The 56,599-nt window shown below is 61.9% G+C and carries 54 protein-coding genes, 1 tRNA gene and 1 pseudogene (2 of these 56 cut by a window edge); 24 read left to right on the forward strand and 32 right to left on the reverse strand.

Annotated features, from left to right (window positions below):
• The 5 genes from mdoH to AC3WJE_RS09125 all read right to left on the reverse strand — a co-directional run.
• Positions 1-1,531 carry the 5' portion of a glucans biosynthesis glucosyltransferase MdoH gene (mdoH, locus tag AC3WJE_RS09105; protein ID WP_493730464.1) on the reverse strand. It extends 398 nt beyond the left edge of the window, so the window shows 1,531 of its 1,929 coding nt (coding positions 1-1,531); the start codon lies at positions 1,529-1,531; the stop codon falls past the left edge of the window.
• A 437-nt stretch (positions 1,532-1,968) separates the two neighbouring features.
• Positions 1,969-2,595 carry a TetR/AcrR family transcriptional regulator gene (locus tag AC3WJE_RS09110; RefSeq protein ID WP_493730465.1) on the reverse strand — a complete coding sequence of 209 codons (627 nt, stop codon included), beginning with the start codon at positions 2,593-2,595 and terminating at the stop codon, positions 1,969-1,971.
• Positions 2,595-4,064, reverse strand: a complete 1,470-nt coding sequence (locus tag AC3WJE_RS09115) for an efflux transporter outer membrane subunit (RefSeq protein ID WP_493730466.1) — start codon at positions 4,062-4,064, stop codon at positions 2,595-2,597. Before AC3WJE_RS09115 ends, AC3WJE_RS09110 begins: the two co-directional genes overlap by 1 nt.
• Before the next feature lie 2 nt (positions 4,065-4,066).
• A complete protein-coding gene (locus AC3WJE_RS09120; protein ID WP_493730467.1) occupies positions 4,067-7,207 on the reverse strand; it encodes an efflux RND transporter permease subunit in 3,141 nt (1,046 codons plus the stop codon).
• 15 nt (positions 7,208-7,222) lie between these two features.
• Positions 7,223-8,398 carry an efflux RND transporter periplasmic adaptor subunit gene (locus AC3WJE_RS09125; protein ID WP_493730468.1) on the reverse strand — a complete coding sequence of 392 codons (1,176 nt, stop codon included), beginning with the start codon at positions 8,396-8,398 and terminating at the stop codon, positions 7,223-7,225.
• A gap of 136 nt (positions 8,399-8,534) precedes the next feature.
• Here AC3WJE_RS09125 and AC3WJE_RS09130 point away from each other — a divergent pair, with 136 nt between their 5' ends.
• Positions 8,535-9,149 carry a TetR/AcrR family transcriptional regulator gene (locus AC3WJE_RS09130; protein ID WP_493730469.1) on the forward strand — a complete coding sequence of 205 codons (615 nt, stop codon included), beginning with the start codon at positions 8,535-8,537 and terminating at the stop codon, positions 9,147-9,149.
• A gap of 73 nt (positions 9,150-9,222) precedes the next feature.
• On the opposite strand, the gene AC3WJE_RS09135 is transcribed toward AC3WJE_RS09130, so the two are convergent.
• Together AC3WJE_RS09135 and AC3WJE_RS09140 are read right to left on the reverse strand one after the other, a co-directional pair.
• Positions 9,223-9,669 (reverse strand): hypothetical protein, encoded by a 447-nt coding sequence (locus tag AC3WJE_RS09135; protein ID WP_493730470.1) that lies wholly within the window; start codon positions 9,667-9,669, stop codon positions 9,223-9,225.
• Positions 9,670-9,674: 5 nt separating this feature from the next.
• The gene (locus tag AC3WJE_RS09140) at positions 9,675-10,043 is read right to left on the reverse strand and encodes an antibiotic biosynthesis monooxygenase family protein (RefSeq protein ID WP_493730471.1); all 369 of its coding nucleotides are present in this window, start codon (positions 10,041-10,043) and stop codon (positions 9,675-9,677) included.
• An 85-nt stretch (positions 10,044-10,128) separates the two neighbouring features.
• Here AC3WJE_RS09140 and AC3WJE_RS09145 point away from each other — a divergent pair, with 85 nt between their 5' ends.
• The gene (locus AC3WJE_RS09145) at positions 10,129-10,611 is read left to right on the forward strand and encodes a MarR family winged helix-turn-helix transcriptional regulator (protein WP_493730472.1); all 483 of its coding nucleotides are present in this window, start codon (positions 10,129-10,131) and stop codon (positions 10,609-10,611) included.
• A 125-nt stretch (positions 10,612-10,736) separates the two neighbouring features.
• Here AC3WJE_RS09145 and AC3WJE_RS09150 read toward each other — a convergent pair whose 3' ends face one another.
• Positions 10,737-11,741 (reverse strand): LacI family DNA-binding transcriptional regulator, encoded by a 1,005-nt coding sequence (locus AC3WJE_RS09150; RefSeq protein WP_493730473.1) that lies wholly within the window; start codon positions 11,739-11,741, stop codon positions 10,737-10,739.
• Positions 11,742-12,100: 359 nt separating this feature from the next.
• Here AC3WJE_RS09150 and AC3WJE_RS09155 point away from each other — a divergent pair, with 359 nt between their 5' ends.
• The 5 genes from AC3WJE_RS09155 to AC3WJE_RS09175 all read left to right on the forward strand — a co-directional run bounded on the left by AC3WJE_RS09155 (position 12,101) and on the right by AC3WJE_RS09175 (position 16,917).
• Complete coding sequence (locus AC3WJE_RS09155; RefSeq protein WP_493730474.1) at positions 12,101-13,153, forward strand: sugar phosphate isomerase/epimerase family protein; 1,053 nt, start codon at positions 12,101-12,103, stop codon at positions 13,151-13,153.
• A gap of 27 nt (positions 13,154-13,180) precedes the next feature.
• Entirely contained in the window at positions 13,181-14,401 is a 1,221-nt protein-coding gene (locus AC3WJE_RS09160; protein ID WP_493730475.1) for a nucleoside permease, read from the forward strand.
• 12 nt (positions 14,402-14,413) lie between these two features.
• Positions 14,414-15,559 (forward strand): Gfo/Idh/MocA family protein, encoded by a 1,146-nt coding sequence (locus tag AC3WJE_RS09165; protein ID WP_493730476.1) that lies wholly within the window; start codon positions 14,414-14,416, stop codon positions 15,557-15,559.
• Positions 15,560-15,748: 189 nt separating this feature from the next.
• A complete protein-coding gene (locus AC3WJE_RS09170; RefSeq protein ID WP_493730477.1) occupies positions 15,749-16,606 on the forward strand; it encodes a sugar phosphate isomerase/epimerase family protein in 858 nt (285 codons plus the stop codon).
• 14 nt (positions 16,607-16,620) lie between these two features.
• Positions 16,621-16,917: a c-type cytochrome gene (locus AC3WJE_RS09175; protein ID WP_493730478.1), complete on the forward strand. Its 297-nt coding sequence runs from the start codon at positions 16,621-16,623 to the stop codon at positions 16,915-16,917.
• Positions 16,918-17,109: 192 nt separating this feature from the next.
• Here the strand turns inward: AC3WJE_RS09175 and AC3WJE_RS09180 are convergent, their stop codons facing one another.
• The 6 genes from AC3WJE_RS09180 to AC3WJE_RS09205 all read right to left on the reverse strand — a co-directional run bounded on the left by AC3WJE_RS09180 (position 17,110) and on the right by AC3WJE_RS09205 (position 23,768).
• Entirely contained in the window at positions 17,110-17,856 is a 747-nt protein-coding gene (locus AC3WJE_RS09180) for a 3-keto-disaccharide hydrolase (RefSeq protein WP_493730479.1), read from the reverse strand.
• A gap of 43 nt (positions 17,857-17,899) precedes the next feature.
• Positions 17,900-18,466, reverse strand: a complete 567-nt coding sequence (locus AC3WJE_RS09185) for a gluconate 2-dehydrogenase subunit 3 family protein (protein ID WP_493730480.1) — start codon at positions 18,464-18,466, stop codon at positions 17,900-17,902.
• Entirely contained in the window at positions 18,466-20,151 is a 1,686-nt protein-coding gene (locus AC3WJE_RS09190; RefSeq protein WP_493730481.1) for a GMC oxidoreductase, read from the reverse strand. Before AC3WJE_RS09190 ends, AC3WJE_RS09185 begins: the two co-directional genes overlap by 1 nt.
• A gap of 30 nt (positions 20,152-20,181) precedes the next feature.
• On the reverse strand, positions 20,182-21,081 hold the full coding sequence (locus tag AC3WJE_RS09195) for a hydroxypyruvate isomerase family protein (protein ID WP_493730482.1): 900 nt from the start codon (positions 21,079-21,081) through the stop codon (positions 20,182-20,184).
• Between the two features lie 707 nt (positions 21,082-21,788).
• Positions 21,789-23,459: an AIPR family protein gene (locus AC3WJE_RS09200; protein ID WP_493730483.1), complete on the reverse strand. Its 1,671-nt coding sequence runs from the start codon at positions 23,457-23,459 to the stop codon at positions 21,789-21,791.
• 177 nt (positions 23,460-23,636) lie between these two features.
• On the reverse strand, positions 23,637-23,768 hold the full coding sequence (locus AC3WJE_RS09205; RefSeq protein WP_493730484.1) for a hypothetical protein: 132 nt from the start codon (positions 23,766-23,768) through the stop codon (positions 23,637-23,639).
• Positions 23,769-24,050: 282 nt separating this feature from the next.
• On the opposite strand from AC3WJE_RS09205, the gene AC3WJE_RS09210 reads away from it, so the two are divergent.
• On the forward strand, positions 24,051-24,419 hold the full coding sequence (locus AC3WJE_RS09210) for a helix-turn-helix transcriptional regulator (RefSeq protein ID WP_493730485.1): 369 nt from the start codon (positions 24,051-24,053) through the stop codon (positions 24,417-24,419).
• Positions 24,420-24,823: 404 nt separating this feature from the next.
• Here the strand turns inward: AC3WJE_RS09210 and AC3WJE_RS09215 are convergent, their stop codons facing one another.
• From AC3WJE_RS09215 to trbF, 8 genes and pseudogenes are all read right to left on the reverse strand, one after another.
• Positions 24,824-26,542 (reverse strand): hypothetical protein, encoded by a 1,719-nt coding sequence (locus AC3WJE_RS09215; protein ID WP_493730486.1) that lies wholly within the window; start codon positions 26,540-26,542, stop codon positions 24,824-24,826.
• Positions 26,539-27,510, reverse strand: a complete 972-nt coding sequence (locus tag AC3WJE_RS09220; RefSeq protein ID WP_493730487.1) for a hypothetical protein — start codon at positions 27,508-27,510, stop codon at positions 26,539-26,541. The genes AC3WJE_RS09215 and AC3WJE_RS09220 overlap by 4 nt, the downstream gene beginning before the upstream one ends.
• 67 nt (positions 27,511-27,577) lie before the next feature.
• Positions 27,578-28,120, reverse strand: coding sequence for an RES family NAD+ phosphorylase (locus AC3WJE_RS09225; RefSeq protein ID WP_493730488.1), 543 nt, complete (start codon positions 28,118-28,120; stop codon positions 27,578-27,580).
• Positions 28,117-28,503 carry an antitoxin Xre/MbcA/ParS toxin-binding domain-containing protein gene (locus AC3WJE_RS09230; RefSeq protein ID WP_493730489.1) on the reverse strand — a complete coding sequence of 129 codons (387 nt, stop codon included), beginning with the start codon at positions 28,501-28,503 and terminating at the stop codon, positions 28,117-28,119. The genes AC3WJE_RS09225 and AC3WJE_RS09230 overlap by 4 nt, the downstream gene beginning before the upstream one ends.
• A 53-nt stretch (positions 28,504-28,556) precedes the next feature.
• On the reverse strand, positions 28,557-28,883 hold the full coding sequence (locus AC3WJE_RS09235; protein ID WP_493730490.1) for a helix-turn-helix transcriptional regulator: 327 nt from the start codon (positions 28,881-28,883) through the stop codon (positions 28,557-28,559).
• On the reverse strand, positions 28,880-30,082 hold the full coding sequence (locus AC3WJE_RS09240; RefSeq protein WP_493730491.1) for a TraB/TrbI/VirB10 family type IV secretion system protein: 1,203 nt from the start codon (positions 30,080-30,082) through the stop codon (positions 28,880-28,882). Before AC3WJE_RS09240 ends, AC3WJE_RS09235 begins: the two co-directional genes overlap by 4 nt.
• A complete protein-coding gene (gene trbG, locus AC3WJE_RS09245) occupies positions 30,079-31,047 on the reverse strand; it encodes a P-type conjugative transfer protein TrbG (RefSeq protein WP_493730492.1) in 969 nt (322 codons plus the stop codon). The genes AC3WJE_RS09240 and trbG overlap by 4 nt, the downstream gene beginning before the upstream one ends.
• Positions 31,044-31,514 (reverse strand): annotated as a pseudogene (gene trbF / locus AC3WJE_RS09250) (conjugal transfer protein TrbF); the annotation flags it as partial. The pseudogene trbF and the gene trbG, both read right to left, overlap by 4 nt.
• Before the next feature lie 251 nt (positions 31,515-31,765).
• Here trbF and AC3WJE_RS09255 point away from each other — a divergent pair.
• From AC3WJE_RS09255 to AC3WJE_RS09265, 3 genes are all read left to right on the forward strand, one after another.
• Positions 31,766-32,584 (forward strand): hypothetical protein, encoded by an 819-nt coding sequence (locus AC3WJE_RS09255; RefSeq protein WP_493730493.1) that lies wholly within the window; start codon positions 31,766-31,768, stop codon positions 32,582-32,584.
• Positions 32,585-32,651: 67 nt separating this feature from the next.
• Positions 32,652-33,278, forward strand: coding sequence for a hypothetical protein (locus AC3WJE_RS09260; RefSeq protein ID WP_493730494.1), 627 nt, complete (start codon positions 32,652-32,654; stop codon positions 33,276-33,278).
• A 39-nt stretch (positions 33,279-33,317) separates the two neighbouring features.
• Positions 33,318-33,857: a DUF8453 domain-containing protein gene (locus tag AC3WJE_RS09265; RefSeq protein ID WP_493730495.1), complete on the forward strand. Its 540-nt coding sequence runs from the start codon at positions 33,318-33,320 to the stop codon at positions 33,855-33,857.
• 100 nt (positions 33,858-33,957) lie between these two features.
• Here the strand turns inward: AC3WJE_RS09265 and AC3WJE_RS09270 are convergent, their stop codons facing one another.
• The 3 genes from AC3WJE_RS09270 to radC form a co-directional block, all read right to left on the reverse strand.
• Complete coding sequence (locus AC3WJE_RS09270) at positions 33,958-35,814, reverse strand: ParB/RepB/Spo0J family partition protein (protein ID WP_493730496.1); 1,857 nt, start codon at positions 35,812-35,814, stop codon at positions 33,958-33,960.
• A 244-nt stretch (positions 35,815-36,058) separates the two neighbouring features.
• Positions 36,059-36,364 (reverse strand): DUF736 domain-containing protein, encoded by a 306-nt coding sequence (locus AC3WJE_RS09275; RefSeq protein ID WP_493730497.1) that lies wholly within the window; start codon positions 36,362-36,364, stop codon positions 36,059-36,061.
• Positions 36,365-36,957: 593 nt separating this feature from the next.
• Entirely contained in the window at positions 36,958-37,458 is a 501-nt protein-coding gene (gene radC, locus AC3WJE_RS09280; protein WP_493730498.1) for a RadC family protein, read from the reverse strand.
• A 420-nt stretch (positions 37,459-37,878) separates the two neighbouring features.
• On the opposite strand from radC, the gene AC3WJE_RS09285 reads away from it, so the two are divergent.
• The 3 genes from AC3WJE_RS09285 (at position 37,879) to AC3WJE_RS09295 (ending at position 42,725) form a co-directional block, all read left to right on the forward strand.
• A complete protein-coding gene (locus AC3WJE_RS09285; RefSeq protein ID WP_493730499.1) occupies positions 37,879-39,852 on the forward strand; it encodes an ATP-binding protein in 1,974 nt (657 codons plus the stop codon).
• Positions 39,853-39,959: 107 nt separating this feature from the next.
• Positions 39,960-41,441 carry an McrB family protein gene (locus AC3WJE_RS09290; protein ID WP_493730500.1) on the forward strand — a complete coding sequence of 494 codons (1,482 nt, stop codon included), beginning with the start codon at positions 39,960-39,962 and terminating at the stop codon, positions 41,439-41,441.
• 15 nt (positions 41,442-41,456) lie between these two features.
• Complete coding sequence (locus AC3WJE_RS09295; protein ID WP_493730501.1) at positions 41,457-42,725, forward strand: McrC family protein; 1,269 nt, start codon at positions 41,457-41,459, stop codon at positions 42,723-42,725.
• On the opposite strand, the gene AC3WJE_RS09300 is transcribed toward AC3WJE_RS09295, so the two are convergent.
• The 7 genes from AC3WJE_RS09300 to AC3WJE_RS09330 form a co-directional block, all read right to left on the reverse strand.
• Complete coding sequence (locus AC3WJE_RS09300; RefSeq protein WP_493730502.1) at positions 42,722-43,279, reverse strand: very short patch repair endonuclease; 558 nt, start codon at positions 43,277-43,279, stop codon at positions 42,722-42,724. The genes AC3WJE_RS09295 and AC3WJE_RS09300 overlap by 4 nt on opposite strands.
• An 11-nt stretch (positions 43,280-43,290) precedes the next feature.
• Positions 43,291-45,672 carry a DNA cytosine methyltransferase gene (locus tag AC3WJE_RS09305; protein ID WP_493730503.1) on the reverse strand — a complete coding sequence of 794 codons (2,382 nt, stop codon included), beginning with the start codon at positions 45,670-45,672 and terminating at the stop codon, positions 43,291-43,293.
• 91 nt (positions 45,673-45,763) lie between these two features.
• Positions 45,764-46,072: a helix-turn-helix domain-containing protein gene (locus AC3WJE_RS09310; protein ID WP_493730504.1), complete on the reverse strand. Its 309-nt coding sequence runs from the start codon at positions 46,070-46,072 to the stop codon at positions 45,764-45,766.
• A gap of 253 nt (positions 46,073-46,325) precedes the next feature.
• Positions 46,326-47,579 (reverse strand): tyrosine-type recombinase/integrase, encoded by a 1,254-nt coding sequence (locus AC3WJE_RS09315; RefSeq protein ID WP_493730505.1) that lies wholly within the window; start codon positions 47,577-47,579, stop codon positions 46,326-46,328.
• Between the two features lie 178 nt (positions 47,580-47,757).
• Positions 47,758-47,833: transfer RNA gene (locus AC3WJE_RS09320), tRNA-Ile, on the reverse strand.
• A 10-nt stretch (positions 47,834-47,843) separates the two neighbouring features.
• Positions 47,844-49,007 (reverse strand): tyrosine-type recombinase/integrase, encoded by a 1,164-nt coding sequence (locus AC3WJE_RS09325; RefSeq protein WP_493730506.1) that lies wholly within the window; start codon positions 49,005-49,007, stop codon positions 47,844-47,846.
• Positions 49,004-49,297: an Arc family DNA-binding protein gene (locus AC3WJE_RS09330; protein ID WP_493730507.1), complete on the reverse strand. Its 294-nt coding sequence runs from the start codon at positions 49,295-49,297 to the stop codon at positions 49,004-49,006. The genes AC3WJE_RS09325 and AC3WJE_RS09330 overlap by 4 nt, the downstream gene beginning before the upstream one ends.
• A gap of 105 nt (positions 49,298-49,402) precedes the next feature.
• Here AC3WJE_RS09330 and AC3WJE_RS09335 point away from each other — a divergent pair, with 105 nt between their 5' ends.
• The 10 genes from AC3WJE_RS09335 to AC3WJE_RS09380 form a co-directional block, all read left to right on the forward strand.
• On the forward strand, positions 49,403-49,627 hold the full coding sequence (locus AC3WJE_RS09335; protein WP_493730508.1) for a helix-turn-helix transcriptional regulator: 225 nt from the start codon (positions 49,403-49,405) through the stop codon (positions 49,625-49,627).
• Between the two features lie 79 nt (positions 49,628-49,706).
• On the forward strand, positions 49,707-50,033 hold the full coding sequence (locus tag AC3WJE_RS09340) for a hypothetical protein (RefSeq protein WP_493730509.1): 327 nt from the start codon (positions 49,707-49,709) through the stop codon (positions 50,031-50,033).
• A complete protein-coding gene (locus AC3WJE_RS09345) occupies positions 50,030-50,815 on the forward strand; it encodes a hypothetical protein (RefSeq protein WP_493730510.1) in 786 nt (261 codons plus the stop codon). The genes AC3WJE_RS09340 and AC3WJE_RS09345 overlap by 4 nt, the downstream gene beginning before the upstream one ends.
• On the forward strand, positions 50,812-51,030 hold the full coding sequence (locus AC3WJE_RS09350) for a hypothetical protein (protein ID WP_493730511.1): 219 nt from the start codon (positions 50,812-50,814) through the stop codon (positions 51,028-51,030). The genes AC3WJE_RS09345 and AC3WJE_RS09350 overlap by 4 nt, the downstream gene beginning before the upstream one ends.
• Before the next feature lie 12 nt (positions 51,031-51,042).
• Complete coding sequence (locus AC3WJE_RS09355) at positions 51,043-51,417, forward strand: helix-turn-helix domain-containing protein (protein WP_493730512.1); 375 nt, start codon at positions 51,043-51,045, stop codon at positions 51,415-51,417.
• Between the two features lie 445 nt (positions 51,418-51,862).
• On the forward strand, positions 51,863-52,369 hold the full coding sequence (locus AC3WJE_RS09360) for a hypothetical protein (protein WP_493730513.1): 507 nt from the start codon (positions 51,863-51,865) through the stop codon (positions 52,367-52,369).
• Positions 52,370-52,402: 33 nt separating this feature from the next.
• Positions 52,403-52,870, forward strand: a complete 468-nt coding sequence (locus tag AC3WJE_RS09365) for a hypothetical protein (protein ID WP_493730514.1) — start codon at positions 52,403-52,405, stop codon at positions 52,868-52,870.
• Positions 52,860-53,150, forward strand: coding sequence for a hypothetical protein (locus AC3WJE_RS09370; protein ID WP_493730515.1), 291 nt, complete (start codon positions 52,860-52,862; stop codon positions 53,148-53,150). The genes AC3WJE_RS09365 and AC3WJE_RS09370 overlap by 11 nt, the downstream gene beginning before the upstream one ends.
• A gap of 72 nt (positions 53,151-53,222) precedes the next feature.
• Positions 53,223-54,026, forward strand: a complete 804-nt coding sequence (locus AC3WJE_RS09375; RefSeq protein WP_493730516.1) for a DUF2213 domain-containing protein — start codon at positions 53,223-53,225, stop codon at positions 54,024-54,026.
• A gap of 12 nt (positions 54,027-54,038) precedes the next feature.
• Positions 54,039-56,599 carry the 5' portion of a phage tail length tape measure family protein gene (locus tag AC3WJE_RS09380; RefSeq protein ID WP_493730517.1) on the forward strand. 118 nt of this gene lie beyond the right edge of the window, so only the first 2,561 of its 2,679 coding nucleotides appear in the window; its start codon is at positions 54,039-54,041; its stop codon lies off the right edge, out of view.

Consider the following 56,599-nt stretch of genomic DNA (forward strand, 5'->3'; position numbering starts at 1 on the left):
CCAGCAGCGTCTCGATCAGGATGCTCAGCAGCGCGCGCACGGCACCGCCGCAGGCGCGGCGTTCCTTGCTGTCGAACAACAGCGCCAGATAGCCCAGCATCTTGGGCGCCAGAAGCACGCTCATCGTGAACACGAACACCCACAACATGCTGTTGTCACCGCGCGCATGCCAGTAGCGCATCGGCGAGAACGGGATCTCGGCAGCAAGGTCGATGGCATCGCGTCCCAGCAGCGGGATCGCCACGCCGATCAGCATCAACATCGCCCACATCGGCGCGGTGAAGTAGTGGCCGATGCCGATCATCATGTGCATGCGGCTGACCCAGTGCAGGCCCGGCGTGGTGACGATCTTGGCGTGCTGCAGGTTGCCCTGGCACCAGCGTCGGTCGCGGATCAGCAGATCGGTCAGGGTCGGCGGGCCTTCCTCGTAGCTGCCGGACAGGTACGGCACCATGTGCGTGGCCCAGCCGCCGCGACGCATCAACGCCGCTTCGACGAAGTCGTGACTGAGCACGTGCCCACCAAACGGGCGCCGCCCCGGCAATGCCGGCAAGCCCGCGTTCTCGGCGAAGGCAAGCGTGCGGATCACCGCGTTGTGGCCCCAGTAATTGCTCTCGGCACCGTGCCACCAGGCCACACCGTAAGCCACCACCGGGCCATACACGCGCCCTGCGAACTGCTGCATGCGCGCGAACACGGTGCGGCCGTTGACCACTTCGGGCACGGTCTGGATCAGGCCGACGTCCGGGTTGCGCTCCATGCCGTCGACCAGCCGCACGATGGTGTCGCCGGTCATCAGGCTGTCGGCGTCGAGGATCAGCATCTGCGGATAGTTGCCGCCGAAGCGGCGCACCCAGTCGGCGATGTTGCCGGCCTTGCGGCCGCCGTTGTCGGCGCGGCGTCGATAGAAGATCCGGCCATGGCCGCCGACCGCGTCGCACAGCTCGGCGTAGACCTGCTCCTCGGCACGGCCGATCGGCTCCTTGGTGGTATCGCTGAGTACGAAGAAATCGAAGCGGTCGAGCTGCCCGGTCTCGGCCACCGACTCGTAGATCGCCTGCAGGCCCGCAAGCAGGCGGCGCGGATCCTCGTTGTAGGTGGGCATCAGCAGCGCGGTGCGCGTGCGCAGCTGCGGCAGCGGCGCGTCCGGATCGATGCCGAGCTTGCGTCCGGCCCCGAACACGACCGTGACGAAACCGGCCACCGCGCTTGCGAACGACATCGCGATCCAGGCGAACAGCAGCACGAACAGCCCCAGCAGGCAGGCTTCAAGCACGTTGATGCCACCCGGCCACATCACGTTGAGCATCAGCCAACTGGCAACCAGGGTCGCCGCCGCGGTGCCGCCGAACAGGTAGAAACGTCGCAGCCCCATGCCGGGGGGGGAGGTGCGCTGGTGCGGAACCTGCAGATCACCTTCGCGCAAGGACTGCTCGGGCATCAGCAGTGGCGATTCCAGCGGCAGCACCGCCTGGCCGGCATCGAGCGGCTTGGCTTCGGTGGTCACCGCGGCATTCGCGTACGTCGTCATGCCCTGCCTCCGATCGCGATGGACATCGTCACCACGCCGTCGCCGACGGACCGGCCTTGGTGGGAGAGGCACCGGCGGTGCGGAAGCCCGCACCGGATAGACGCTTGATCACTTCGACGCACACATGCTCCTCGACCGCGACACAGGATCGCTGCCAATCCTAGACATCCAACCGTAATGCGGGCGCGAAACGCCGGCCCGCCGCCTGGAGCGCCCCTCCCGGTGCTCCGCGCGGCAGACTACGCCCGATTGCCCAAACGCCGCCCCAACGCGTCGATATTGGCATCCACGCGCGTATGGCAGCAACGCTTGTGGTCATCGGTCCAGCTGTGGTCTGTGTCTTGATTCCGGCCCAGGAGCCTGCGCCCGAGGCGCTCTCATCACGTTCTCCGGACTCGTCGCTACAACGGATCCTGCTCGACAGGACCACAGCCTGCTCATCGACGATAGGCCCGGATGAACATCGCCACGCAGCTGGCGACATAGGCATCGGGGCTGTGCTCAGGCACATCGCCCGCGTTCCCGGGCCTGGTCAGTCCGGTCACTCCTCCCAGGATCAGGCCGAAGAACTGTGCCGAGGCATGGCCGACATCCTCGATGACGAGGGCTCCTTCGTCCACCGCCTGCCGCAGCACGCCCTGCATCGCGCCATCGTAGGACTGGAAGCGCTGTGCTCTCAGCGCATCGGCGAACACCATCGACGAGGTTGTCCGGTGTGGCCGCAGCGCACCGCCCGGCACCGACCGCTCCATGTCTTCCGCGTCCAGTATCCCGAGTGCGACCGTGGTCAGGCGTTGCTGGAGCGATCCTTCTGCATCCAGCAAGCGCGTCCAACCGTCGGCCACTTCCTGCGACAGTACTTCCAGCACCGCACGGAACAGGCTGTCCTTGTCGTCGAAGTACGAATACACCGTCACCTTGGAAACGCCTGCGCCATTGGCAATCGCATCCATGGTGGTGTGGTCGAACCCGTGACGGACGAAAAGATCGCAGGCGGCCTCCATCACCGCCCTGCGCTTGCCGCGCCTGGCATCCCCCTCCCGCACCAGCGGTCGCATGGCCATCAGGGGGCCGCCGTGGCGGTGGGAGTTCCGGTTCCTCCCACCGCCTGTTGCGTCCAACCGCCGCCCATGGCCTTGTAGAACGTCACCAGGTTGGTGAAGCGCTGCAGGCGCGTGCTGATCAGCGTCTGTTGCGCGCTGTAGAGCGAGCGCTGCGCGTCCAGTTCGCTGAGGTAGCTGTCCACGCCGCGTTCGAAACGGGCATGGGAGAGCCGGAAGCTGTCGGTGGACGCCTCCACCAGCGCCTGCTGCGCCTGCAGCTGGCGACCGAGCGTATCGCGTTCGGCCAGCGCGTCGGATACCTCACGGAACGCGGTCTGGATGGCCTGCTCGTAGCGAGCAACCTCGATGTCGCGATTGGCGACGGCCATGTCCAGGTTGGCGCGATTGCGCCCGGCGTTGAAGATCGGGATCGATATGCTCGGCACGAAACTCCAGCTGCCGGAGCCGGCATCGAACAGCCCGGACAGGCCCGAACTGGCGCTTCCGGCCGAGGCGGTAAGGCTGATGCTCGGGAAGAACGCCGCGCGCGCGGCGCCGATGTTGGCATTGGCCGCGCGCAGGTCGTGCTCGGCCTCCAGGATGTCCGGCCGGTACTGCAGCAGTTGCGAGGACAGCCCCGCCGGTATCGTCGCCAGTACGTTGCCCTCGGCCTCGGCCGTGCCCGGCAACGTGGCCGGCCACAGCTCCGCCGGCACCGCGGTGCCGACCAGCAGGGTCAGCGCGTTGCGATCCTGCGCCACCTGCGCGGTGTAACGCTCCACGTCCACGCGGGCGCTCTCCACCGTGGTCTGCGCCTGCCGCAGGACCAGGGCCGAGGCCGCCCCCAGCTCGAAACTGCGCTGCTGCAACTGGTAGCTGGCCTGCTGGCTGGTGAGCGTGGATTGCGCCAGCTGCAGCAGGTCCTGATCGGCCGCCAGGGTCAGATAGGCGGTGGCGACCTGGGAGACCAGGCTGATCTGGGTACTGCGGCGGGCCTCGACGGTGGAGAGGAATTCCTGCAGCGCCTGCGCCTTGAGGCTGCGCACGCGTCCGAACAGATCCAGTTCGTAGGCGCTGAAGCCCAGCGTCGCGCTGTAGCTGTGCGCCACCTGCGCCTGTCCGCTGCTCGACAGGTCACCCGGCGTGCGGCTGCCACTGCCGCTGCCGGCGACCTCCAGAGCGGGCGCCAGCGCGGCGCGCTGCACGCGGTACTGCGCGCGTGCCACCTCGATGTTGAGCGCCGCCACGCGCAGGTCGCGGTTGTTGTCCAACGCCAGCGCGATGACCTGCTGCAACGCAGGATCGGTGAAGACCTCGCGCCAGCCGATGTCGGCAACAGGTGCCGCCGTATCGCCGGCCCCCTCGCCTGCGGTGGCGAAGGTCGCCGGCACCGGTGCATCGGGCCGGGTGTAGCGCGGCGCCAGCGTGCACCCCGACAACAGTCCGGATGCCGCGATGGCGATGAACAGCGTGTTGCGGATCGTCGCCATGGTCAGTGCTCCGCCACGTGTGCAACCGGTGCATCGAGCCTGTCGCGGCGCTTGAACAGGCCGCTCACCAGCACGAAGAACAACGGCACGAAGAAGATCGCCAGGATCGTGCCCGAAAGCATGCCGCCGACCACGGCGTTGCCCAGCGCATTCTGGGCACCGGCACCGGCGCCGCTACCCAGCACCAGCGGCACCACGCCAAGCACGAATGCCAGCGAGGTCATCAGGATCGGCCGCAGGCGCATGCGCGCCGCTTCCAGCGCCGACTCGATCAGGCTCTTGCCGCCCTCGTGCAGCTCCTTGGCGAACTCGACGATCAGGATCGCGTTCTTGCAGGCCAGACCGATCGTGGTCAGCAGGCCCACCTGGAAGTACACGTCGTTCATCTTCCAGGTCAGCACCGCACCGATCAGCGCGCCGAACACACCCAGCGGCACCACCAGGATCACCGAGAACGGAATCGACCAGCTCTCGTACAACGCCGCCAGGCACAGGAACACGATCAGGATCGACAACCCGTACAGCATGCCGGTCTGACCGGTGGAGGCCTTTTCCTGCTTGGACAGGCCGGTCCATTCGTAGCCGATGCCCGGCGGCAGTTTGGCCACCGCCGCCTCGACGATCGCCAGCGCCTGGCCGCTCGACGCCGCACCCGGCATCGCCATGCCCAGGATCTCCACCGACGGCATGCCGTTGTAGCGCTCCAGGCGAGGCGAGCCGGACGACCAGCTGGCGGTGGCGAACGAGGTGAAGGCCACCATGTCGCCGGCACTGTTGCGCACGTACCAGCGGTCGATGTCCTCCGGCAGCATGCGGAACGGCGCGTCGGCCTGCAGCATCACCTTCTTGACGCGGCCCTTGTCGATGAAATCGTTGACGTAGCGGCTGCCCCAGGCCATGGAGAAGGTGTTGTTGATGTCGTCGATCGACACCCCCATCGCCTCGGCCTTGTGCGGGTCGATCTCCAACTTGAATTCCGGTGCATCCTCCTGGCCATTGGGACGCACCGCCACCAGGCGCTTGTCCTTGGACAGCTCGGCCAGCAACTGGTCACGCGCCTGCATCAGCGCGGCATGGCCGAGGTTGGCACGATCCTGCAGCATCAGATCGAAACCGGTGGCATTGCCCAGCTCCGACACCGCCGGCGGTGCGAAGGCGAAGACCCTGGCATCGCGGATGGTGCTGAAGAACGCGCCGGCCTTGGCCGCCACGCCGGTCACGCTCTGGTCCCTGCGGGTGCGCTGGTCCCAGGGCTTCAGCTTGACGAAGAGCAACGCCACGTTCTGGCCGCTACCGGCAAAGCTGAAGCCGGGTACCGCGAACATGCCATCGACCGAATCCTTCTGGTCGACCAGGAAGTGGTGCTCGATCTGCTCGATCACCGCAAGCGTGCGCTCGTGGGTGGCACCCGGCGGCAACTGCACCAGTCCAAACAGCGTGCCCTGGTCCTCGTCAGGCAGGAAGCCGACCGGCAGCTTGCTGAAACCCAGCACCACCAGCGCCAGCAATCCCGCATACACCACCATGTAGCGCCGCTTCTTGCCCAGCATGTGGCGCACCACGCCCTGGTAGCGATGGTTGCCGCGATCGAACACCCGGTTGAACCATCCAAAGAAGCCCTTCTTCTCGTGGTGACCGGGCGCGATCGGCTTGAGCAGCGTGGCGCACAATGCCGGCGTCAGCACCATCGCCACCAATACCGACAGCGTCATCGCGGACACGATCGTGATTGAGAACTGGCGGTAGATCACGCCCGTGGAGCCGCCGAAGAACGCCATCGGCACGAATACCGCTGCCAACACCAGCGCCACGCCAACCAGCGCGCCGGTGATCTGCCCCATCGATTTGCGCGTGGCCTCCTTGGGTGACAGGCCATCCTCGGCCATCACGCGCTCGACGTTCTCCACCACCACGATCGCATCGTCCACCAGCAGGCCGATCGCCAACACCATCGCGAACATGGTCAACGTATTGATGGTGAAACCGAACGCCGCCAGCACGCCGAAGGTGCCCAGCAGCACCACCGGCACGGCAATCGTCGGGATCAGCGTGGCGCGGAAGTTCTGCAGGAACAGGTACATCACGAGGAACACCAGCACCACCGCCTCGACCAGCGTGCGCACGACCTCCTCGATGGAGATGCGCACGAACGGCGTGGTGTCGTAGGGCTTCTGCACCTTCATGCCCGGCGGGAAGAACTTCTGCAGCTCATCGAGCTTGGCGTCGATGCCGCGCACCGTGTCCAGCGCGTTGGCGCCGGAGGCCAGCTTGATCGCCAGGCCTGCGGCCGGCTTGCCGTTGTAACGGCCAACGCTGTTGTAGTTCTCGGCGGCCAGTTCGATGCGTGCAACATCACGCAGGCGCACCTGCGATCCGTCGGACTGCGTGCGCAGCAGGATGTCCTCGAACTCCGCCGCGGTCCGCAACCGCGTCTGCGCAGTGATCGTGGCGTTGATCTGCTGGTTGGCCGCCGCCGGCAGCGCGCCGAGCTGGCCGGCCGATACCTGCGCGTTCTGCGCCTGGATGGCGGTGCTGACGTCCAGCGGGGTCAGGTTGAAGCTGGTGAGCTTGTTCGGATCCAGCCATACCCGCATCGAGTACTGCGAACCGAAAAGCGTGGTATCGCCCACGCCCTCGACGCGGCTGATCGCATCCTGCACGTTGGCCGCGACGTAGTCCGACAGGTCCGATTCGTTCATGCTGCCGTCTTCGGAAGTGAAGGCCAGCACGTTGAGGAAGTTGGTGGCGGACTTGGTCACGGTCACGCCCTGTTGCTGCACTTCCTGCGGCAACAGCGGCGTGGCCAACGACAGCTTGTTCTGCACCTGGACCTGCGCGGTATCCGGATCGGTACCGTTCTCGAAGGTCAGGGTGATGGTGACCTGGCCACTGGACTCACTGGTGGAGGCGATGTAGCTGAGCCGGTCCAGGCCCTTCATCTTCTGCTCGATGACCTGGGTGACGGTGTCTTCCAGGGTCTGGGCCGAAGCGCCCGGGTAATTGGCCGTGACCGCCACCGCCGGCGGCGCGATGGCCGGGTACTGGGCGATGGGCAGGATGGAGATGGACAGGATGCCGGCCAGCATCACGACGATGGCCAGCACCCACGCGAAAATCGGGCGATCGATGAAGAAACGTGCCATGGCGGTCAGGCGTCCTCAGCGCTGGCCGCTGGCCGCGGCCGGCTTGACGCCGGGCTGCCAGGGCACGGTCTTGACCTCGATGCCGTCACGGGCACGCGGCAGGCCATCGACCACCAGCACATCACCGGGTTTCACGCCGCTGCGCACCAGCCATTGGTCGCCCACCGCACGCTCGGTTTCCAGCGTGCGCAGCTTCAACTTGTGGTCGCTGCCCACCACGAAAGCGGTCGGCTTGCCCGCACCGTTACGCAACACCGCCCGCTGCGGCACCAGCAGACCCTGCTTGTCCACACCTTCCTGCAGCACCGCGCGCACATACATGCCCGGCAACAGGTCGGCGTTGGGATTGGGGAACACCGCACGCAGCGTGACCGCGCCGGTGGTCTTGTCGACCGTCACGTCCGAGAACGCCAGATGGCCTTCCTGCGGATACGGGCTGCCGTCTTCGAGCATCAGTTGCACCTTGGCGGCACCATCGCGGGTCTTCTCCAGCTCGCCGCTCGCCAATGCCTGCTTGAGCCGCAGCAGCGAGGTGCTGGACTGGGTCACGTCCACGTAGATCGGGTCCAACTGCTGGATGGTGGCCAGTGCATCGGCCTGACTGGCGGTGACCAGCGCCCCCTGGGTCACGCTGGAACGGCCGATCCGGCCCGAGATCGGCGCGTCCACGCGCGCATAGGCCAGATTGATGCGTGCGCTCTCGACACTGGCCTTGCCAGCGGCCACATCGGCCTCGGCCTGGCCCAGCGCGGCGATGGTGTCGTCACCGTCCTGTTCGCTGATGGCCTTGATCGCGACCAGTTCCTTGTAACGATCGGCCTTCAGCCGCGCGGTGCGCAGGTTGGCCTGTGACTTGGCCAGCGTTGCCACCGCGTTGTCGTAGCTGGCCCGATAGCTGGACGGGTCGATCTGGTAGAGCGTCTGCCCGGCCTTCACATCACTGCCTTCGGTGAACTGGCGCGCCTGCACCAGCCCGCCCACCTGTGGCCGCACCTCGGCGATCAGGTACGGCACCGTGCGTCCGGGCAAGGCGGTGGTCAGGGTCACCGGCTCCGGCTTCAACGTGATCACCCCCATGACCGGCGTGCCTTCCGGCGGCGGCGGGCCACCCGGCGGACTGCCGCAGGCGCTCAGGAGAACGGAAACCGCGGCAACGAGCAGCGGCAGTCGCAACGTGGGGACGGAACGCACAGGAAGATCTCCTGACAGAGGGTTAGGGGTAAATACAGAACGGTACGGTTTGGTATCTTAATGATGCCCGGGGAGGCCGGTCAATCTATTTCTGCCCACCCCGGTATACTTTTGGCGCCTTCACAGGGAGCCGGGCATGCGGGTCAAAACGGAAACCAAGCGCGAAGCGATCATCGAAGCGGCCGCCGCGGTGTTCCTCGAGGCCGGCTTCGAAGGTGCATCGATGTCGCAGATCTCGACCCGGGCAGGCGGCTCCAAGCGGACCCTGTACGGCTACTTCCCCTCCAAGGAAGAACTGTTCCTGGCGGTGGCCCACAGCAAGGCCGAACGTTTCATCCAGCCGGCCATCCGTGCCCTGTCCGAGACCCGGGACACGCTGCCGGTGGCGTTGCAGCACTTCGGCGAAGAACTGCTCGGCTTCTTCTGTTCGCCTGACCCGGTGCGCATGATGCGGACGGTCATCGAGGTGGCCGGCCGCTCCGAGATCGGAGTCAAGTTCTACGAGAACGGCCCTGAGCGCATCCTCCAACAGCTCGCCGCATTCCTCCGGCAACAGATGGACCAGGGCTATCTGCGGCAGGCCGATCCACGGCTCGCCGCGCAGCACCTCATGTCGATGCTGGACGCGGAGTTCCTGCTGCCGCGTCTGTTCGGCAAGCTGAAATCCCCCACCAAGGAACATCTGAGCGCAGCCACGCAACGTGCCCTGCAATGCTTCTTCGCCAGCTACGGTGTTGCCGAAACACCCTGAAACAAGCAGTTCCATCGCTCATCCCGGATATCCAACCGCAGCGGCAGCGCCCCACCCACCCGTCGACGCGAGTTCAGACGCGTCGCTTGCGTAGGCGCCCCTTCATGCGCAGCCCATCGCGCATGTTCAAACCCAGCAGCACGAAGTTGATCGCGCCCGCGATCAGTTCGAGCGCCTGGACCAGGTAGAACATCGCATCGAACTCGCTGGCAGCCGCCTTGCTCGCCAGGAACAGCGCCGCCGGAATCAGGATCAGCACGCCGTTTGCCGCAATCCACGGCATGCGCCCGCGCTTGGCCTGCAGCAACGATCCAAGACGCCCCTTGCCCAGAACGAATCCGGTTCCGCCCGCTGCGGCCAGCGACGGAATCAGGATCAGCAAGCCCCACGGAATCAGCGTCTTGACCTGCAGCACCGCTGCCGGCGTGCCCAGCAACTCGACCGCCACCGTGGAGGTCCAGAGCAGCAGGATCATCAGCATCGCCAGCACACCGGCGATCGGGTGAATGAGCTTCTTCATGACAGCTACGCCGTACAGATGCCGGGAACGGCGACTTTCTGGAACAGATGCGGCGTGGCCACGGCGCTGGACGGATAGGCGCTGATCTTGGCCTTGAACTCCGGATGCGTGAACGCCGCGCGGAAGTCGGCGGTCGACGCCCACACCGCATGATTCAGATAGACACAGCTCTCACCGATCGCCCGATGCAGCTGCGTCGAAATGAAGCCCGGCTGCGCCTTCATGAACGCCGCGTCCTCCTCCCACACCGCGTTGAAAACCGCTTCATCGGCCGGGTCCAACACGAATATGTTCACCAGCACCACCGGCGAGGCATCGACCTCGATCTGGCGGAAAATCGGGAAAGCAGGGTCCATCGGCTTGAGAACTGACATGGCTTGGCTCCTTGGGCGAAGTCCGGACTTGGGGTAGGATGTGCAACATTGATTCAATTCGACAACACATTGTCAAATAGGCAACATGAACACAACCTTTCCCGAAGAGCACTCGGTCAACGGCCAAGCCGTCACCGACCTCATCCTCGAAGTCTTCCGGTTCAACGGTCAGCTCGTTTCCGCCGGCGACAAGCTGGTCGCCGAACTCGGCCTGACCAGTGCCAGGTGGCAAATACTGGGTTGCATCGAGGCCGCCGAGCGACCGCAACCGGTCGCCTGGCTTGCACGCGACCTGGGCAATAGCCGGCAGGCCGTGCAACGCATCGTCAACGAACTGGAGAAGGAAGGCCTCCTCGCCTTCGCACCGAACCCGCATCACCGGCGCGCCCCACTGATCGTGCTGACCGAGCACGGCAAACAGATCCACGCCGCCGCGCTGCGCGCGCAGATCCCATGGGCCAACCAGCTCGCCGCCCAACTCCCGGTCGACGACATCAAGCTCGCGCGGAATCTGCTGTCCGCGCTACGCCAGCGACTGGCGAACAGTTCGGATTCGAAAGCAGATTGAGGGATTGCCGCGCCGGATATCTTCAGCGGATCGCGGCTCCGTCTTCTCGATAGTCGGAGCCTGCAAGCTCTGAACCTGCAAGCTCTGAACCTGCAAGCGTCGTCGGGTTTTCGACCCGGTGCTTCCTACTCCGCAGGAGCGGCGGTCGACGCGCGCAGCATCAGGCTGAAATCCAGTGTCTGTTGATGCGGCACTTCCACCGCCTCGATGATGGCGAGCAGGAGGTTGACGGCGCGGACGCCAATCTCGCGCATGGGCTGGGCGATCGTCGTCAGCGGCGGCGTGAGATAACGCGACGACGCCAGATCGTCGAAACCGACGATCGAAAAGTCCTCCGGCACGCGGATTCCCAAGTCCCTGCACGCGGCCAGAACACCCAGCGCCATCTGGTCGCTGAAGCAGAACGCCGCACTGGGCGTGGATGCCTGGCTCAGCAGTTTTTTTGCAGCGGCATAGCCGGATTCAACCGAAAAATCGCCCGGTACGATCGTCAGGAGACGCAGGCGACCTCGCGCCCTGGCAGCAGCCTTGGCCCCTTCCAGCCGTTGTTGATGCAGGGGATTGTCGGGCGGGCCACCCACCACGGCGATGCGCTCGTGTCCCAGGCCGTATAGATGCTCCATCGCCGTGCGCGAGGCCGCCGCGTTGTCGATGTGGACGCTGGGAATGCCCAGCGCCGGGTCGAATTCGCATCCGTTGACGACCGGCGCCGTGCCGCCGAATTGCCTGACGATCTCCCTCGCCGTTGGCGGCAGTCGGTGCCCCAGCACGATCAAGCCATCCGCCTCGTTACGCCGGAGCATCTGCGCGTAGCGTTCCTCGCGCTCCGGTTGGTGCTGGGTATCGCCGAGCAGCACCGCATAGTCGGCTGCCTGTGCGGCTTCCTCGGCGCCTTGCAGGATTTGCGCGAAGAACGGATTGGCGATGTCCGGCACGGTCACCAGGATCTTGCCGCTGCGCTGGGTCTTGAGGGTCCTGGCCGCCGCGTTGGGGACATAGCCCAGCACGGCAGCGGCCTGCTCGATGCGCTCGCGCGTGGCCGGCAGGACTTTCTCTGGCCGGGACAGCGCACGCGACACGGTGCCTGCCGAGACGCCGGCGTGTTTTGCGATGTCGTAAATGGTGGACATGCCCTAGGGCCTGTTAACGCTATTGAGATAGGCCACGTTGCCATGCCCGGCGTCCAGGTGGTCGTGCGTGGCGCAGCGGCAGGCTGGCCGCCTGTCCAAGCCGCGCGCGGCCGCCTGGGCACCGGGCATGGCAACCCGAAGGGCCACGTCTGGGCGCGCGCGGTGCTGTGTCATCACTCGCTCTCTTATCGACATAAGTTCTCTCGTTCTTCCTTGCCCCACACGCACCCAGACGTGGCGTGGCCTATCTCAATAGCGTTGACAGGCCCTGGTCCGGCCTCCTTCGATGCGGTGCACAACAAGTGTTCCGACTTTCCCATGCTAGGATCGTGCAATCGATTGCATCGTAATGAATCGGCATGAAAACGCTCAAGGGTCCAGCGCTGTTCCTCGCACAGTTCATCGGTGACAAGCCTCCGTTCGATCGGTTGGACACCTTGGCGAAATGGGCCGCCGGGCTTGGCTATTCTGGCGTACAAGTGCCGACCAACGCGCCGCATATCTTCGATCTCGCCCAGGCGGCACAGAGTCAGGCCTACTGCGACGACATCGCCGGCATGCTGGCCCAGCACGGCATCCAGATCACCGAGCTGTCCACGCATCTGCAAGGGCAGCTGGTCGCGGTCCATCCGGCCTATGACAGCCTGTTCGACGGTTTCGCCCCGCCGGAAAAACGCGGCAATCCTGCGGCCCGGCAAGCCTGGGCCGTCGAGCAGATGCTGCTGGCGGCCAAGGCCAGCCGCCGCCTGGGACTCACCGCGCATGCCACGTTTTCGGGGGCATTGGCCTGGCCTTATGTCTACCCCTGGCCGCAACGCCCAGCCGGTCTGGTGGAAGAAGCCTTCGCCGAGCTCGGCCGCCGCTGGCGTCCCATCCTGGATGCCTTCGAGGCCTCCGGGGTAGACCTGTGTTACGAGATCCATCCGGGCGAAGACCTGCATGACGGTGCGACTTTCGAGCGGTTCCTCGACGTCGTCGATCAGCACCCGCGCGCCAGGATTCTTTTCGATCCCAGCCACCTGCTGCTGCAGCAGATGGACTATCTGGGCTTCATCGACCGGTATCACGCGCGGATCGGCATCTTCCACGTCAAGGACGCCGAATACCGCGGCAATGCACGCAGCGGCGTCTATGGCGGCTACCAGGACTGGATCGATCGTCCCGGACGGTTTCGTTCGCTGGGCGATGGCCAGGTCGACTTCAAGGCGATCTTCTCCAAGCTGGCCCAGTACGACTTCCCGGGCTGGGCGGTGCTGGAATGGGAGTGCTGCCTGAAACATCCGGAGGACGGCGCGCGCGAGGGGGCGGCCTTCATCCGCGAGCACATCATCCGCGTGACCGAGCACGCGTTCGACGACTTTGCCGACAGCGGCGCCGACCCGGAAGCGCTGCGCAACATGCTTGGGATCTGATCCGACACTGACCTGGGAGGGGAAGTCATGACGTCCACCATGTCGCGCCTGAGCGCGATGATGTTTCTTCAGTTCTTCATCTGGGGCGCGTGGTTCGTGACCCTGGGCACGTACCTGGTGCAGGGACCGCTGCAAGCGTCCGCGGGCCAGGTGGCGACGGCGTTCCTCAGTCAGTCCATCGGCGCCATCGTCGCGCCGTTCCTGGTCGGATTGATTGCCGACCGCTACTTCGCCGCGCAGCGCATCCTGGCGGTATTGCATCTGGCTGGCGCGGTGCTGATGTGGGGCGCATCCGTGGCGACCAGCTTCGGCACGTTCTCGGCGTGCGTCATGGCCTACATGCTGCTGTTCATGCCGACGCTGGCCTTGGCCAACAGCATCGCGATGCGGCACATGCAGGTGCCCGAGAAACAGTTCCCGCCCGTGCGGGTCGCCGGCAGCATCGGCTGGATCATCGCCGGCGTGCTGATCGGCTGGCTGGGCTGGGAGCAGGCCCATCGGCTTGAACTCACCTTCAAGATGGCCGCTGCGGCCTCGCTGGTCCTCGGCCTGTACGCGCTCTCCCTCCCGCATACGCCGCCGCTGGAACAACAACGCAACGCACGGCTGGGGCAGATCCTGGGGCTGGATGCACTGCGCCTTCTGAAGTCGCGTTCGTACCTGGTGTTCTTCCTGGCCTCGATCGCGATCTGTATCCCGCTGTCGTTCTACTACAACTTCACCAACCCCTACCTCAACGACCTCGGCGTGCACGGCGCGGCCGGACTGCAATCGCTTGGCCAGGTGTCCGAAGTGCTGCTGATGCTGGCCATGCCTTTCCTGTTCGTGCGGCTGGGTGTCAAGACCATGCTGGCGCTGGGCATGGCGGCCTGGGTGCTGCGCTATGCCCTGTTCGCTTACGGCGATGCCGGTGCCGGGTTTGCGCTGCTGGTGAGTGGCATCGTGCTGCACGGCATCTGCTACGACTTCTTCTTCGTCACCGGCCAGATCTATACCGACAACCACGCAGGCCCCGCGTCGCGCAGCAGTGCGCAGGGCTTCATCACGCTGGCGACCTACGGCGTCGGCATGTTGATCGGAAGCTTTCTTTCCGGCGCGGTCGTGGAGCACTACACCACAGCGGCGGGCAGGGATTGGCAACAGATCTGGCTGTTCCCGGCCGGTGTCGCGCTGGTCGTGCTGGTGGCCTTCCTGTTCCTGTTCCGCGAACGGCCGGTCTCCACCGCCACCGCGCCATCCACGCACTGAGGGGACAGGCAGATGGGCAAGCTTGGGGTCGCCATCGTGGGCACCGGGATGATTGGCGCCGTGCATCGACGCGCGGCGATCCTGGCCGGCGCCGTCGTCAAAGGCGTGGGCGCGTCGTCGCCGGAACGTGCCAGGGAAGTGGCACAGGCCTGGGATGTTCCGCGCGCTTATCGCGATATCGAAGAAGTCGTCAGCGATCCGCAGGTGCAGGTCGTGCACGTGTGCACCCCCAACCACCTGCATCGGGCGATGGCGCAGGCGGCGCTGGAGGCAGGCAAGCACGTGATCTGCGAAAAACCGCTGGCCACGACACTGGAAGATGCCCAGGCCCTGGCGGCGTTGGCCGCGTCCACCGGGCTGGTGGCCACAGTGCCCTTCGTCTACCGCTATCACCCGGTGGTACGCGAGGCGCGCGCACGCATCGCCCAGGGCGATCTGGGGCCGCTGCGGCTCATCCACGGCAGCTACCTGCAGGACTGGTTGCTGGATCCGGCCAGCAATAATTGGCGCGTCGATCCGGCGTTGGGCGGCGCGTCCCGCGTGTTCGCCGATATCGGCTCGCACTGGTGCGATCTGGTGGAATGGGTCACTGGCGAGCGGTTTGCCGAGGTCAGCGCCGTATTCGAAACCGTGATCGCCGAGCGCGGCGCCGTTACCGGCCAGAGTTTCGTCACCCCCGCCGCCGGCGGTGAGATGCAGGCCGTGTCGAGTGAGGACGTCGCCGCCGCCATGTTCAAGACCGGCAGCGGCATCCTGGCTTCATTGACCGTGAGCCAGGTGTCGGCCGGGCGCAGGAATCGCCTCTGGTTCGAGATCGACGGCGCCAAGGCCAGCGTGGCGTTCGACCAGGAAGACAGCGAACGGCTCTGGATGGGATTCCCCGACCAGCGCGAGGAGGTCTTCGTGCGTGGCCCGGCCGCGGGAAGTAGCGAACAGCGCCGGCTTTCTGTGCTGCCGGCCGGTCACGCGCAGGGCTACGGCAACTGCTTCGAGGCCTTTGTCGCAGACAGCTACCGCGCCATCGATGCCGCGCGGCCGGAAGGGCTGCCGACCTTCGACGATGGACTGCGTTCGGCCCGGATCGTCGACAGCGTCATCGCATCGGCCAGGACGCGCGCCTGGACACCCATTGGCCAGGCGAATCACGAGCAGCGCTGATCCATCCCACACCGCCGGCACATCGATACGACTGAGCCACCAGGCCGCATCTACGGGTAAATCAATGCAAGTAATCCCATCAGCATGCGCAAGAGAAGTGGACGACCGACCCTGTACCTGTCGCGCCCCATGCACCACGAACGCCTGCCATCAGCTTGTCCGTAGCCATCAAAGTCTCAGGAGGAAACCATGACGATCACCACTCCATACAGATTTGCGACCGCCGTACTTCTGCTGTGTGCCGCACTGCCGGTCTTCGCGCAGAACGCCGGAGCCCAGTCCAAGCCCATCGCGGTGCAGATGTACACATTGCGCAACATCGCATCGCTCGAGGATCAGCTGAAGATCGTCCACGACGCCGGCATCCACGCCGTGGAGACCGTGGGTACGCAGAATGTCTCCGCCAAGGAGCTGAAACGGCTTCTGGACAAGTACTCGATCAAGGCCATCTCAACCCACACGCAGCTGGCCGATCTGCGCAGCAATCTCGACAGCGTGGTGGCGTTCAACAAATCGATCGGCAACACCACGCTCGTCGTACCTTACCTGAAGGAAGACGAGCGCCCCACCGATGTCGCCGGTTGGACCGCGCTGGGCAAGGAGCTGGGTGAGATTTCGAAGAAAGTCCAGGCGCAAGGCATGACGCTTGCCTACCATAATCACGACTTCGAGATCGTCGATTTCAATGGCAAGACCGGCCTTGAGTACCTGTTCGAAGCGGCCGGTCCCACGGTCAAGGCCGAGCTGGACCTGGCCTGGGTTGCGCGTGCCGGCTACGACCCGGCCGTGCTCCTGGGCAAGTTCCGTGGCCGCGTATTTGCAGTACACGCCAAGGACAACGCGCCGAAAGGCCAGGCCGAGGACGAGAAGGGTTTTGCCGCGGTGGGCAAGGGCGTCCTGGATTGGAATGCGATCCTTCCCGCAGCAACCCGGGCAGGCGTGAAGTGGTACATCATCGAGCACGATGCTCCGCTCGATCCAGCCAGCGTCATCAAGACCGGTGCGGCCTACCTCAACGAACACCTGCCCGCAGGCGCAGGTCGCTGACACCTGAGGACGCCATGTTGAAGTCCATCTTGATGGCGCTGCCATTCCTCGCATCGGCGCTTGCGAGCACACCGGCATCAGCACAGGATGCTGCGGCCGGTGCCAGGCTCTACACCGCGAACTGCTCGGCCTGCCATGGCGCCAATCGCGGTGGCATCGCCGGAACGTTTCCCGCCCTGACCGATGTGGGCAAGCGGCTCGACCAGAAACAGATCGAGGAAAAAATCAAAAAAGGGGGCGGACTGATGCCGCCGTTCAGCCAGCTGCCGGAGAAGGATGTCGAAGACATCACTGCCTTCCTGAAGCAGTGAGAGGTGGCGTGGGGGGCTACGGCCTTCCCGTTTACGCTCTCTGGAAACCAAACGACGTCGTCATTCCCGCGAAAGCCGGAATCCAAGGACGTTAGTTCTTATGGGGATGGTGAGTAGGAGATAAGTCCATGGATTCCCGCTTTCGCGGGAATGACGAGGTCTCCATCGTCCCCAGAGATCGCAAACAGCTTCCTACAACTCGCGCACCCAGATGTTGCGGAAGCTGACTTTGGAATTGTGGTCCTGCAGGTAAATCGGAGCGCAGCCATGCGGCGAGTAGGAAGACGCTCCGATGTATTCGGTCCTGCCTGACACGACGGTGTCGTCCTGTACAAGCACACCGTTATGCAGCACGGTGATGCGGGCGGGCGAGACAAGCCCGCCACCCTCGGAGAAGCGCGGCGCCTTCCAGATGACGTCGTATTCCTGCCAGAGGCCCGGGGCACGCGAGGCGTTCACCCGCGGGATGGCCTGCTTGTAGATCGAGGCCGCCTGGCCGTTGGAGTAGGTCGGGTTGTTGTAGCTGTCCAGCACCTGCAGCTCGTAACGCTCCTGCAGGAAGATCCCGCTGTTCCCGCGGTTCTGACCATCAAACCCCTTGGTCTCGGTGGGGCTGCGCCACTCGATATGAAGCTGGATGTCGCAGAAGCTCTTCTTCGTGCGGATGCCCTTGCTGCCCGGCACCACGGTAAGCGCCCCGTCGGCGACGGTCCAGGGCGCCTTGCCGCCCAGCTCTCCCTCCCAGGCCGATAGATCTTTGCCATCGAACAACACCACGGCATCGGAGGGAGCAGCCCCCTTGGGCGTGGCAACCGCCACCGGAACCGGCGTCCAGACTTCGGTCTTCGCCGGATCGCGCTGCTGCTCGTCTGGTGCCTGAGCGAACGCGGGGGCAACGGCCAGGATGCAGGCCGTCATCACGATCGGTTTGATCAACATCCTTCACTCCCAAAGATCGACTCAAGCGCATCGGTGACGATCATCAGCCGGTCGCCCAGGCAGGCGTGCCGCGTTCGTAGGCCAGGTCGCCGTCATAACGCCCCGGCACAGCGACGTAGTGCAGCACCTCCGTCGCCCCCACCTTGGAGGTGAAGAAGCTGAAGAGGACGAGTTGCTTGATCATCGTGAAGTAGTGCGGCTTCGCCGGCCCCTTGCTGGTGCCCGTGGAAGCCATCGTTGGCGCTTTGGCCTCGGTGTCCAGGGCGCGTAGCAGTTCGGTACGGGCTTCGGGCGTCATCGACATGAAGCGGCCTCCAGCACGCTTGTCGAGATCAGCCAGACCGGCGCGGAACGTCGCCTGCTCTTCGGGGCTGTAACAGTCGGTCACGAATCGCGCCATGAACGCGCCCACGCCCGCATCCTTCGCCCCGGGCGTTTTGGTTCGCGGCAGGATCGTCTCCGCGATCTCCTCCAGCTTGGCCACATCGCCCTCGGAAAAATCGTTCTTCCCATTCGGGAGCGGGGATTGTCCATAGACGAAGGCCGGCATACCGATCATCGCCGCACCGGTAGCGGCCGCGATCATTTTCAGAAGCTCACGACGTTCCATCACAGATTCCCCGCTTTGAGTTCGCGTACCGCATGGTCGGCGGCGCGCGCTGTCATGGCCATGTAGGTCAGCGACGGGTTCACGCAGGAACTGGAGGTCATGCAGGCCCCGTCCGTCACATAGACGTTCGGCGCATCCCAGACCTGGTTGTGCATGTTCAGCACCGAGCTCTTCCGATCACGGCCCATTCGCGCCGTGCCCATTTCGTGGATGGCCATGCCGGGGGCGTAGTCGCCTTGATTGACCTTGACGTCCTTGACGCCCGCCGCCTCCAGCATCTCGGCGGCGGCCACGCCCATGTCCTTGCGCATCGCCAACTCGTTCTTGCGGATGGAAACATCCATCGCCAGCACCGGCAGCCCCCACTTGTCCTTGCGGCTCGGATCGAGGCTGATCGTGTTGTCGTGGTAGGGCAGCATCTCTCCAAACGCGGTCATGCCGATGGTCCAGTCTCCCGGCACGGTCAGCGCGTCTTTCAGGTCGGCGCCGATGTTGAGTTCGGCAATGTCGCGCGACCACCCGGTGCGGCTGGCCGAACCTTGATAACCAAATCCGCGCAGGTAGTCGCGCTTGTCGTTACCGACGTTGCGGAAGCGCGGAATATAGAACCCGCAGGGGCGGCGACCGAAGTAGTACTTGTCTTCATAGCCTTCGACCGTGCCGGAGGCACCCACCTGGAAGTGGTGATCCATGACGTTGTGACCCAATTCGCCGGAAGAGGATCCCAGGCCGCCTTCCCACACGTCGGTGGCCGAGTTCATCAGCAACCACGTCGAGTTGAACGCCGATGCGTTGAGGAAAATGACGTTGGCCGTGTACTGATAGGTCTGGCCGTTCTCGGCATCGATGATCTCCACTCCCCGCGCACGCTTGCGGTCCTTGTCGTAGAGCACCTCCTTGACGATCGAGAACGGGCGTAGCGTCAGGTTGCCCGTCCTCATCGCCGCCGGCAGCGTCGCCGACTGGGTCGAGAAGTAAGCACCAAACGGGCAACCCAGGATGCATTTGTTGCGGTACTGGCAATTGACGCGGCCCTGTTCGATCTTGGGCTCGGTGATGTTCGCAGTACGCGAGTGGATCATATGGCGGGTACCACCAAACGCCGTCTTGATCCGTGCCGCCACGTCCTTTTCCACGATGTTCAACGGAATCGGTGGCAGGAACTGGCCGTCAGGCAGAACGTCCAGCCCTTCGACGGTACCGGCGATGCCCGCGAACTTCTCGACGTAGTCATACCAGGGCGCGATGTCGGCGTAGCGGATCGGCCAGTCAACGGCGATGCCTTCCTTCGCATTCGCTTCGAAATCCATGTTCGAAAAGCGATAACTCTGCCGGCCCCACAACAGCGAGCGGCCACCGACGTGATAACCGCGGTACCAGTCGAACCGCTTGGTTTCCGTGTAGGGGCACTCCTTTTCGTTGGCCCACATTCCCGACGTGCTTTCGGACAGACCGTAGTCGCGTTTCAGCACCGGGTAATCCGCCTTCATCGCCTGGGTCGGGATGTTGTGATGCGGATAGTCCCACGACTCCTTCATCGCGTTGACGTAGTCCTTGACGTGCTCGATGTTGCGGCCACGCTCAAGCATCAGGACCTTGAGCCCCTTCTCGGTCAGTTCCTTGGCGGCCCAGCCGCCGCTGATTCCCGATCCAACGACGATGGCGTCGTAGTGATTGTCTGCCATGGGTATGTTTCCCTTGGTGGATAGCTGATTTCAGACGTCGCAGAGACGTATCGCCTCACGCAGCGAAGCGACCGGATCCGGCGCCGTAGCAATGAACTCCTGCGCCAGATAGCCCTCGAATCCGCTCTCGCGGATCGCACGGCAGATGGCGGGATAGTGGAGCTCCTGGTTGTCGCCGATCTCGTGCCGACCCGGTACGCCTGCAGTGTGGTAATGCACGAAGAACTGATGGTTCTTGCGGATGCTGGCGATGATGTCGCCTTCCATGATCTGCATGTGATAGATGTCGTAAAGCAATCCGAAATTGCTCGATCCGATCCGCTTGCACAGCTCAACGCCCCACGCGGAGTGATCGCACAGATAGTCGGGATGGTCCACCCTGGAATTGAGCAGTTCCATCACCAGCGTGACGCCACGCTTCTCGGCATGCGCGAGGATGCGCTTCAGCCCTGTCTCGGCGTTCGCCATCCCTTCCGCGGGATCCATGCCGTTACGATTGCCGGAAAAGCAGATGAGATTGCGGTAGCCGGCATCCGCCACCAGATCGATGTGCCGGTTGTAGCGCTCCACCAGTTCATCGTGGAACTGGGTGGCAGCGAAGCCTTTCTCCAGGCCCAACTCCGCGCCGTTGCACATCGAGCTGAACACGCCATGCGCCTTCAACGTGGGCCAATCTTCCGGGCCGACCAGATCAATGGCGGAAAAGCCGAGGCCCTTCACCGTCTGACAAAGCTGCGCGACCGATTGCTGCTTGAACGTCCAGCGGGCGACGGAATGTTTCAGGTTGCCCTTGAGCGGTTCTGCGGCGGCGAGCGCGGGAACAATCCCGGCTACGCTCAACCCGATGCCCCCCATCACCGCTGCGCGTATCGCATCGCGCCTCGTGCATTCATGATTGGAGGAGCTCATCCCGGCGCCCTCGATCCACAAAAGAGACGTTGCTCAAGCGAGCCGGGCGAGACGTAGCCCTTGCTGTGAGATGTGTTCCAGCGCCGGAGGCAATACACCGGTTTGATCGAATGGATATTCACCATCTGCCGGCCTCCCAACCGGCGCGAATCCTGAAAATTCATCGACGTGCAATCGATTGCACGATAAGCAGCAACATGCCTGATTGCAAGGCCTCCAACTCGAAATTTCGTGCTGCAAAGCACAATGTCTTGCGTCCATCTGCGGCGTGAGCAACAGAGCTCTTGAGACAGCTCCGCCTGCCTCCGCTCGATGCTGCGCATGCAACAAACGATGCTCCCGGGGGGATCGCAGATCCGGCTGTCAGCTCCTTCGCCTGCTGACTCAGTAGCTCCGAGGCCATGGCCTCGCGTGTTCTGCTTTACTAGTGACCGATCGGCGATAGTCCCGGCGCTAGGCCTTCGCCCAGTCCGGATTCATCAACAGGAACGATTCGCTGCCATGATGCAGCTTTGGAGCTTGGCCTGTCGGGCGCAGTTGCGACAACGGGCAGGCAGGACCCACGCAGCGTGAGAAATACCCCCCTACTCCTACCGTGCTCGCTGGGCACGGTAGGAGGGTGGTGCCCACTTCCGGCCAGCAAAAATCGACAGCGCAGCTTCTCGACCAAGTCCTGCTTCAGCTGCTCGCGCAAATCCTGCGGCGCTCGCGGGAAATGCTTTGAAGCCTCATGAGACTGGCGTCAACTTGCTCGCTAAAGACCGGCACTTCGCGAGGTTTTTGAAGAGGCTAGCCGGGTAAGCATCGGGATATTCGCTCTTGGCGAGAGCAATGACGTCGGAAACGGTAGCCGTGACCGTAGCTTGGATGTGGGCTGCAACATTAAGAAAGGTGTCCCCCTGCTTCATCCCCACAGCTCGCAGAACAGCCCACTGAATAAATCGGTTGCCGTGAATACAGATAAGGCTATCCCGGCCGCTGTACTGCTTCGCCACCGCACTCAAACTCGATTCTATCTCGCGGAGCGCCTGAACGACTTCCCATAGCGCGGGTCCTGACAAACCTGCGTTGAACAACTGCTTATAAGGCGCCTTACCGATATCCTCCCACAGCCTGCCAATCTCGCGCTTTGCCTGGACTGCAAGCCCCACATCCGGATTGACACACGCCATGGCGACCGTAGCTTCAGCGAGATCGAACCTCGAACCAGAGGATCCGGAACCGCTCCCAGCCTTGTACGCATACTCCACCGTTTCGATATGAAGCTCCTGTCTAATCCGCTCCTGCTCCGGATCCAATGCCACGAAGTCGCGCTTTTCAATGGCGTTTTGGGTATTTGTGAAGCGGGTCACTTCAGAGCTGAAGGCGCCACCGCTCTCCGCGCTGGAAATGATCCTGACCGGGACCATAGCCTTTGCCACCGCCTCAGAATTCTGTGCGGCGGCAGCACTAATCGAACCGACGGTCTGAGCACCGTTCACCACGGAAAAGCCTGAACATTCAAAGATCCCCGATTCAGTCGAGTTGCCTCCTAACGGCTTCTTCGCCACCTCAGTCGCAACAGCGGTGATCCCATTATTGAAGTACCAAAAGTCCGCTGGACGCTCCAGCAACGTCGCAACAATGTCCTGATTCACGACGCTAGTACCGAGGAAATGACGAAGGTTACTATCGAAGAGTCGAGCACCATGCACGTGCATCCAGGCCGCAACATCGGCGGCGCAAACCTGTCCATAGATCGCAAAGTGAGGATCCCTCATTTGCCCCCACGCGGAAATTTGAACCTCGATTGCAATAGGGGAGCCTGCGACACCCGCTGCGACCGCCCGATGCATATCAGCCTGGGTCAGAACACGAACACTCATCAATTCAGACGTGTCGTTCTGGGAGTCCACGTACGACGTCACTGCGGCGGAAACATCGCTACTAAGTGACTCCTGACCTGTATGCGCAAGTACCAGCACAAATTTCGCGTTCGCATCGTACAAAGCGCTCTCGATGTCAGTCTTGCGAGCCTTGATCCGATCGTTCAGACGATCAATGTCGTTATCGAGGACCTTCCGCACGCCCTCGATAAACTTCAGAACATCCCCAAGTTCCAGGGAGCCGTGACCATCGTCGTGCCACTTGGTTTGCACCAAGTAAAGGGATCGCTCGTTGATATCGAAGAAAATAAGATCGATCCCACCATCGTTCTGCCCATCGGTAACGAAGTGCGCGAGTTCGCTGAGCGGCTTCTCCGATAGGTGAGAAGCTGCTAAAGCAGCCAACCCCCGTGACAAGAAGGCTTTCTTGGCCTGAGCGGGATCTTTGTGAGTGGCATAGTCGCTCATGTCGACCAGATCACTGAGATTCTGGTTGATGTAACCCTCAATCTGCTTCACATGTAGCTTCGACATATTGTCCCCATCCTTATGGATGGCGATGGTATCGCGATTCTTTGAAGCATTCTCCTAGCCGGTGTTTGATGGCCGTATCCAAGCTAGCGCGCCGGCTGGCATAGCCTCCGGCCAGAAGCAATCACTCTGGATGCATCTACGACGCGACTCCTTGTTACGCGGGAGCTGTAGAAGAAGCTACCAGTAAGCGACATCCACCCAGCCTTCGAGCTTGTGGCCAACCTGCTCGAAGTGGGCCACCTTCTTGACCTCACGCAGCCGGGCACCCACGTCGTTGGGATGGGCCACGCCGCCGATGATGGCGTGCAACTCCAGCCCCCGCATCAGCTTCCCGTACAGAACTCTTCCAATGCCTCACCCACGATGTCCATTCGGCAGATAGATCGTTGATCTCCACGGAACTTTGATATGCCTTCCGAACCGCTCCACTGAGTGGTGTAGACATACCTAACGACATCGTCATCCTCCAGCGCCAGTAGCCGGGAACCCATGGGCAGGCACGACATCCTGCGTCGGCATCTACACGAGAACGAGCAGCGACTCTCTTCGCTGGCCTAGGCATGGTGCTTTCAGAAGTTCGGTGTCAGGCGCGTGTTCCAACACGTGCAACGCCGACTGCAGCCGAACCATGTCGAGGACGCGATCAACACGCTGAAACCGGATAAGTTCGATGCCAACGAGCTACGCCTGATCGCGACGCGCGAAGCCGGATGGGAGATCAACATCACCTATTCTTTTGCAAAACGAGAGAACATGAACAACAACGTGAGCGGCATCGAGCGCGCGCTCGAAAGCGCGATGGCCAACGGCAGCAAAGAGCTGCTCGGCCGAAATCGAGTGGTTCGAATGACAGGCCTCAGCAAGACGCACATCTACCGCATGGTTGCTGAGGACAAGTTCCCGAAGCCTATCAAGGTGGGTAGGCTATCGTTATGGCTGTTGTCAGAGGTGCAGGCCTGAGTCCGAGATACATCATCGCAACCCAAGAATCTAACGGGCACCAAGCGGTCACCAAGGCGGTATGAACACCCTCATGGCGGAGCGCCAAGAGTCGTAAAACGTTGATTCTGTTGGCCCAGCAGCAATCGAAAAGATGGTGTACCTGCCTAGAATTATAAGGAATTTCTGTAGTAAGAAAAGCGGCTGACTCACGCCCTGACTCACGTCCATTCGCTGGTTCAGCCCCTTCAAACCCGGGGCCCAAATTGGAACTCCGTACTGCCCATTTTGAACCATCCGAAGAGTGCATCTGATGGGTCGGGTGATGTGATCCGCTCGTTGACAGCGGGTCAGCAGCTACTTCGACCCATTGCGGAGGCTAGACGCTGAACGCCGTAGCGGCGAAGACAGCGTCACCGCGCACATTAGGTCGAAAAAGATCCGCGCGCCTGCTCGATTGCATCGAGCACAATGTCCTGAGCTGGGTCAAAGGCGGTCTCCATCATCGACTGATGCCGAGTGCCATCCTGCAATCCATGAAGACAGGCGAGCTCTCGGACATATGCGTTTTCGTGCTTCATTAGATCAACTGTGACGCCCTGAGTTGCAAACCTATGAAGCGGGTCATTTATCCGCAACGCTTCGTTGCTGTCGATATGAAGACCGTTGACGGCCAAGATGTTGGTGACCTGAAGCTGCCACGGTTGCTCGATGGGCCGCGTTAACGACACCGCCCGTGTTGAAGCTCGTAAGGGTTGTGAGGCGGCTTGTGCCCCATTAACGCCCATGTCTACCAGCTCGTCTACGTTACGGCTGGAGACGGCGTGTGCAACGGCCGCCTGGAATGTTAGGTCTGGAAAGGGCCGCATGCTGTGGGACAATTCGCCAAGCCGGCCAGACTCGGCGATGTAGATGAGCCGTCCAGCGAGATAGCGGCAACGGGTTAAGAGGCGCTTCGCCGAGTAACCTTGGCTCTTGCCGAGCTGCTCAACAGTCTGTATCAACTCTTGGTCTATTGTGACGCGCAGCTCCTTGGCTCGCGTCACGAGTTCTATCAATTTGAGTCCTTGGACACCATCGCGATACTTTCCCCAGCCCATAAAACGCAGTGCACGTTCGGCGTAGCTAGATTCGCGCACGGCGATGCTGTAGTCAGGAATCGGGAGCCGCAGGTCTTCGGCGACCATCGCAGCACGTAGTGCCTCGGTTGATTCCGGATACCAAAGAAGAAATTTCTTGATATCTCCGATCAGGTACATCCATGCGGAATCCTTGCCGTAGTCGTTCTCACCCAACAGCCAGTCCTGCTTGCTGACTTCCAGACTCTTCGGGGAATCGCTGTCGTGGAGCGCAAGTTCCAGCTTGTCGATCTCCTCCTGCAAAATGACGAGCGAGATCCTAATCGCTTCGCGAGACCCCACTAGCGTCACGTCGTCGACATAGCGGATGTACTGCGCAGGCCCCTCCAGCATGCGCTCATCCAACGGGCGCAGATACAAGTTACCGATAAAGTGGCTAAACATTGGTCCCGTCAGAAGGTGCCCGTTGCCAGCTATTGCATGGTCTGCGAGCAATCGGTCGCCTAATTCTTGATGGGCTCGATCCAAGCCGGCGACTTCGCACGCGGATTGCCACGCACGGCGTGCATTCACAATGCGGATCGATGGATAGAACCGCTTGATGTCTCGAAAGCACACAGTAACGTCATGGGCTCGATGACAAGCGTTCGTGATGGCGGCGTACCGCTCTTTTAACCCAACAATGTAGTCAACGAAGACACCTCTTCTGTCACCGGGCTGCGATGGCCAATAGCTGAAAACATTCGGACTACGGGCGAAAGGGCCACCTTGCATCGCGCATGTGTCGATCAGGAAGGCTTCTACGAGCGCTTCATTCGGCGCAGGCAACATGAGTTCCCGACGCTGTAGCTCTCCATCTCCGCTCACTTCCTTGAAGTGATAAGCCCTATGGTACGGGGCGACATTTCGCTGGCGTACAAGCGAGGCAGCAACTTCACTGACCCACCTGTCAGACGTCGCCGCGCTGTTATCGAGGTAGTACCGCAACCCAAGGTAGGTTAGCGTGTCACGCGCGCGATACTGGCCTGTCGCTCGGGCAGCGAACGTCCCCGGCTTGCGCATCATGGACGTCTCGCGAAGCTGATGGGCATGACTGCCAACTTCACCCGGCTGGTCGTATCCGGTTTCAAAGGCAACACAAAACTGGCCTCACAGCGGTGAGCTGGTTCATCCGGCTTGGGTTCAGGGTCGGGACCCACCATGCGATCCCAAAGCGACTTGAATTCGCGGCGGAGCCAGCTGAACAGACCGCCCCTGTCCATCGATAGGTTCATGTCGGGCTCGATCCACACGGCAGCACTGTTAGCTCCCGAGGCATACCGAAACACCTCCTCCAGCTGAGCGCGGGCCGCATCTCGCCTTTGATCGCGTTGCAGAGCGCCGCTGAAGTTAGCGACGACTAGCAGCCGCATGTCGGCGGCGACTGAAGCCCGCTCGCTGGCTCGTACGAGATCAGCTGTAGACATCGGATCCATCACATTCCATGGAACCCACTGTCTGTCGAGAAAGATTGCCTGCGCTTCTAAAGTGGGCGCGACAGCTTCGAACATGGCACGCGATAACTCAATGGCATCGGCGGACAGCTCGCCGCCAACCCATCGGACGGTGAGCGGCATACGCGGCAAAACGCCCTTTTCACGCAGCACGCTCAGGGTGCAGAGCATGCCCAGTGACGCTGCACCCGCTCCGCAGGGCGCATCGGTCATGCAAACGACATTGCCGGCAATGGATGCCAGTATTCGGTCCGATGTGTTACCAGCTTTATGCTCAGGGTCGAGCATAGTGAGCATGGCTCTGGCAGAGGAACCATCAAACTTCTTTGCGAAGTAGTCGAGCTGTTCGCTACGACCTTGTCCCCCCGTAACGCCCGGGCCTTTCTCTTTTTCCAGGCCTTGTTCGCGCAAACCGTGGTGATCAGTCAACGCAACATAGGCGTTGGCGAGGGCCTCAGGGAGGGTGAGCACTCCAGATAATGGATTCCAAAGGCAGCTGGGGATCTGGTCCGGGGCGAGTAAACGTTCATGGCCAGACATTCATTACCCCGCACTTTGCATTTTCCGGACCCCGGGAACCACCTGCTGCAGTTCGCCGAACGCGAACTCACAACGAACTGCGCCAGGATGTCCGGTCGCGCGGCAGCAGTCCATCTGGATCGTGCACTTCGAACAGATCATCTGCGGTCAACTGACCCGGATAGAGCACCAGGTTCATCCCGCCCGGCCGTTGCGTCGACGGGAAAGCCAAGCCGGCAGCGCCCGATGCGAGCACGCGGTCGGCCATTTCCCAGGTCGGCGGCTCGATCCGCTGCCGGAACCACAAGTCCTTCCAGGCGCAGTCCCACTCCCGCCACAGTGCGTCCCATGACGGTGAGAAGCCGCCGCGGAAATCGACGATGCGTCCAAATCTCACCCGGTACGCGGCCAGCGTGCCGGGCGAGAACAACTGCTCAGCCTGCCCGTATTCGGCGATGGCGGTGTCCGGCGTGGTCGACAGATACACCGCGTGCGTCCCCGGGCGGTTGAAGCGACCGCCCTTGGCCGCGGCGCCGGCGCCGCTCTTGGGCTCGAATGCCCAACTCGGCGTCAGGACGCGGTAGTACACAGCGTCTGGCCCGACGGCGCCGAAGATCATGCCGAAGATCATCCGGTGGCGCCGGCCGACAGGTTGATCAGGTAGTCGCGCACGCCCTCGGCCAGACCATCGGCCACCAGTTGCTCGGCGGTGCGTCCGTCCAGTTCCATCAACGGCACGTTGCGGAACCAGAACACCGCCCGCTGGCGGTCGCCGCCAGTCAATTCCACCGCGATCGCCAGCACACTGGCGGCGCCGCGAAGGTAGTCCTGCAGCTTCTCCGCGTCCGGCGAACGGGTGGTCGTAGTGCGGTGTACCTTCGCCAGTTCGGCCAGCCGCTGGGTACTGATATGGAGTGTGTCGCTGAAGGCGGACGGCGAGAAGTAAGGCGCGCCAGGTTCCCGCAGGTCTTCCAGAAACCGGGCAGCATGATCGTGGTTCAGGACGGCATTCATGGGGGGACCAATAGTTGTAGTGCGATGCAATTATGATGCTTTTTTGATGCATGTCAAGTTCTTGGCCTCTCCAAAGCTTCGGAAGCTGCGTCTGCCGGCGTAACCAGCGCCAGAACGTCCTCCACCCGCCAAGCGGTGATGCGCAGGCCCAAGCGCCGGACCGGCTGTGGGTAGCGGCCAGTCTTCACCCCCGCCCACCAGGTCGAGCGCGAGACCGGGATCAATGCCGGGATCGCCGGGCGCCCCCTGCCGGCCGGTCGACCGATGATGTGGTGCAGCCGCAGGTATCCGGTTTCCGGGAGCGGGTATGGCACCGAAGTGTCTGGCGCATGGATGTCTGTCTTGGGCGGTGTTCCGAGCCGCATCTTGCTCACGCTCATGGCAACACTCCTGTCTGGAGTTTCATCGGTCGGTCCAACTGCAGCACCAAGTCGCGGTTCACTATCACCCGCACCGGAAACCCCGCCCGCACCCTCAACGTCGGCTGCAAGTCCAAGTTGCGGCGAGTGACCTGCTGGCCGACCTGGTTGACGGTCTCCTGCACGCTCTCGCGCGTGGCGATGACGATGCGGCCATCGGCATCGACGCGATCGGGTGCGGCCAGCTCGGCGCCGACCCCGATCAGTGTCGAGAGCGCCGCGCCGGCAAAGATGCGGCGCCAGTGCCAGTCCACGCGGTCCTCCAGCCCGGCCTGCCCCGCGACGTCGGTCGACGGCAGGCGGTCGAGCACCAGCGAGGAGCCGTCCGGGCGGATCAGACGCGTCCACACCATCAGCATGCGGCGCTGGCCGTAGGCGACTTGGCTGTCGTATTGGCCGATCAGTCGGGAGCCCTGCGGCACCAGCAGGCGCCGGCCGGTCGCGCTGTCGTAGACGTGCTCGGTGACCGTGGCGATCACCTGCCCCGGCAGGTCGGAGTTCACCGCGGTCACCAGCGCGGCCGGAATCACGCTGCCTGCCATCAACTGGTAGAGCGAGCGCGGCGTCTGTACTTCCGCGCTTCCGTAAATCCGGCTGTCCGGCTCTGCGTCGGCGAACGTCCGCTTGTCCGCCTGCCGATTCTGACGGGCGTAGTCGTCGTCGGCCTGTGCCGCGCCTGGCGGCGAAAGCCAAGGCATGACCGGCGCATCCACGTTCTCCGTGGCAGTCGGCGGCGGCGCACCGGTCGACCTCGCCTGCCGCGTCTGGAAAAGCACCTGCGCCTTCGCCGCCGCGTCGGCTTCGGACTGCAAGCGCTGCTGCTCACCACGCTTTGCAACGTCCGGCGCGGGCAGGGCGTCGACCGTTTCTGCGGGAGTGGTGGATTCCGCTTCGGAGCGAAATGGCGGCGGAACCTGCCGATAGTCGCTCGGAAGCTGCTGCAGTCCTTCGGCCGGCGTCACCCGCTCGACGTTGTGCGTCTCCCGCACCGGCGCGTCTCGCCCCTTCGGCGTTCGGAACGCCCACAGTGTCGTCAGCAGCACGCACAGCGCAAGCCCGCCGACCAGCACGATCAGCGTGCGACGGTTGAGTCGCGTCACGGCCGCCGGCCGCGCCCGCAGTTCCAGCTTCGCCGGATCTTCTTTCGGCGGCACGCTCATCGCCGGCGCTTCCTCCCGTCGATGCGTTCGATGCGCACGACTTGCTGGCGTTCGCCGCCCAGCCGCATCTCGGCCGCGCCAAACAGACGGTCAACGACCAGATACTGCGTCCGCAGCCGGTAGTTGACCAACTGAGTGTCGCCCTCGGTGCCGATCACGAACAGCGGCGGCAGTTCGCCCTGGGCGATGTTCGGTGGCAGCTGGATGTAGACCTTGTGGCCGTCGTCGAACGCGCGCAGTGGCCGCCAGGCGGGTGCATCGCCGGTGATCGCGTAGCGGAACCGTAGCTGCTCCAGCGCGATGCTATCGCTCACGGTCGTTGGCGCCTCGGCGGTGCGTTGCCGCAGCGTGCGCACCAGCGCATCCGGGTACTCCCACGCGACCGAGGCCATCCATGTCTCCGGCGTCGCCGCCAGCTCAAGGTGGTAGCTGCGGCGGTCGGTGTTGATGACCAGGTTCGTGCGCAGGTCGGCGCGCGACGGCTTCACCAGCACGTGCACGCGCAGATCCGCGCCATTGCCGCTCTCTGTGTCGCCGATGATCCAGCGCACGGTGTCGCCCGCCGACACCGACAGTAGCTGCTCGCCCGGCTGCAACGCGATGTCGGTGACGCGGCCGGGGCTAGCATAGACCTGGTACAGCGCGCCGGCGCTGTACGGCCAGACCTGCATCGCGTTGACGAAGCCGTCCTTCACCGGTTCGATGCGCGCAGCGCGATTTGCGGCGGCGACCGCGCGCGCCGGATTGATCGCACTGGCCTTGGTTGCTATCGGCAGCGACTTCAGCTGGCCGGGCAACGGCAGCGGTGTCGGCACCTCGACCACCTGTACCGGCGCCGGCGGCTCGGGCGCTGGCAGCACCTCGACTTCCGGCGCTTCGTCCAACGCGATTTCCGGCGCCGGCCGCGTCGTGGCGCAGGCGCCCAACACGATGCACAGCGCGATCGTCGCAACGATTCGGTTCATGGCGATTCTCCTGCAGCGGTCGAGCCGAATTCCCGGCTCCAGTCCAGCCCGTTGACGTAGATGCCCAGCGGGTTCTTGCGCAACCGCACCTCGTCGCGCGGCGGTTGCATCACCACGGTGACGATCGCGGTCCAGCGCTCGACCCCACCGGGTGAACCATTGACCGTGCTGCGCTCGATCCAGCGCAGTTGGAACGAAGATTCCGAAGCACGCACGACACTGGTCACTTCGACCGCCACCGTCACGCGGCCCACGCGCGCGAACGGATCGTTATCGCGCGCATAGGTATTGAGCGCCGTCGCACCGCGATCGGTGGCGTAGTCGTAAGCCTCCAGCCAGTTCGTTCGCAGCACCACAGGATCGAGCGGCAGCGAGCGCACGTTGCGGATGAAGCGCTCCAGTTCGCGCGCGATCTGCGCATCGGTCGGCCGGTACGCCTCCAGCGCCGGCCCGACCGCGCGCACCTGGGGAAGATCGAACGCGGCGAGCATCTGCCGAATCTGGTGCTGGCGCTGAAGATCGCCGTGGCACTGGACTGCAGCGCGGCCGAGTTGATGAGCGAGACCGAGGCGAAACTGCCCAAGGGATGGTTCACGCCGAACCGCGAATAGGATAGGGCCGGTCAGTCCGACCTAACCGGGGGCTTTTCATGGTCTTGAGATTCGATAATCGTTGGCGCTTCACGCCGCCGGAGGATGGCACGCTGAAGCGAAGGGCCATGCCCGACGCTGCCGTGGACGAACTGGCCGGGCTGGTCGGTCGAGTCGCCACGCAAGGAGATCGCCAGTCGATCTACGAGCACTTCAAGTCGCACTTCTGCTCGGTCAACGGCGCAACGCACTACCGCAGTTCGAACGCAGGCTGGGCCGAGTCCGACCTGAAAGCTCAGATGGATACAGTGGCGGCGAATGCACCGCTGTTCATAGAGGCCTACTACGACAGTTGCGAAACGCTCCGGACCAGACAACCGGAATGGCTCGTCCCGGATGTGGCAATCCTGAACTACGTCTTGGCCCGCCACGAGGTCGGCTATGAAGTTCGGCCTCCCGACCTGGTCGTGCTGGAAAGCAGCGGCCCGCTGGTCCCCGTCGCGCCCAGGCCACCTACCCTGTCGGAGCAGGCCGCTGAGATATTCCAGCGCTCCATTGAGCGTTCAGAACAACTGATACACGAAGGTCGCGACAGGGAAGCCGTACAGGAACTCCTGTGGCTGCTCGAAAGCGTAACGACAGCGTTCCGCGGCGTGCAGACGCAGTCCGGCAAGGTTGAGGGTGGCTACTTCAACCAGATCATTCGCGATCTTCGCGCGAAGCATCGCGGAACCACGCTCGACCGAGCCCTGGACTGGACGACCAATCTGCACGGCTATCTTTCATCGCCTACCGGGGGCGGCATCCGCCACGGGCTCGATCTGAACCAAGGCATTGCCCTCGGGCCGAGAGAAGGACGACTGTTCGCGAACTTGATTCGCAGCTATATCGTCTTCTTCCTTGCCGAGCACGAGGCAATGAAGAAAGGAGAGGACATGCGCGGTTGAATGTGGCAAAACGATGCCGCACTCGGCATGACGGCATCATCCTGCGCCCGACTGGAGCGACAACCCCATGGCAATCGTCAACCTTCCAATCCGGCTTCGCCCTTTCCACAAGCTCACTGTCGGCGAGTATCAGCAGCTTTTGCATAAGCGGCTGAGCGAGGCTTTCCCGAGCCTGCCGGTTCGCCCCGAATGGGCCGCGATGCGCGACGAGCGCGGTCTGTATTCGCCGCGCCTCGACACCGCCGTTGGGCCGTTCGCGACCAATACGATCCACATTACCGACTACGACCGGCTGGTTCACGACCATGGTCAGCTGCTGCACCGATGGTTCGACCTGCATGGCGCCAATCTTCGAGATGCAAACGCTGACCAGAACCCGTTCGGTTTCGAGCATGCCTGTCACCGGAACCAGAACGCGCGCTGCTTCCTCGCTTTCGAGATCGAGAATCGGGTATCGCAGAAGCACCTGATGGGCGGCGCTATCAATGCCGCGGCGCTGGGCAGGCTCGGCATTGCCGTCGCCTGGAACGCATCGGTCCTGCAATCCTTCATTCGTCTGCGCAGCTACCTGCTGTTTCTGAGTAGCGTCGGCAAGAATTCCTTTGACCCGTCGAACCTGCTAATCCTCACCGCATCCCAGTTGATGGGCTCTTTCCATGAAAACAGGACGCGCCGATACGGCGGACGCGCCTGAACCTTTGCCTCCAGAACGCCGCGCACCGGGACCCGCACGATGTCCGTCGAACTTTCGCCAGCGACCTACTCGCTCCTGATCAGCACCATTTCTATTACCGTCGCCACCGTATCGCTGGCATTCGCGGTCTATTCCTGGCGACAGGCCAACCGGCCGTTGTTGTCCGTACGGATTACCGCACCCGGCGGCGGCAACCAGGCGATCCCGCTGAACATCCTTATCGAGAACACCGGCAACCGTCCGGCACGCGACGTACGCCTGGTCGCGAAGGAGAAGGATATCCTCGCCGCGCTTGCACCCGGCTGGCCGCAGAAAGTGCCGCAGGATGCGCAAAGATGCCTGCTCGACGGCTTGACGCTGGCGGTGCTGGCCAACGGCAAATCGTGGTCGAACGCATTCGAGCATCTGCAAGGACAGGCCGGTCCTTGGCGTCCCGGCGCGGAGATACCGGTGCAAATCCGCTATCGTGACATCGGCTGGCGCCGCTTCCGGACGAGGTACCGGCTGGTGCTTGCCGACGATGCCGGATTCGCGCAGACGTTCTGGTCGCCATCGAATAGCACCGCGAAGCCCCGGTAGCACGTGCCACTCCGCTTCGGCGAACTGCGCCAACGGTTTTTCGTCAGCTACGCATACGACGACGCGGGCTGGTGAACCAGCCCGCGTCGCAACGCCCGCATTACTCTACAGGGAGGCTCAAGGTCGGCGGCAGCCAGCCCGACTTGGCCAGCAGGCTCGCGGCCGACGATGCCAATGCCTCGCGCTTGAGCTTGGCGAACCCCGGCCCGCCGTGGCCATGCTGGCCGAGAATGTGCAGCGTGTCGGCCTTGCGCAGCCGCTGGAAGTAGCCGGCGCTGGGCTGCCAGTGCGCGGCCATGTCCAGTTCCAGCGCCGACAGCAACAGCAGCGCCGGCTGCCGGTCGTCGAAGCGCTGTACCGCGTTGAAGCTGCGCGCAGCGCAGTAGGCCAGCAGCGACACGACCAGATGATCGTCGGCCTGCCGGCACCACGCCCACAGTTCATCGCTGCCGGCCGGCAGCGTGCGTTCCCATGCTGCGTGCCAGCCGATGCGCGCCTCATCCGTGCTGCTGCCCATCAAGGTTTCCGACGGGCCGGGATTGGCGTGGTCGGTCATGCCGATGTCGAGGCCGTGTCCATCGCGCTCACCGCGCATTGCCAGCACCAACTGGAACGCCAGCGCCCGCAACGCCAGCGGCAGATTGTTGGCCAATGCCTGCTGAGCAATGACGGTCAGGAACGCCGATAGGTCCTGCCGCACCGGCTTCGGGTCGCGGAAGGCACCGGGGCCGGCGGCATCGTCCTGCCCGCCCTTGCGCGTGGTCTTGGTCACCTTTCGCTTGTCCTCGGAACGAATCAGACCGTCGAGGATTTCAACGCGGCCCGCGTGGCCGAGCGCAACCACCGCACCGGCCAGCGCCGCCGCTTCCGGGTCGAGCCCGACCAGCCCGTGCTCGATGCCGGCGATCTTGTCCTCGATCGCCTCGCAGCGGGCGTTGGCCTGTTCCCACACGGCGTCGGATTCGGCGGCGTCGCCCTGCGCTTCCAGCGCCCGCACCCGCTGCTCGGCTTCGGCCAGTTGCTCGCGCAGCTGTTGCAACCGCTTCCCGGTCCTGGCGTCGGGCTCCTGCCGGACGTTCGGCACGCGCCCGTAGCGCGAGCGCTGCTCGTAGTCGAGCGTGCCGACCACCATCTCCACCCACGGCAGTTGCAGGCGCAGCTTCTGCGCTTGCTTTTCCAACTTGGCCTCGGCCAGCCGCTGCAGCAGCGCGGCGTCCTCGAAATAGTCGGTTTCGTCGTCGCCGAACAGGTCGCGGCGGATGCTGCCGCCCGCAGCGACATAGGCCTTGCGCCCGACGAAGCGCGCCCGCGGGTCGTCGCCGCGCACCGCCGACTCGGTTAGGCGGCGGCGGATTTCCCAGGCCGAGGGACGCGCGCCCTTTTTCAGCAGCGCGTCCTGCGCGGCGTGGTCGTCGGTCAGGGTGAAGGCCATGACCTGATCGAGGTTCAGTTCGTCGGCGCGGTAACGCTTCATCACCTGCCGCGACACATTCGCCAGCCGCAGCCGCTTGTGCACGGTGTCGGCGCTGACTCCGAACTCGGCGGCGATGTCCTCAGCCGACTTGCCCTCGTCCACCAGCTTGGCGAAAGCGTCGAACTGGTCGGCCGGGTGCATCGCCTCGCGCTCGACGTTCACGCTCAGACTGGTCGCGGTGGCCTGCTCGCGCGGGATGACGCGGCAATCGACCGGCTCGGCGACCACCAGTTCCTTGCGCTTGGCCAGCAGCCGCAGCGCGGCGAGCCGGCGCTTGCCGGCGACCACCTCGAAGCCGGGCCGCTTGGCCTCGCGCGGGCGCGGGATGACGGTCAGGTTGTGGATGAGCCCGCGCGCCTTGATCGAGGCGGCGAGGCTCTCGATGCGGGTGCCGCCGGTCTTGCGGACGTTGAGCGGGGACGGGAACAACTGGTTGAGCGGGATCGCCCGCACGCTGTACTGCCCTTGGACTTGCGCGTTCATGGTGAACTCCTGTTGGTTGTCATCGGTGCGTTGCGTGGCCCCGCTCCGCAGGAGCAGGGGTTCGCAACAAGCCGATGGCGACCGCTTGCCACGCAGCCCGGCGCAATCAAGGGAGCGGCGCAGCCGCAGGCGAGGACACGGGTCGCTGCGCGGGCCCTTGACTGAGGGAGCCGGGCGAAGTGGCAGTCGTCACAAGGAGCAAAAAGAAACGCCCTGCCTTGCGGCAGGGCGTTCGTCGCAGCGATCAGTCGTTGTTCGGCCGCGACCAAATCAAGCTGTAGCTGCCGTCGTCGCTCTCGACCAGGCGGGCGTAGATCGCCGCCGGGAACGAGGGGTCGTCGATCGAGACCGACAGGTACGGCCGGTTGGCCTGGCTGGTCTTAGCCCAGGCCGCGCCCAGCTCGTAGTTGCCGGACAGCACCCGGTAGTCGGGGCTGTTGTCGCTGGTCTTCTCATTCGGGACGAACTTGACCTTGACGTTGACGTTGAGGGTGCGGACGGTGCCCGCGTAGCCGTTCTCGGACTTGGTGAAGGTGCCGATGGTGGACATGGTGTTTCTCCTTCCGGTTGGTCAGGTCGCGCCCATCGCGGCCTTGACGGCGATCGGACAGGCGATGGCCGGGCGCCCGCACCGCTTGCGGTCGCAACGCAGTGGAGAACCGGGAAAGAGCAAAGAATTTGTCGGCGAGGAAGGCGGCACGCCGGGGAAATTGTTTGCGCGTCCGGTTGCGGGTACGAGCCCGAGGCGCAGGCGCGCCATCGACCACGATTCGCCGACAAGTGAAGGCCGCATGGGTCGATCTGATTGGAAGGAGTGCTGGCCACCACGGCTTATGCCAAGTCCGGGCAACGCGAATATGGCCCTCGACGACAGCCACGTCCCGTCCCGAATGGCAGCAACACCATTGCGATGTATCACCGGCAACTAGGAGCTGGGCGCGGGACAGCGACCGCATGCCTGCTGGCTGCTTTCGGAACTCGACCCGAACCCCAGCGAACGCATCCTGCAGTCGAAGACGGCAGCTGCTATGCCCCTGGTCGCAACCGACCCACGCCATCGCGACTTCCGGCTGCAAGGCATGGCGTTTCATCGGCGATTGCACAAAAAAGGAGGGGCTTACGCCCCTCCCGACAACCGGCGGCTTAGACCCAGCCGCGCGAGGCCATCGACAACGGTGTATGTCCGCCGATGACGAAATGGTCCAGCAGTCGCACGTCGACCAAGGTCAGGGCCTGCTTCAACCGTGCGGTCAACGCCCTGTCGGCCGCCGAAGGCTCAGGCTCGCCAGACGGATGGTTATGGGCCACAACGACCGCCGCCGAATTGTGCATCAGGGCCTGCCTGACCAGTTCGCGCGGATGCACCTCGGCTCCGTCGATCGTGCCGAAGAACAACTCGGCGTAGTCGATCAGCCTGTGCCGCGTATCAAGGAACACGGCGGCGAAGACCTCGCGCTCTAGGCCCGCCAGCTTGTCGCGGAAGAATCGACTGGCAACCGACGGATCCGAAAACAGCGTGCCGCGGCGCATGCGCTGGTCGACGACCGACCGCGCGGCCTCCAGGATCTGGTCCGCAGTTGCCAACTGGTAGCGACGTCGCGGGTCACGGACAAACAGTGGAGAATCGAAGGAAGAAGACGACATGAGCGTGCTCCGGTACCGGGCGGGATTGCCCGGCGCCGGGTCGGCACGCCGCAGCGCAGCGGTCAAGGGTCGCAGACGGCCGCAGGCCGCAAGCGCAAAGCGCGCAGCCCTTGACGGCGAGAACGGCGTGCTACGGTGACCGGACACTGCAAGCCCCACCCTACCCCACCCACCCACCAAGCATGGAATGTCATGGCAAGCGAAGCGCGCAGATCCGCGAGGACCGGAGACGCACGGGATCAATGCTGGACGGCCACGACTCGCAAGAGACGTGGTCGCAGCCCAAATGGCTGGAGGTCGGCCTGGATCTGATCTGTGCCTGATGGGGACGCACTGGAGTTAAGCTATCCGGAGCCCTGATAGGCAGGGGAAACAGAAATACTCTCTTACCGCTCAGAGCCAGTCGGCTGGAGGCAAAGCGTGACATTCACACCTTTTGATCCGTTGGAGTTCAAGAACACCAAGGTCAATGACGCTGCGTTGGGAGCCCTAAAGCGGGAGATAGAGAACATCCTGAGCTCATATGTGGGCTGGTACGACCCATTCTGCGAACTGATCCAGAACGCGCTGGATGCGGTGGAGGCGCGCGTAGCCGCCGAATCGGCCGCAGGGACGGAGGCGAGCTACACGCCCACCATCAGGGTCCGCGTTGATCTGGACCAGAACTCCCTGACAGTCACTGACAACGGAATCGGCCTGGACAAGGACAAGTTTGAGCAGTTCCTCGCACCGAACTTCTCATTCAAATCCGGGAAGACACGAGGTCATAAAGGTGTCGGGGCTACATATGTTGCATATGGCTTCAACTATATGCGTATCTCCACAAAGACGCCTGGATTCTCGGCTTCCGGACGAATCATTGGCGCCAGAAACTGGTTGCGGAGCAATGCTTCAGGCGGGAATCCGAAGGTTGAGCCCGACACCTCCAAGCAAGTGGATGAGAATTTCGATTCGTACGACAGGGGTGTCTCTGTCACGGTCCGCTTTGACGAGACAACTCACCCCAAACGCCTCGATTGGATCAAAACCAATACCGCAGATCGTTGGCACAAGGTACTTTCAATCAAAACTGGACTCGGATCAGTGTCCAGAAACGCTTCGATCCATGTCGGCATTACTGTAGTTTCGAAAGGCGCGGAAACAGCGACAGAAGCTATTGGTACCGCCTATCTCTGGCTCCATGAATCAACGACCAAAAGCGTGTCCATCAAAGACCTCGCTGCAGCATCCAAAGCGTTGTTCGAAAAATACGGTACAGGTCGGAAGTTGCCAGACAAGTACAGAAATCTTGACTTCATCTATGAGACATGGACATCTGAAGAGATCGGCCACCTGCTGGGTAACCAGCTTGATGAGGAGGAGCTTGAGGTACTCGCGAAACACAACCCAACAATAAGTGTCGAATACGGCTATACGACCAAGCTCTGGCAGAACTTCAACGATTCGCTCCATCTGCGTGGAGGCGGATACCGCGTTCTGCATACTGGCATCCAGCTTGCGGCAAACAACATGCCGCAGGGAGAGCCGATTCTTGTTCCGCTCAAGAGATATACCGGCCGTCAGAATCAGGTCCATTTTCTCGTGCATTTCGACAACTACACACCCGACTTGGGAAGAAAGGGATTTCATCGGGAGCTCTCTGACTTTGCAAAGAGTGTCTCCCAGAAGCTTCTGGAAACCCAGATCGCGAAGTTCCACGGATCCATGAAGGCCAATTCGGGCGCATCACCGGACCTTGCCCGGGAGATTGCAATCAGTGATTGGAAGACCGAGATGCTCAATCATGAATCAGAGCAACCGCTTCAACTCACGAACAAGCACTTCTTCCTTCCGATCGAACGGGTTTCCATTACGTCTGTTCCGACGCGGGAGCAAGATGTAATTGCTCTGTTTCACCAGCTTATTGCAGGCGGGGTTGTGCGCGGTCTCAATGTCATGTCGACAAACGAGCGCTTCACCTATGACGGCCTGTTCAAGATATCCTTTGATCTCAAGCCAGAACTCTTCATCCATGATCCCGAAGAGAACCCTTTGGGAGTGCCCAGCGAAGTGGTAGCCGCGCTCCAAGGAAAAGTCACGCTTCCTCGCGTACTGGAGTACAAGTTCAGTCTCGATGGCTTGGTGGAGGATTTCGACAGTCAAAGCAAGAACATAAAGGACATCGATCTCTGCGTCGCCTGGGAAACAGGGGACCTTTACGTCGAACGATATGGAATCACGTCATTGCTGATACCCGAGAACTCCGATCAGCGCCAATACCACGGCATCACACACGTTCTCTATGACATTGAAACGGGCGCCAAACATTGCGATCTGATCATATTGGGCGAACTCATAGAGCATCTGAACGATCCTTCTGGGTCTGCGGAGAAACAGCGCCAGAAGTATGAGTAGATCCTACGGGGAGAATGGTCCACGCGATATCAATAACGGCGTCTATCGGAAGCGCTGCTGACTGCTGAGGAACTATGGATATGAAGCCAAACATGGCTGGTCCGACAATGAAGATCCTGTACGGGCCGCCAGGCACTGGAAAGACATGGCGCGCCAGCAGGGAGGCGGTTCTGGCCATTGATCCATCCGGCTACGCCAAAGCGATGAAGCAGGCCGATCCCGATACGGAAATCCGCAAGCTCCATGCAAGCCTTGTAGCCGATGGAAGAATTCTCTGGATCACGTTTCACCCCAGCTACTCCTATGAGGATTTTGTCGAGGGCTACCGTCCGATTGTTGACGACAATGGTCAACTCGCCTATCGCGTTGTTGACGGTCCGTTCATGGCTCTCTGCCTTCGCGCCCGCTTCGAGACCGATCTGCGCATCGGCGAACAGCTGCACGATGCATCAGGTGGAGCGGCAGGCGTAGTGGTGGACAAAGACGCCGGCGGCTGGATCGTCAGGGTGACGCCCAATCGGACCGACGAAGTTGCATCCTCAATCGACAAGTACGTTCCACGCTACGTCGTGAACCGGATTCTTGAGAAAGGGTTCCCGGCCCAGATTTTTTCCATTCCAGGCAAGACACTTCTGAAGCTGGCTGATTACGACATAGATCCAGGGGATGATGACGTACCACCCCCCAAGGAAGGGGAGACGGCGGCAAAGCGTAGTGGGTCGGTTATCAGGAAGATAATTGCCGCCCGCACCGGAATGTTCTCCTCCTCGGATATCAGCAATTCGTCCCATATAGGCTCAGTGGTCAGAAGACTGATCGAACTGAAGAAGAAGGGTCCTTCTGCAGGAAGTCCTGTCGTAATCGTGATTGATGAGATCAACCGCGCTGAACCGTCACGGGTCTTCGGCGAGTTGCTTACATTGCTGGAGTCAGACAAGCGCCAGGGAATGCCGGAGGAGAAGAAGGTTCTGCTTCCCTATTCAAAGCGACTGTTTACCGTACCGGCTAATGTTTCTGTTATTGGCACCATGAACACCGTTGATCGATCGCTCACTGCTCTTGATTTTGCAATGAGGAGACGTTTCGAATTCGAGCTGGTCACAACAGACCCTCAACTGGTGCCCGAGGACCATGACGGCATCAATATCCGGTCTTTGTTGGACCGGATCAATACGCGTGTCAGCATGTTGCTCGGCAATGGACGCGAGTTCGGGCACTCATTTCTGATGGAGCATACGTTGACTGCCGTGCAGAGCACCCATGGCTGGGACACGCTGCCAGACGGAAAAGTACGCGCGCTCGCCCATGTGATCCGATCCAGCATCATGCCGACGCTCGCGGAATATTTTCATGACGACATGAGTAAGATCCGTGCAATAGCCGGTGAAGCCAAGAGCGGAAGCGGTGCCACAATCTCCCTGTTTGACCGTCCCACTTCCGACCCTCAGTTCCTCGCGCGCCTGCCGGACGAGTACGAGTACTCGGAACTAAAGTCCGGAACATTCTCCAGCTGGTGGAACCCTGCTTCCCCTGATTGGGATTCGAAGCGATTCAAAGAGTTCGCGTCAGCACTTGCTGCCGGAAACTAGCAGTCGGAGCAGCCTGTGCCTGTATTGACCACATGGGAAGGCATGGAGATTCCTCTTCCAGAGGGGATGGACCGGCATGCAGCCGGGCGCAGACTCATGCACGCTGGCGAAGATGCATCTTTTCCAACCTTCCGTTGGAAAAAGGGCAAGCTCCATGCCGCCGAAGTTGTCGGCTGCATCCAGGTGGGGCGTCTTAGAATCAACGTCCTGCCGAAGCTGGATACGTCAGAGCCCGATCGGGATAAAGAATTTCTGTTGAACATGCTTCATGCGGCGGGATATCTGAGCCGTCCTCACACCGGTTCCGCGGAAGTCCGACAATCCTCCTCCGACCCATTGGAAGCCATGATCTCTGAGGTCGCGTCCGAGATGCTGTCTGCGCTCGGGGAGGGTGTGCCCAGGAGATACGAAGAGAGACAGGAAGATCTGTCGGCGGTTAGAGGACGCATCGATTTTTCCCGGTTGTCGACCCGCCTGCCCAGCGAACGCGCACGTCTGCCGATGCGTCATTCACCGCTCACTACCGACAATGAGCTTGCGCAATGCATAAAGGGAATCGCACGGCTTTTGTACCGGTTGACCAGAAGCAGCTCTAATAGGCAATCGTTGGCAACCGTTCTCGGTCAGTTTGCCGGAGTCAGCGACAGATTACCCACCCATGAGCAGCTCGATGCGCTGATGCTCGCGCGTCGCGAATCCCATTGGAGTAAATCGATCTCTGTCGGACGTCTTCTCCTGACTGGTCAATCTCCAGATCCTACTTTCTCAGGTGAGAGCGACGCTTTCTCCATGCTCTTCCCATTACAGCATCTGTTTGAAAGGATGATGCGCAAGATCCTGACAAGCGCGTTTCAGAATAGTGATGTACGCGCCCGCCATCGCAGCGATCCACTGTTCCTGCTGGAAGACCCGCTGGACAGGACCGGCATTGTCCGACTGAAGCCCGACTACCTATTCGAAGACACCTCGGGGCTTCTTGCGATCGGGGACGCGAAATGGAAGCGGGCTTCTGAGTTCGGGCGCGCACATGGAGTCAAACGTGAGGATCTTTACCAGGTTAACGCGTACCTGGCGAGATACGGTGTCCGGAATGCCTTCATCTTTATGCCACGCGCCAACTGGATGACATCAGACTGGATGAAGTCCTATCAGATCCCCGAGACTGAAAGACATATTCATCTCATGGGGGTAGACATCGAAGGCTTGATCAGCCGGGACCGTACGATACGTGATAGAGCATTTTCAGTATTCTCGGAGCCGATTCTGCGCATCCTGGGAAGTTAAGTAGTCAACCGTTTCGGCTTGCGAATACGGAGTTCGGAATGACCGCCGTCTCGGCTCAGCAGTTCCTCGATGTACCAGCGCTCCGCTGCCCCGCTTTCATCCGAGTCCTCGACCCTGACAACCACATGTCGATGCCCAAATGAAGGCGTTGGGTTTTTGTACGCATCGATCACAGCTTCAACGACAGCAGAGAGGCCATGAGTGACGTCGTGCTCCCAGATCCGCAAGACGCTCCAGCCCTTCTGAAGCAGATGCCGGGTCTGCAACCGATCCCGTGCAGTATTGGTCTTAAGCTTCTCATCCCAGAACTCCGACCTTGATCTCGGCCTCACGTAGTGTGAGGGGCACCCGTGCCAGAAGCACCCGTCCAGAAAGATCAGGAGCCTTGGAGAGGGAAAGGCAATATCCGGCCTAGTTCCCTCTACACGCAGATTGAGCCGGTACCTGAGTCCCCGATGCCACAGCGCCTTGCGCAACAGCAACTCGGGGCCTGTGTCGCTGCCCCGGATCCGCGCCATATTGGCGCTACGACTCAGCGACTGTTGTCTCGGCATATATAACTTCCTCAGGAGACAGCAAGTCTCCTGATTCCATCTTCCCTCGTGACTTCCCTTGATGCATCCACAAGAGACAGGATTGATGCCACACGCTCGGCAAACTGCTGACTGAGAAGAGGAGGAACCGCATTGCCTACGACCCGGAACCCATCGACGAGTCCCACACTCCCGAATCGGTAGTCGTCCGGGAAGGACTGTACACGGGCTGCCTCACGGACAGAAAGCGTACGAGGCAGGAACGGATGAACATAGGCGTAGGTATCCTTGGCCATATGACTGACGATTGTCTTGGAAGGCTGCGCGGGATCCATGCGCGAAAGCCAGTCCCCGTGCGCCCCCCCGCGCTTCTTCAGATAGTTCTCCGCCAATAGATGATGCTGCAGTTCTCCGGGATGCGGCGCAATCCCTTCGAGCAGCAATCGCAGGCTCAATGAGCCGTCAGCTATCGCAGCAAGGGTGGTGACCTGCTTCAACGAGACCCCCATTTTCTTGGAAAGCCCGGGAGTGGAGGCAAGCGCTTTCCGCAACGCCATGAGAACATCATTGATAACTTGCAGGGTTGGCGCGTCATCACAACGATAGTCCATCCACCGCTTGCCAGGACCCATCAGAGCAAAGAAAGCCTCATCGTCCGGGCGTGGAGGACGGGCAATATGCGCATCAACCGAGGTACCTCTGAATGTCCAGTTTCTGAAAATCTCCTCTGCCGTTTCGACAGGCGCACCTCCAGTCTGCCTGTTGTCCTCATCCCGGACAGGGATCTCCGATCCCTGGCTTTCGAAATCAGGAGTCGGCAATCCATCAAGTGCAACCAAAAGTGGAACAGGCGGCCGCTTCTCAAGAGAGAGCACCCAGGATGCAGCATCGATATCGGACAATGAATCAGCGATTTCCTTCCGGATACCTGCCATCACAAAACGTTCCCTGTTCTGTGGAACCGCGTGTTCCGATGCAACGACAATGCGCCGTGCGATATCGTAATGGAGGCCGCTTGCTGAAACCGCTTCTATCGCCTCCGCCAGAATGTCGGCCGCATCAAACTCGATGCCCTCGGATTTCACTACAGCCTGAAAATGCCGTACGTTTTCAAAGAGGAACACTTCCGGAGACAACGCCGCCACAAAAAGCACGTACTGGTGCATGAGCTGATTACGGCTGTCTACAGAATCCTCATCTTCATGGACATGTACGCTCTGTTCACGCAGGCTGCGGATCTTGCCCCGCCCGATACGGCTGAAACCTTGGCAGGGCGGGCCTCCCAGGAGCACTGATACCTGATGTCCATCCTCATAGATCGATCTCAGCGCCGATTGCACACCGGCATCGCCGAAGAAGGTTATACGCGCCTCTTCGCGTGATGCACGCCAATCCAACCACAGGCGCTTTATCCGCTGCATTGGACCCGTCTCGAGAAACTGCTGGAACTTTCGGATCCGCTCTGCTGCAGATGCCAGTTGACCCCGACCTGCCCCTTCTGCTCTGGCGCTCAGCTTGTCGACCTCCGCATCCCAGAGCTTGCGTGCCCTGGTCCGGCAAGCACGAAGTACGCCATTGTCCGCGTGTCGGAATGGAGCGTCGCCCCCGGCTACCGCATCGCCATCACGATGCCAGATGAGAGGCCCTACTCTTGGATATGCACTTCCGGTGGTGGGCAGTTTCGTGGCGCTGTGGAACCCGGCAACTGATGTCTGTCCCAGCACGCCAGACCCCATGACCCTTATTTCTTCCAGATACTCTGGCTGGCTCCTACATGAGGCCAAGCTATCGAGAAACATGCTGTCCAGATCGTGCAAATGCTTTCTCAAGCTGGAAATGCCGACTTTCTGCAGTTGCGCAATCAGATCTTCGTCGCCGGATGACCGGGCAAGATGATCGAGATAGTAGGCCTGTATCTCAGCCTCGTTCATGAAGTCGGTGATGTCCTCATGCCTTGCAATAGGCAGGTCACCGGATGGCGAAGGATGGTTGTCATTGAACACCCGTACCATGGCATCTTCGATATCCAGTGCCATGGCAACACGATAGACGCGGCCATCATTGGAGCGCTCGAATCCCAACGACATACCGCCACAACCGCAGAACAGATCCACTACATAGCGTGGTCGCGGCAACAGTGTCTGCGCAGATTGAGGCAAGCTGTTCAGCAGCTTAGCGCTGTCCGCTGCCTCAGCATTGGGGAGAGTTCTGACCAGTTGTATCGGACGGTTCTGTCGACCAGTACCGTTAAGCCACAAGCGGTATTTCGCAAGCGAATCACTCCGGACATATTCCCCATCCAGATGGCGCATGAGCGCGGATACGCCTATACCTATCGCTGCCGCAGCCTCCTGAAGGCTGATGCTCTCCGATTGGATGCGATGCCGCACTTGCGTCAGAACAGGGTGTTTCATCTAACTCTACTTTGGTTTTATGAAGAGATGGGGCAATAGATGCAGGGGTGGAACCAGTGCGCACCGTCAGCAACAGGGCGTGCAAGATTTTTTAGGTAAGCGCAGCCAGGTACTTCACCGTCTCAGGATGCTTGCGCACCAGACGGATCAAAGCTGTGGCCTGAGCATTCGGCCTGGCCCGCCCCTGCTCCCAGTTTTCCAGTGTTCTGATGTTGGTCCGTAGGTAGTTAGCGAACACATGTCGCGACATCTTCAGACCCTCCCGGATTTGAATGAGCTCTTGGGCTGTAAGCTCTGGCAGCTTCGCCAAATGCAACTTGTGCGAACGCCACGTAGCCTTGTCCTGATGCTGTGGGCCAGGACCGGCTGCCTGCTCCCGAAGACTGTCTCGCCTGGTCATTTCGATCGCTCCATATAAGACTCATCGAGTTTTCTATCCAGCACCGGCAGAGACACTCCCTTGATCAACGAAAAGGAGTAGCGCACTTGACCATCGCGCTGTCTCAGGATCTGCGCCTGACCCCTACGCCCCAATGCTGACGGCCGAGCCCGGCATTCCAAAGTGTACGTTATCTGCGTACATTATGCACGAGCATTCCGCGGCCGCTGCGCGATGCGGCGGCGGCCATGATTCCGGCGTTCAGACGCCGAGTTCATGAGTCGCCTGTATCATTTTTTTCATGAGCGTCGACCACTTGGCCGTGAGTCGCCTGTCTTGCATCCGCAGGCTCGCGACTACGCAAAGCATCCAGATAGTCAGCCCACGCCTGCATCATCTGGCGACGTGCTGGCAGATGAGTTGCACGGTTGTAGGCGCGGCCCAAGGGGTCGCGCACAGCGTGCGCCAACTGATGCTCGATGAAGTCCGGGCGGAAACCCAAGACCTCATCCAGTACCGTGCGAGCCATCGCTCGGAAACCGTGCCCGGTCATGGTGTCGCCGTCGAAACCCAAGTTGCGTAGGGCGGCGTTGACCGTGTTCTCGCTCATTGGTCTGGAAGCACTACGCACGCCGGGAAACACGTATTCGCTGCGCTTGGTTACCGGATGCAGCTCATGCAGGATCTCCACCGCCTGTATCGACAGGGGCACGATGTGCGAAATGCCGGTCTTGCTGGCGATGAAACGCCACTCTCCAGCATCCAGGTTGATGTCCGTCCAGCGCGCCTGACGCAGTTCGCCAGGGCGCACGAACACGAGCGGGGCAAGTTTCAGCGCGGCGAGGGTCACGGGCGATCCGCTGTAACCGTACAGCGCGCGGAGCAATTTGCCGATCTTTTCGGGTTCGGTCACGCTGGCGAAATGCTTCGTCCGAGGCGTCTCCAGCGCGCCGACCAGATCAGCGGCTGGATTGCGCTCAGCGCGCCCGGTGGCGATAGCGTAGCGGAAAACCTGGTTAGCCACTGCACGTGCGCGATGCGCGGTCTCTACTACGCCGCGCTTCTCCAGCTTGCGCAAGGCTGACAAGAGTACGGGCGCACTCACGTCCGTCACTGGTAGATCGGCAATGGACGCCAGATCTTTCTCGATGAGCCGGCGCTCGCGTTTGACAGAGCCAGGGCTCAATCCTTCTCTCGCGCGCTTGTTTAACAGTTCAGTCGCGATGACTTCGAAAGTGGTCCCCGCACGTTCGATCTGCGCGGCTCGTTCTCCTCGGGCAACCTGCGCCGGGTTCGCTCCGCCTCTAAGCAGTGAGCGCAGACGATCTCGCTCGGCCCGCGCAAGCATCAGCGACATGACCGGATACTCGTCGAGCGTGATCATGCTCGCCTTGCCTGCATAGCGATAACGGTAACGCCAGACTTTCGCACCGGTCGGACGCACTTCGACGCACAACCCGTGCGTATCCGCGATGCGATAGGCGTTCGAGCGGGGCTTCAACGCCCGCAGCTTGGTGTCTGTAAGCATGTGAGTCAGGCAAATGTGAGTCAGAGTGTTGAGGCACCGGCCCCTGACTCACAGCATGACTCCATTTCGGTCCGGATGCAATGTGATCTACCCGGACGCCAATAAACGAAAAACCCCTATATATCATGGGATTTTCGTACTTCACCGGACGGTATCGGATCGTGTCGGATTGGTCGATTGGTGGGCCCACCAGGATTCGAACCTGGAACCAAAGGATTATGAGTCCTCTGCTCTAACCGTTGAGCTATAGGCCCGTCAAGGGTTTCAAGCGGTTCTGCGCGATCGCTGTTGCAATTTTGGTGTAACCCTGCGGCTTGTCAGCCGACTCTGGAGGGCATCCATCGCGTCCCGCATTGAAGCGGCATGAGTGTACCTTTCGGCCATAGCGCGTGTCTTCCATCCACCCATCATCTGGATAGTGGCTGCATCGAGTCCAGCATGCGCTGCGTTGGTAGCGGCGGTGTGGCGCATGGTGTGCGGGGTCACATGCTTGGTGATGCCAGCGCGCTCCACACAGCGGCCGAACACGGCATTCATCTGGTACACCCTGCCCGACTTCGCGCGTGTGGAAGCGAACAGGTATTCGTCCGGCGACTTTCCTGCAATCAGCTCTTCCAGGTAGTCGGCCAGGATCTGCGGCATAGGCTGTTCACGGCGCCCCGCTTTGTCATGGCCAATCCACAGTATCCGCCTGCCAGCATCGATGTCGCGCACACGCAGGTCGAGCGCAGCGTCATGACGCAAGCCGGTGAAAAGCGTAACCATGACGAAGCAATGTGCGTGCTCGGACTGATCGTTTGCCGCAGCCTTGAGCAACCGCTGCGACTCCGCCGGCGTGAGATAGACGATCTTGCCGTCCGGTTCCTTCTGGCGCGCCAACATTGGCATGTTGGCCAGCAGCTTCCGCCGACGCATCGTGTTGAGCATGTGGAGCAACGCAGAGCGCTCTCTGTTGATCGTGGCCGGGCTCGCGCCCTCGCCCTTGCGCTTGCCCACGTAGGCCAGCCAGTCGTCGTCTGTGAGCCTGGCCACCTGCTTGGCACCCAGGCGGGGCTTCAGGTGCTCCCGGAAGCGCATTTCCTTGTTCTTGAGGTCACGCCCGTCATGCATGACCAGGTACCGCAAATACTCATCAGCAGCCCGTGCGAGCGTCTGCGAAGCATTCACCTTGCTGCCGGCGACACCGTGGGCTCCAGTGCGCTTGGCCGCCTTGAACTTGGCAATGACGTCTTCTGCTTGGGTGCGGGTGTAGCCCTCAGATTCCAGCCCCACCACCTGGTGATGGCGCTTGCGGTTGACCATCACGTTCACCGACCAACGCCCGTCACCACTGCTGGTGCGTGTGTAGGTAATGCCGTGCTCGCTCAGCGACTGGCCAAGCTGCAGGCCGCGCAAACCTGCGCGGGTGAGCTTGGCGAAGGCGGTCATGGGCTCTTCTTCGGGTCCAGGTACTTCGCTGCTTTAGCCAGCTGCGCCTCCATCGCGGCTTTGAGCTGGCGCATCTCCTCCAGTCCCTGACTGACCCGCTCGGCATTAGCTTGGGTGACCGCGATCACCTCATCTGCGCTGGCGTGAATTCCGTCGACCCTGAAACTGGTTTCCAGTCGCATCACGACCTCGGCGCCGAAAGTCCGGTTGGACCGCTTCGCAGCTTCCATGAGCCGTTCCTTCAGCTCAGCCGGCATGCGGATGTTGGTTTGGGGATCGTCTCGGGCCATCTGGCAACGATATCAGGTAGCACGGGGCTTGCGCGACAGGTAGCCCGGTGCTACAAATACCCTCAGAGGTAGCACCGGGCTAGCTCATTCAACCGAGGACCACACATGACCACAAAGCACTCCGCTCTCCCCACCTCCCGCTTGAAGGGTCAAGCCGCAGCCGCCTATCTCGGCCTGAGCCATAGCACGCTGGAGAAGATGCGGCACGAAGGCCGCGGCCCGCGCTACGTGAAAATCGGCGGCCGCGTGTTCTACCGCACGGCAGACCTCGACTCCTACATCGAGGCATCCGTTATCGAGACCACCGACAGCCGTGCACTGGCCGGCTGAAAAAGAAACGGCCCGCCCGGGTGCAACCGGAACGAGCCGTGAGAGCCATCCCCGAACCCTACCAAGGAACGAAGAGACCATGAACGCAATCCTACACCAGGCGGCCCCGGCTGCGAACTCCGCGCGCAATGCAGCGCCCACTAAGCCGAAGAAGACCAAGGAGGTTCTCTTCAGCCACTTCGCAGCAGATGACGAATACCTGCTGCAAGTGAATCCAGGCTTGGACGCCAACAACGCACTATCCACCGCAGACATGTTTCATGACTTCGTCCACCGGCAGTTGGAGGCCTGCCTCGATAATCCGGAGGGCAAGAACATCACGCTCTACTACGACGACGTCGCCACTTTCGTGGCGCTACTGGAGATGGCAAAGGCGCTGCGCACTGCGGCAGGAGCGGTCGCATGAGCGCTGTGATGAGCAGCTCACAGCCAACTGAGCGCGACCCTATCGAGCAGTATCTCGAAGCAGATGTGCCCCTTCGCGTCCTCCTTGAGCACGGTGCGGCGCGCCTCGACTGGCTCACTGAGCTGGAAATGCAACCGATCGTGATGGTGTTCCAGGATATGAACGGGCGGATGGTCACCGAAGAGGTCGACAAGCTCGAGTTCCTGGAACGCGCGCACGCTCTCGGGTGGAAGCCCTGGGAATATGGGGAAAGCGAGCAAATCGGGTTCGATGAGGTGTCCATTTGGGAGGACAGTCCAAATGAGGCTAGTGCGATCCCTGACTACTGGTTCGTACATGAGAGCTGTGCATCCTGGGATGATCCGTCCTGGGGTGTCCCTCTAACGCTCCCGCCGGAACGGTTCGCCACCATCGAGGCGCGCGAGAAGCAAGCGGCGGAGCGCCTGCGGGAGTCCAACAGACAGCTTGCAGAGGATGCAGTTCTGCATGAGCAAGCGGCGGCCACCCTCCAACTGATCAGGGGGCGAATCAATGGCCGCAAGGATCGCGATGGTGTGCGTCTGACCTACACCCAGGCCTGGGAAGAAGTTGAAGCCATCGCAGCGATCCACGCCTTAGACCCGTGGAGCGATGCGCCCTTCCCTCCTTTCCCGTGGACTGAGGAGCAGAAGCGCGCTATCGGCCGCGTGTGCAGGTACGTCAACGACGTCACCTCCGGTAAGCCAGTCGAAGAAGTGAAGCCGTTGGACCAACTCATTGCCGAAGAGGAGAAAGGACAGTGAGCTACCGCCCTATCCGATGCCTCACAGCTCGCCAGCTGCGCAACCTCCCCCGGCCGCAGCTTGAGCGCTGGCTGGACAACACCAAGGCCGCAGAGAGCGCCCTGGAGACGCTCATCGGCATGGGGTGCAGCGCACCCCAGTACGCCAACGACCGCGCGGTCTGCGAGCACAACCGCAAGCTTCTGACCAAGAAGCTAAGCGGCGCGGTCGCGTGATCGGGGAAGGAAATGGCACATGAGCCCTTCAACCTGCTGGGGCGCTACCAGCTGATCGAGCGTGCGCTACAGGACTCCGGCCTAAGCCGCGGACATTGTGTCGTCCTGTGCGTGATCCTGGGACACGTTGATCCAAACGGCGAGGCATGGCCGGGAATGGGCCGCATCTGCAAAAAGGCCGGGATATCGAAGAGCACCGCGATCAGGGCTGTGCACCGGCTCGAAGAACGAGGATACCTGACGGCGCATCGTGAGTTCGGAAGGTCGAACGTGTACACGGTGACAGACCAAACGGTAGATGAAACCAGTGTCATCGTTGACACCACCACAGCCAGACCGGTATCAAAAGTGACACCAGTTGAAGCGTGGGACGACTTTGCATTTTGAGAGGTGTCATCGGTGACACCGCCTAGTGTCAGATGTGACACCAACCAGTTCCACTTATGACACTAGAACCGGTATCAGAAATGACACCCGAACTTGATTCAAGAACTTGATCTAAGAACTAGATCCATTAAGTAGGGGTCAGCACATGCGAAACGAGCTGATTTTGAAAACCACCTCTCAGCGTGAAGACACTGACAGCATTGCTATTCACTGCCAAACCTATTCGATGAAACCTCGCCGAGCGATCGTCGTGCGGTCGCAATGCGTTCGCATCCAGAATCGATGCGTTCGTATACCGGTAGCACCGAAAACGATGCTAGTAGCACACGCATGGCTCACTGCACGCTCAGCGAACCCTCATGAAGACCCCTCGAAGACCCTTCGGGAAGGGTTTGGGGAAGGGTTTCGCGACCAGTACGCGCGTGCGCGCGAGGAGTAGCCCTCCATGAAGCGCCTTCCCACTGCCACTGCTGATCAGGAGGACAAGCCGATATCCGCACTACTCCGTCGCCAGTTCGCGAAGATCGAGCAGGCGTGGCGGCTGGATGCGGCGCTGCTGGTTGCCTACCGCAATGACCTGGAGGCGCACTTGGCACGCATGGATGCACTGGAGCGCTACGGAGATGAGCTATCGCCGCTCCGTGCGACAGAGCTGCATCTGCACGAGCTGGCCGCCAGTATGGTGCTGGAACGCGCCATGTCCGCTCCACTGATCCAGGCCGGGCGCAAGGTGATCGCCGCGCGAGCAGCTGGGGGCCGTGCACGTGCCGCTCGCCGGCCGGCCTGGCATGCTGACGCCGTCAACCTTGCTCGGCGGATCCGCGGCATCAGCGCGGCCGATCACAACATCGTCAGCATGATCGCCAAGCGGCTTGGCCGATCGGATGATGCGGTACGCACCGTCCTGCAACGAGCCGGCGAGCTGCCACCGAGAAAAACCCGAGTCAGGTAAGCACACGCGGTTGGCTTTCGCTGCAATGTACGGGTGAACAGCGCATCCAACACCAGCAGCGCCGACCGTAACAACGGCGCCGATACGGAGCACCGCGACAGCCGCGGTCGCTTCGGGCGAGGCAACTCTGGTCGCAAGCCCGGCTCGCGCAACAAGACCACCGTTGCAGCCCTGAAGCTGCTGGAAGGCGAATCCAAGCAGATCATGCGCAAGGCAGTCGACCTGGCATTGGCCGGCGATTCCACCGCGCTGAGGCTCTGTCTCGAACGAATCTCCCCTCCCTCGCGCGAGCGCGCGCTCGCGATCGACCTACCCGTGCCCACATCGCCGGCAGACGTCCCCAGGACGCTCCAGGCGATCCTGCAGGGCACGGCCGAGGGGGCCATCACCTCTAGCGAAGCGGAGCGCTTGGCGCGCTGCGTGGAAACATTCGCTCGCGCGCACGAGTTGGCGGACTTCGATGCCCGGCTCAAAGCTTTGGAGCGCGCGCATGCGTCGTGATCTGAACCACCGCCTCGGTGCTGTCGAAGCCCGCATGGCCACCATTGGCCAGTCGAAGCCAACAGCCGACGCTATCGCGTTCTGGGATTACCTGTGGCACTCGATCGAGGCCCTGGCGGACAGGATCCCCCCCGCCCTTCTCACTGCGCTGGAAGCAGCCATCGAGGACGGCATAACACAAAACATGACGGTCGCAGTGGTCGATGTCATCGAGGCAATCGAGAAGATCGACCCAGCCGTAGGCGGGGAACTGAACCGGCTAATCAATGCTGCCGACTGACCCGCGTCACAACTTCGCTGGCCTGGATCACCAGCACCATCGCCGCGACCGCGGCAGCTGAGGGAGAAACCAATGAACACACAGACGACATTCACCGACCGCGTCACCGTGGGCGCCACGCGCCGCACCGCAGACGGCTACCTCGTGGCCGATGCAAAGGTCGCCCGCGCCGGTGTTCAGGAGTACCTGGGCTCGGAGTTGGGCCGGTCTGACATGCCTGTGGTGCGAGTCTACCGCCCAGCCGAGGAAGTCTTCTCCGACGCCACCATGAAGAGCTTCGCCCACCGCCCCATGACCAACGACCACCCGCCGGAGCACGTCACCGCTGATAACTGGAAGAAGTACGCCGTCGGCCAGACCGGCGCCGAGGTGGTCCGCGATGGCGAGTTTGTCCGCGTACAGCTGGTGCTGATGGACAAGGCCACTATCGCAGCCTGGGAGGCCGGCAAGCGCCAACTGTCCATGGGCTACAACGCAGAGATCCATTTCGAGAGCGGCACCACGCCCGATGGCCAGGTCTACGACGCGGTACAGCGGAACATCTTGAACAACCACCTTTCGCTGGTCGACGTGGCGCGCGGCGGCCGCCAGCTGCAGATCGACTCGGCGCCTGCCGGCTGTCAGCAGGTGCTGGATGCGGCGCACTTCCGCAAGCAACTCACCGACGGTGGCGCAAACCTGACCGACGGTGAGCTTGACATGCTCTCGAACCAGCTCGCATCCAATGCTACTTCCGGTCAGCGCCGTGTGGCCCAGATGGCGCATGACGCGGTCCGGGTACGCCAGCAACTGCCCCAACTCGATGCTGCCCATGACGCCAGAAACCGTGCCTACGCCGAGATGTGCGCACAGCTGCAGGCCGGCAACCGCGGCTAACAGGAGCCCTTTATGGACATTGCAGAGCTCGGCTATCGAGTCGATTCGAGCGGGTTGGTCGAGGGCACCAAGGCGCTGGACCAGAACGCGGCGGCTTCCGGCCGTACGACCGCTTCGGTTGATCGACTGGAGAAGGAATACGACCAGTTGGTCCAGACCGCCAAGAAGCTAGGAGTTCAGCTACCGAACACCACGAGAGCCAACGAAAGCTTTGCGCAGGCATCGGTGCGGCAAGCCCAGGAAATCCGCCAAGCCCAGAATGCGGCTGCCGCCGCCACTGAGGCGCTTGCCCAGCAGTTTGGTGGGCTTGGCGGCGCAATGGGCGGGGCTCTCCCCGTGACGGGTGCCATGGGGGCAGAACTAGCTGCGCTGATCAATCCGCTCACGATCGGCCTAGCAGCTGTTGCTGCGTTGGCAGTCGCCTGGAAACAAGGCAGCGACGAGGCCCGCGCGTTCCAGAATGCCCTCATTTTGACCGGCAACTACGCCGGAGTTACGACCGGCCAGCTTGCTGCGATGGCTGAGACCATTGGGAGGCTGCCCGGCTCGACAGTGAACAGCGCCAGTCGAGCGCTCGCGGAAATCGCCGCCGGAGGCAGGATAGCGGGTGAACAACTCGGGCTCGTAGCCAAGGCCGCCGAGCAGATGCGCATCGCCACTGGCCAGTCGATAGACAACACCATCAAGCAGTTCGTGCAGATCGCCGATGATCCGGTAAAAGCTGCCGGCACGCTCAATGAGAGTTTGCATTTCCTCACAGCCCAGGAATACCGAACGATCAAGGCGCTGCAAGAGCAAGGTTCGACCATGCAAGCAGCTACGGTCCTCATGCATTCCTTTGCTGACTCTATCGATCAGCGGGCACCGCGGATAACGGAGAACGTGAACTGGATCGGCGGCACTTGGAGGTCAGTGAAGCAAGAGATATCGCAGGTCTGGGACATCTGGCGCAACATCGGTCGCGGCGACACCGTAGACCAGCAGATCCAAGCACTGCAGCAGCAGCTCGCATACACGCGGGATGCTGTTGCGGGCGGCATGTCCAGCAAGACCCAAGCCGACATCGACAAGATGCAAGCGCAATTGCTGGCATTGAAGCAAAGTCAGCTCACGGTGCAATGGGCCGGCATCTACAGTCCCGCCGATACGGCAGAGATGGATCGGAAGGATCGGGCTGATGCGGAATGGACTCGCCGGCAAGCCATGTACAACAAGACCCTGCGCGCAGAACAGGAGATCGCCAGGATCCGCAAAGAAGGCGTTGCCGCTGGTCGTGATCAGACGGAGATCGAAGCAACTATCACGACCTACAAGAAACAGCAGGCAGAGATTGAGGCTCGGCGTAACCACAAGGCCAACGTCGACGACAACTCGGCCCAGTCCCTGGTCAGCAGCATCCAGCGCCAGATCACAGCGAACAACCAGCTATTGGAAACGGGCGACAAGGTAACGGCCAGCGATCGCATGGTGATCCAGGCCAAGCAGCTTCTGGCCGACAAGACCAACACGATGACGGCGGCCACTCGCGCGTTGCTTCAGGCACTTATCCCAACGTTGCAAACCACGGACGCACAGGCCCAGGCTGAAGTTCAACGGCAGCGGGGCATGCAGGCGAGTATCGCGCTGACTGAGCGGCTTTCGCAGCTGGAGAAGCAGCGCAAGGAGCAAGCGGACATCGATCTGATGGGGATCGGCCGAGGCGCCGACGCCACGCAGATGCTGCAGCGGCAGCTGGATATACAGCGCCAGTATCTGCAAGAGAAGGAGAAGCTCGACAAGGCTCAGCGGGACAAGAACACAGCGCTCAGTCAGGGGGACTACCAACAGCAACAGGCCGCCCTAGAGACGAGTCTCAACAAATCGTTGGACATCGAACGGAACTACCAGCAGCAACGTATGGCGATGCTGGGGGATTGGAGGGCCGGAGTCCGAGCCGCATGGGAGAACTATGCTTTCGATGCGGTGAACTATAACCAGCAAGCGCAGGCCGCCATACAAGGGTTCTTTTCAGCGACCACGAGCGGCATCTCTACCCAAATCGACGAGCTACTGAAGGGCAACCAGTCGCTGGGAGATTCTTTCATCGGAGTGGCCCAGTCCATGGGGGGCGCTTTCGTAAAGGCGCTGGAGGACATGGCCGCGCAATGGCTGGTCTACAAAGCGGTGCAGGCCACGCTCGGCTCAAGCACGACCGCAGCGACGGCGCTACAGGCTTCCACCGCGGCCACAGCATGGGCCCCGGCTGCAGCCATGGCGTCTCTGGCAACCCTCGGCGGCAATGCAGGACCCGCGATGGCAGCACTGTCCTCGACAACAGCTTTGGCTGAGGGCCTGCTATGGACGGGCATGGCGCATGACGGCATCGATTCGGTGCCCAAAACAGGCACTTGGCTTCTGCAGGAAGGCGAGCGCGTTATGACCAGCCAGACCAGCGCAAAGCTGGATGCGACATTGGATCGTGTGGCGCAGCAACGCGGCGTCGGCGGTGGCAACACCTACGCGCCACAGATCTACATCAGTGGCAATCCGGATGCAGCGACGGTAGCCGTGCTTGAAGCGATGCTCAAGCGACA

Source organism: Pseudomonas sp. GW821-FHT07E12 (assembly GCF_058986605.1).

Excerpts from the sequence above, each read along its gene's own strand:
- AC3WJE_RS09110 (WP_493730465.1), bottom strand. The coding sequence starts at position 2,595 with ATGGCCATGCGACCGCTGGTGCGGGAGGGGGATGCCAGGCGCGGCAAG.
- AC3WJE_RS09115 (WP_493730466.1), bottom strand. The coding sequence starts at position 4,064 with ATGGCGACGATCCGCAACACGCTGTTCATCGCCATCGCGGCATCCGGA.
- AC3WJE_RS09120 (WP_493730467.1), bottom strand. The coding sequence starts at position 7,207 with ATGGCACGTTTCTTCATCGATCGCCCGATTTTCGCGTGGGTGCTGGCC.
- AC3WJE_RS09130 (WP_493730469.1), top strand. The coding sequence starts at position 8,535 with ATGCGGGTCAAAACGGAAACCAAGCGCGAAGCGATCATCGAAGCGGCC.
- AC3WJE_RS09135 (WP_493730470.1), bottom strand. The coding sequence starts at position 9,669 with ATGAAGAAGCTCATTCACCCGATCGCCGGTGTGCTGGCGATGCTGATG.
- AC3WJE_RS09140 (WP_493730471.1), bottom strand. The coding sequence starts at position 10,043 with ATGTCAGTTCTCAAGCCGATGGACCCTGCTTTCCCGATTTTCCGCCAG.
- AC3WJE_RS09145 (WP_493730472.1), top strand. The coding sequence starts at position 10,129 with ATGAACACAACCTTTCCCGAAGAGCACTCGGTCAACGGCCAAGCCGTC.
- AC3WJE_RS09150 (WP_493730473.1), bottom strand. The coding sequence starts at position 11,741 with ATGTCCACCATTTACGACATCGCAAAACACGCCGGCGTCTCGGCAGGC.
- AC3WJE_RS09155 (WP_493730474.1), top strand. The coding sequence starts at position 12,101 with ATGAAAACGCTCAAGGGTCCAGCGCTGTTCCTCGCACAGTTCATCGGT.
- AC3WJE_RS09160 (WP_493730475.1), top strand. The coding sequence starts at position 13,181 with ATGACGTCCACCATGTCGCGCCTGAGCGCGATGATGTTTCTTCAGTTC.
- AC3WJE_RS09165 (WP_493730476.1), top strand. The coding sequence starts at position 14,414 with ATGGGCAAGCTTGGGGTCGCCATCGTGGGCACCGGGATGATTGGCGCC.
- AC3WJE_RS09170 (WP_493730477.1), top strand. The coding sequence starts at position 15,749 with ATGACGATCACCACTCCATACAGATTTGCGACCGCCGTACTTCTGCTG.
- AC3WJE_RS09175 (WP_493730478.1), top strand. The coding sequence starts at position 16,621 with ATGTTGAAGTCCATCTTGATGGCGCTGCCATTCCTCGCATCGGCGCTT.
- AC3WJE_RS09180 (WP_493730479.1), bottom strand. The coding sequence starts at position 17,856 with ATGTTGATCAAACCGATCGTGATGACGGCCTGCATCCTGGCCGTTGCC.
- AC3WJE_RS09185 (WP_493730480.1), bottom strand. The coding sequence starts at position 18,466 with ATGGAACGTCGTGAGCTTCTGAAAATGATCGCGGCCGCTACCGGTGCG.
- AC3WJE_RS09190 (WP_493730481.1), bottom strand. The coding sequence starts at position 20,151 with ATGGCAGACAATCACTACGACGCCATCGTCGTTGGATCGGGAATCAGC.
- AC3WJE_RS09200 (WP_493730483.1), bottom strand. The coding sequence starts at position 23,459 with ATGTCGAAGCTACATGTGAAGCAGATTGAGGGTTACATCAACCAGAAT.
- AC3WJE_RS09215 (WP_493730486.1), bottom strand. The coding sequence starts at position 26,542 with ATGATGCGCAAGCCGGGGACGTTCGCTGCCCGAGCGACAGGCCAGTAT.
- AC3WJE_RS09220 (WP_493730487.1), bottom strand. The coding sequence starts at position 27,510 with ATGTCTGGCCATGAACGTTTACTCGCCCCGGACCAGATCCCCAGCTGC.
- AC3WJE_RS09225 (WP_493730488.1), bottom strand. The coding sequence starts at position 28,120 with ATGATCTTCGGCATGATCTTCGGCGCCGTCGGGCCAGACGCTGTGTAC.
- AC3WJE_RS09230 (WP_493730489.1), bottom strand. The coding sequence starts at position 28,503 with ATGAATGCCGTCCTGAACCACGATCATGCTGCCCGGTTTCTGGAAGAC.
- AC3WJE_RS09235 (WP_493730490.1), bottom strand. The coding sequence starts at position 28,883 with ATGAGCGTGAGCAAGATGCGGCTCGGAACACCGCCCAAGACAGACATC.
- AC3WJE_RS09240 (WP_493730491.1), bottom strand. The coding sequence starts at position 30,082 with ATGAGCGTGCCGCCGAAAGAAGATCCGGCGAAGCTGGAACTGCGGGCG.
- trbG (WP_493730492.1), bottom strand. The coding sequence starts at position 31,047 with ATGAACCGAATCGTTGCGACGATCGCGCTGTGCATCGTGTTGGGCGCC.
- AC3WJE_RS09255 (WP_493730493.1), top strand. The coding sequence starts at position 31,766 with ATGCCCGACGCTGCCGTGGACGAACTGGCCGGGCTGGTCGGTCGAGTC.
- AC3WJE_RS09260 (WP_493730494.1), top strand. The coding sequence starts at position 32,652 with ATGGCAATCGTCAACCTTCCAATCCGGCTTCGCCCTTTCCACAAGCTC.
- AC3WJE_RS09265 (WP_493730495.1), top strand. The coding sequence starts at position 33,318 with ATGTCCGTCGAACTTTCGCCAGCGACCTACTCGCTCCTGATCAGCACC.
- AC3WJE_RS09270 (WP_493730496.1), bottom strand. The coding sequence starts at position 35,814 with ATGAACGCGCAAGTCCAAGGGCAGTACAGCGTGCGGGCGATCCCGCTC.
- AC3WJE_RS09275 (WP_493730497.1), bottom strand. The coding sequence starts at position 36,364 with ATGTCCACCATCGGCACCTTCACCAAGTCCGAGAACGGCTACGCGGGC.
- radC (WP_493730498.1), bottom strand. The coding sequence starts at position 37,458 with ATGTCGTCTTCTTCCTTCGATTCTCCACTGTTTGTCCGTGACCCGCGA.
- AC3WJE_RS09290 (WP_493730500.1), top strand. The coding sequence starts at position 39,960 with ATGAAGATCCTGTACGGGCCGCCAGGCACTGGAAAGACATGGCGCGCC.
- AC3WJE_RS09300 (WP_493730502.1), bottom strand. The coding sequence starts at position 43,279 with ATGCCGAGACAACAGTCGCTGAGTCGTAGCGCCAATATGGCGCGGATC.
- AC3WJE_RS09305 (WP_493730503.1), bottom strand. The coding sequence starts at position 45,672 with ATGAAACACCCTGTTCTGACGCAAGTGCGGCATCGCATCCAATCGGAG.
- AC3WJE_RS09310 (WP_493730504.1), bottom strand. The coding sequence starts at position 46,072 with ATGACCAGGCGAGACAGTCTTCGGGAGCAGGCAGCCGGTCCTGGCCCA.
- AC3WJE_RS09315 (WP_493730505.1), bottom strand. The coding sequence starts at position 47,579 with ATGCTTACAGACACCAAGCTGCGGGCGTTGAAGCCCCGCTCGAACGCC.
- AC3WJE_RS09325 (WP_493730506.1), bottom strand. The coding sequence starts at position 49,007 with ATGACCGCCTTCGCCAAGCTCACCCGCGCAGGTTTGCGCGGCCTGCAG.
- AC3WJE_RS09330 (WP_493730507.1), bottom strand. The coding sequence starts at position 49,297 with ATGGCCCGAGACGATCCCCAAACCAACATCCGCATGCCGGCTGAGCTG.
- AC3WJE_RS09335 (WP_493730508.1), top strand. The coding sequence starts at position 49,403 with ATGACCACAAAGCACTCCGCTCTCCCCACCTCCCGCTTGAAGGGTCAA.
- AC3WJE_RS09340 (WP_493730509.1), top strand. The coding sequence starts at position 49,707 with ATGAACGCAATCCTACACCAGGCGGCCCCGGCTGCGAACTCCGCGCGC.
- AC3WJE_RS09345 (WP_493730510.1), top strand. The coding sequence starts at position 50,030 with ATGAGCGCTGTGATGAGCAGCTCACAGCCAACTGAGCGCGACCCTATC.
- AC3WJE_RS09355 (WP_493730512.1), top strand. The coding sequence starts at position 51,043 with ATGGCACATGAGCCCTTCAACCTGCTGGGGCGCTACCAGCTGATCGAG.
- AC3WJE_RS09360 (WP_493730513.1), top strand. The coding sequence starts at position 51,863 with ATGAAGCGCCTTCCCACTGCCACTGCTGATCAGGAGGACAAGCCGATA.
- AC3WJE_RS09370 (WP_493730515.1), top strand. The coding sequence starts at position 52,860 with ATGCGTCGTGATCTGAACCACCGCCTCGGTGCTGTCGAAGCCCGCATG.
- AC3WJE_RS09375 (WP_493730516.1), top strand. The coding sequence starts at position 53,223 with ATGAACACACAGACGACATTCACCGACCGCGTCACCGTGGGCGCCACG.